We start from the raw sequence: 57,671 nt of genomic DNA on the forward strand, positions 1-57,671 counted from the left end.
ACGGAGTACCTGGGGGTTGCTCAGCGCCTCGGCGGCGAGCAACCCCCGCCCAGCTGCGTCGGCTTGGCCTGGCCGCGATGCGAGAGGCCCAACGCCCCACTGCCCGCGGCCGGTTGTGCACGGCGTGCAGGGGTCAGGGGGACGGCGGGAGTGGCCGTGGCGGAGTGGCGGCGGGGGTGACGGCTTACGCCTGTGCGGCCTTGGCCGCGCAGGCCCCGCACGTGCCGAAGATCTCGATCGTGTGCGCCACGTCCACGAAGCCGTTGTCCGCCGCGATCTGGTCGGCCCACTTCTCCACGGCGGGGCCTTCCACCTCGACCGCCTTGCCGCAGCTGCGGCACACCAGATGGTGGTGGTGGTCGTCGGTGCTGCAGCGGCGGTAGACGGACTCGCCGTCGCTGGTGCGCAGGACGTCGACCTCGCCCGCGTCCGCGAGCGACTGCAGTGTGCGGTAGACGGTGGTCAGACCGACCGAGTCGCCCCGGTGCTTGAGCATGTCGTGCAGCTCCTGGGCGCTGCGGAACTCGGTGACCTCGTCGAGGGCCGCCGCCACCGCGGCGCGCTGCCGGGTCGACCGGCCTCGCACCGGCGGGGGTGTGCTCGTTCCACTGCTCCCCGCGGTCGACACCGTTGCCTCCTCTGCTCGCCGTCCACTCGTACGACTGGCCATTGTGCCAGTTTGCGAGTGCGACAGCGCCTACACCTTCACGTCGTCCCCGGGCGGATTCGTACCCCCTGCCTCCAGGGTGCACTGTTCCTCGTACGCGGCGGCGGCCCGGCGGGCCCGGCGTTTCGCCAGGGGGGTCGCGAGCGCGGTGATCACCGCGAAGACGGCGATGGCCAGGACGACGATGCTCGCGCCGGGCGGCACGTCCACGTAAAAGGAGTACACGGTGCCGGACAGGCTGACGGCGACGCCGATGCCGATCGCGGCCACCAGCGTCATGGCGAAGCCGCGGGTCGCCTGCTGTGCGGCGGCGACCGGCACCACCATCAGCGCGCTCACCAGCAGCAGGCCGACGACCCGCATGGCGACGGTGACGGTGAGGGCGGCGGTGACGGCCAGCAGCAGGTTCAGCAGCCGTACGGGCAGCCCGGTGACGCGCGCGAACTCCTCGTCCTGGCAGACGGCGAAGAGCTGCCGCCGAAGGCCCAGCGCGACCGCCGCGACGAAGGCCGCCAGGACGCAGATCGCCGTCAGGTCCTCCGCCGAGACCGTGGTGATCGAACCCCACAGGAAGGTCGTGAGGTTCGCGTTGGAGCCGTTCGGCGCCAGGTTGATCAGCAGGACGCCGCCCGCCATCCCGCCGTAGAAGAGCATCGCCAGGGCGAGGTCGCCGCGGGCCTTGCCGTACCAGCGGATCAGCTCCATCACGACGGCGCCGAGCACGGTGACGGCGATGGCGGTCCAGATCGGGTTCGTGCCGGTCAGGAAGCCGAGTGCGACGCCGGTCAGCGCGACGTGGCCGATGCCGTCGCCCATGATCGCCTGGCGGCGCTGGACGAGGTAGATGCCGACCGCGGGCGCGGTGATGCCGACGAGGACGGCGGCCAGCAGCGCCCGCTGCATGAATGCGTAGCCGAGGAGGTCGATCACGTCAGCAGTCCCGTTCTGATCGGTTCGGCGGCCTCGCCCGCGTGCGGATGGACGTGGTCGTGGCCGGGCAGTGCGTGCTGGCCGACGGCCTCAGGCGGCGGCCCGTCGTGGACCACGCAGCCGTCGCGCAGCACCACAGCGCGGTCGATGAGCGGCTCCAGCGGGCCGAGTTCATGGAGGACGAGGAGCACCGTGGCGCCGCCGGCGACCTGCTCGCGCAGGGTGTCGGCCAGCACCTGCTGGCTCTCGTGGTCCACGCCCGCCATCGGCTCGTCCATGATCAGCAGATCGGGCTCGGTGGCGAGGGCGCGGGCGATGAGCACCCGCTGGTGCTGGCCGCCCGACAGGGCGTTCACGGAGTCCTTGGCGCGATGGGCCATGCCCACCAGCTCCAGGGCCCGCTGCACCGCCTCCCGGTCGGCCTTGCGGATCGCACCCAGCCGCGTACGGGACAGGCGGCCCGCAGAGACGACCTCGCGCACCGTCGCGGGCACACCGCTCGCGGCGGTGGTGCGCTGCGGTACGTAGCCGATGCGCGCCCAGTCGCGGAAGCGGCGAAGGGGTGTGCCGAACAGGGTCAGGTCGCCGCCGGTGAGCGGCACCTGCCCGACCACGGCCCGTACGGCGGTCGACTTGCCGGAGCCGTTGGCGCCCAGCAGCGCGACGACCTCGCCGTGCTCCACGGCGAGGTCGATCCCGCGCAGGACGGGCCGGGCGCCGAGCGAGGCGGTGGCCTTGCTGAGGGATATGACCGGCTTCTCCATGTGCCGTGCCTCCATCGCGTGCGTCACTGGGCCGCGAGGGCCTTCTGAAGATTCCTGAGGTTGGCCTGCATGACCTGGACGTAGTCACGGCCTTGGGATTCGTCGGTGATGCCCTCGACCGGATCGAGCACATCGGTGCGCAGTCCGGTGTCGCCCGCGAGGGTCCTGGCCGTCCGGTCGCTGGCGATCGTCTCGAAGAAGATGGTGCTGACCTTCTCCTTCCGGGCGGTGGCCTGCAGTTCCTTCATGCGGGCCGGGCTGGGCTCGGACTCGGGGTCGATGCCCGAGATGCCCTCCTGGTGCAGGCCGTACCGCTCGGCGAGGTAGCCGAAGGCGGAGTGGGTGGTGATGAAGGTGTCGGTGGTGCGGTCCTTCAGACCGTCCTTGAACGCGGTGTCCAGCCGGTCGAGCCGTGCGACCAGGGCGTCGGTGTTGCGGCTGTAGGTGGCGGCGTGCTCGGGGTCGGCCTTCTCCAGGGCCTTGCCCACGCCCCGGGCGATCTCCGCGTACTTCACCGGGTCGAGCCAGACGTGGGGATCGGCCGCCGCGTCCTCGCCGCCGTGGTCGTGGCCCTCCTCGCCGTGGCCTTCCTCGGCGTGGCCCTGCTCCTCGGCGTGGTCCTCCTCGCCGTGGCCGTGCTCCTCGCCGTGGTCGTGGCCGGACGACGTGCCGTGGCTCTCGAGGTGGGTGAGGTCGGCGGCGTCGACCTTGTTCTTCACCTCGGCGACCTCGATGGCCTCGTCCACCGCGGGCTGCGGGCCCCCGAGATACACGACCAGTCCGGCGTCGCTCAGCTCGGCGGTCTGGCGGGGGCTGACCTCCAGGTCGTGCGGTTCGACGCCTGGCTCGGTGAGGTCGGAGACGCTGACGTGGCGTCCGCCGATCGTCCTCACGAGAAATTCCATCGGGTAGAACGACGCCACCACGGCCAGCCTGCCGTCGTCGCTGCGGCCGTCCGCGGAGCCCGTGGGCGGGCAGCCGGTGAGGGTGGTGAGCCCGACGGTGACCGCCCCTGCGGCAGCGGCGGTGCGTATGAGGCGGCGGCGTACGTTCATGACAGTCATTTTCAACAAAGGTGGAAACGGTTGTCAACAAGGATCCGGTCGGACCCGGATCACCCGGTGATTTCCCGCATCTCACCCGGGTACGGTTCCGTGCCCCCCGATTTGGTGTGAGGGGTGCGCCCGCCGGTAATCTGAGGTATTCGCTGGGCAGGATCCCGGCGGAACCCACCATCACCGCTTCGTCGTATGAAGAGAGCACCGTGGCCGCCGACAAGATCGACACCATCGTCAGCCTGAGCAAGCGCCGTGGCTTCGTCTACCCGTGCAGTGAGATCTACGGTGGTCAGCGAGCCGCCTGGGATTACGGGCCGCTGGGCGTCGAGCTCAAGGAGAACATCAAGCGCCAGTGGTGGCGCGCCATGGTCACCTCGCGCGACGACGTCGTCGGTCTCGACTCGTCCGTGATCCTGGCCCGCGAGGTCTGGGAGGCGTCCGGCCACGTCGCCACCTTCACGGACCCGCTCACCGAGTGCACCTCCTGCCACAAGCGGTTCCGCGCGGACCACCTGGAGGAGGCGTACGAGGCCAAGCACGGCCACATGCCGGGGAACGGTCTCTCGGACGTCAACTGCCCCCACTGCGGCAACAAGGGCGCCTTCACCGAGCCCAAGCAGTTCTCCGGTCTGCTCGCCACGCACCTCGGTCCGACGCAGGACTCCGGCTCGGTCGCCTATCTCCGACCGGAGACGGCGCAGGGTATCTTCACCAACTTCGCGGCGGTGCAGCAGACTTCGCGCAAGAAGCCGCCGTTCGGCATCGCGCAGATGGGCAAGTCGTTCCGCAACGAGATCACGCCCGGCAACTTCATCTTCCGCACCCGCGAGTTCGAGCAGATGGAGATGGAGTTCTTCGTCAAGCCGGGCGAGGACGAGACGTGGCACGAGTACTGGATGCAGGAGCGCTGGAACTGGTACCGCGACCTGGGCCTCCAGGAGGCCAACATCCGGTGGTACGACCACCCGAAGGAGAAGCTCTCCCACTACTCCAAGCGCACGGCTGACATCGAGTACCGCTTCAACTTCGGCGGCACCGAGTTCTCCGAGCTGGAGGGTGTCGCGAACCGTACGGACTTCGACCTCACCGCGCACTCCAAGGCGTCCGGCCAGGACCTGTCGTACTTCGACCAGGAGGCCGGCGAGCGCTGGACCCCGTACGTCATCGAGCCGGCGGCCGGTGTCAACCGCGCCATGCTCGCCTTCATGCTCGACGCCTACTCCGAGGACGAGGCGCCGAACGCCAAGGGCGTGATGGAGAAGCGCACGGTCATGCGGCTCGACCCGCGCCTGGCGCCGGTGAAGGTCGCGGTGCTGCCGCTGTCCCGCAACCCGCAGCTCTCGCCGAAGGCGAAGGGGCTGGCGGCGGACCTGCGCAAGCACTGGAACATCGAGTTCGACGACGCAGGTGCGATCGGGCGCCGCTACCGCCGCCAGGACGAGATCGGCACGCCGTTCTGCGTCACGGTCGACTTCGACACGCTCGACGACAACGCCGTGACAGTGCGCGAGCGGGACACGATGAAGCAGGAGCGCGTGTCGCTGGACCAGGTCCAGTCGTACCTGGGCGGCCGCCTGCTCGGCTGCTGAAACCCGCCGCGGCAGCGGTCGTTCGACGACACGGTGCCGGGCCCGTTCCGACGGGCCCGGCACCGTCGTCGTGTACGGGGGCGGCCCTCTGCGATGTGCGGGGCGGTCCTCTGCGATGTGCGGGGCGGTCCTCTACGCCCTGCGGGTGGGACCTCCGGGCTCACCGGTCGCCGCCCGGCCGGGCAGACCGTGAGATCACCGAGGCCGGGGCTCAGGGTCCGCGCGTTGCGGCGAGAGACGGGCCCGGGGACGGCTGCTCCGGTCGGAGGCCACACGGGAAGGTGGGCAGGCCGCGGCTACGGCCGGGGTTCGCAGGCAGGGGGGATGCCGCCCTTCCGGCAGATGCGGACCGGTGTCACCGGCCGGGCGCCGGCTACGGTCTGAGGCCGCGGAGGACCAGGGCCGTGACCGCCTCGTAGGCACCTGTGATCTCCGGCGACGCCCACTCCGCGGCGTACGCCGGGTCGTGGAAGCGGTTCGTGGCGTCGAAGACCGCCCGCGCCTCGGTCGCGTAGTCGTCGTCCGGGGCCCGGAACGCGCCTTGTTCGTGCCCGTCCTGGAGGATGCGCGCGAGCTGGTCGACCAGGTCGGCGATGTGGCGCTCCACCACGGAGCTGCTCTCGCCGATCAACACCATGTAGGTGGCGAAGAGTTCGGGGTCGTCACCCGCCTTGTGCCGTTTGGCGGCGAAGAGTTCGGACAGCCAGTGCTCGAGCCGCGTCTCCGCCGGACCGGCTCCGGTCGCCGTCGAGGCCAGCGCCTCGGACGTGCGGTCCAGCCAGCGCTCGGTGACGGCCTCGCGCAGGGCGGCCTTGCTCGGGAAGTGGCGGTAGACGCTGCCGTGACTGACGCCCAGGGCCCGGGCGACATCGACCACCGTGGCCTTGGCCGGGCCGTAGCGGCGGAGCACGTCCTCGGTGACTTCGAGGATGCGGGCTGGGGTCAGCGTCTCCGGCGGCATCGGATCCCCGTGGCCTCTCTCCGTCGTCCGGCCCGGTGGACCGGGCGTCCTGCGTCCATCACCCCCGCGCCTGCTTCTCGCTGTCGAGGTGAGCCATCTGGGAGGCAGGGTAGCGGTCGCCCGCCGCGGCACCGGCGGGGACTGCCGCCTCGATGGCCTCCAGATCGCCGGCGTCGAGGGTCAGGTCCAGCGCGCCGAGGGCCTCGGTCAGCCGGTCGCGGCGGCGGGCACCCACCAGGGGGACGATGTCCGGGCCCTGCGCGAGCACCCAGGCGATCGCGGCCTGGGCGACCGTGGCGCCGCGGTCCTCGGCGATCTTGCGCAGGGCTTCGACCAGATCGAGGTTGCGGTCGAGATTGTCGCCGCTGAAGCGCGGGCTCATACCGCGGAAGTCGTTGGCGGCCAGGTGGCGGTCGCGGCTCCAGTGACCGCTGATCAGACCGCGCGAGAGCACGCCGTACGCCGTGACGCCGATGCCCAGTTCGCGGCAGGTCGGCAGGATGTCGTCCTCGATGCCGCGGGAGATGAGCGAGTACTCGATCTGGAGGTCGGAGACCGGGGCGACCGCGGCCGCGCGACGGAGGGTGCCCGAGCCGACCTCGGACAGCCCGATGTGGCGCACGTGCCCGGCCTCGACCGCCTCCGCGATGGCTCCGACGGTCTCCTCGACCGGCACATCCGGGTCGACGCGCGCGATGCGGTAGATGTCGATGTGGTCGGTGCCCAGGCGCCGGAGTGAGTAGGCGAGGAAGTTCTTGACGGCGGCCGGGCGGCCGTCGTACCCGGACCAGCCGCCCTCCGTGTCGCGCAGAGCGCCGAACTTGACGCTGACGACGGCCCGTTCGCGACCCTGCGCGCTCCGGGCGAGGGCCCGGCCGATCAGCATCTCGTTGTGCCCCATGCCGTAGAAGTCGCCGGTGTCGAGCAGGGTGACGCCCGCGTCGAGCGCGGCATGGATCGTGGCGATCGACTCCTTCTCGTCGGCGTCGCCGTAGAGGGCGGACATGCCCATGCAGCCGAGGCCGAGCGCGGAGACCTGCGGTCCGTTCGTTCCGAGGGTGCGGTTCTGCACGGTGGGCTCCTTCATCAACCTGTGGCGGGCGGTACTCCGACAGCGTGACACATGGAATGACAGATTTCAATATCTGTCATTCCATGGATGTCCGCACCTGCCGTGCGGCGGCTCACCTCACCGTGCGCGGCAACCGCAGGCTCATCACCACGGTCAGCCCCACCGCCGCCAACTGCACGCCCAGCGTGGCCGCCAAGGCGTCCCGCATCCCCATCGGCCCGCTCAGGGCCAGGAACAGCGTCCCCAGCGTCGCCACCCCCAGAGCCAGGCTGGACTGCTGCGTGGTGACCATGACGCCGGCGCCCACCCCGGCCTGCTCGCCCGGCACGTCCGCCAGCACGATCCGGAACAGCACCGGGATCTGCAGCCCCTGTCCGAAGCCCGCCAGTGCCATCCCTGGCAGCAACTGCCAGAAGCCCAGGCCGTCCCCGTCCCGCAGCGCCGCCGTGATCAGCAGCGCCAGCCCCGCCGCCTGGATCAGCCCGCCCACCGTCACGATCCGGCTTCCGTGGCGGCCGACCAGACGGGGGCCCATCAGCGACGCAGCGAAGAACGCCACCGCCATCGGGACCAGGGCGATCCCCGCGTCCACGGGGCTCAGCCGCAGCCCCTGCTGGAGGGCGACCGCCATGACGAACATGAAGCCGCCGAAGCCGATCGAGAACGGCAGCACCATCCCCAGACCCCGCCGCAGCCCCGTCAGCGCGAACAGGCTCGGCGGAACCAGCGGCGTACGCCCCTGCCGGTCGGCGCGGCGCTCCACCGCCCAGAACGCCCCCGCCAGGAACGGGAAGGCGGCCAGGGACACCCAGGTCCACAGGGGCCAGCCCGCGGCGCGGCCCTCCGTCAGCGGCATCAGCAGCGCCGCAAGGGAGAGGGCCAGCAGGACGGTGCCGGGGCCGTCGACCGGGGCGGGCCGTTCCGATCGGGTCTCCGGGACCGTACGCGCCGCGAGCGCCAGACCCGCGAGCGCCACCGGGACATTGACGAGGAAGACCGCACGCCAGCCGGTGCCCGCGATGTCCGCCGACACCAGCACACCGCCCAGGATCTGCCCGGCGACCATCGACAGGCCCGCCGTCGCTCCGTACAGGCTCAGTGCCCGCGCGCGCCGCCGCCCCGTCGTGGTGGCGTGGATGGTGGCCAGCACCTGCGGCAGCATCAGCGCCGCCGAGGCGCCCTGCGCCACCCGGGCCGCGACCAGAGTCCCGGCCTCCGGCGCGAGCCCGCACGCCAGGGAAGTGAGGCCGAAGGCCGCCATGCCGACGAGGAACAGCCTGCGCCGCCCTGCCATGTCGCCCAGCCGGCCGCCGAGCACGAGCAGGACGGCGTACGCCACGCCGTAGCCCGCGACGACCAGCTCCAGCATCGTGGGGCCCGCGCCGAGTTCACGGTCGATGGAGGGCAGGGCCACGTTGACGATGAAGAAGTCGATCAGGGGGAGAGCGGCGCCCAGGAGCACGGCGACGAGCCCGAGCGGACCGAGTGCGGGTGCACCGCCGGTGACGGTCCGCGCCCGCCCCTCCGGGTCTCCCGGGTGACGGACGCGCGGAAGGGTCTCGGCCCGCGAGGCCGTCCTGCTGAGCGGTGGCGGGGGAGTGGGGTCGGGGCGTGTCGTCGATTCGGTCACGCCCTCGACGATGCGTCCGCTCCCAGACGGGTACCAGAGTCCCTTTGTCCTGGTACCCGCACTACCTGGCAACCGGCTGAGCGACGGAGCAAGCTGGAGTCATGACCCTCACCGCGCAGCCGTCCTCAGCCGTCCCCGCCGCCGCGGGGAACCCTGCCGCCCCGGGTGCGCCCGGAGCCCCGGGCACCGCCGAGGCGGCACGCGGAGCCGACACCGTACGCCGCGGTGAGCTGGCCGCGTTCCTCCGCAGCCGCCGCGAGCGGATCACCCCCGAGCAGGTCGGGCTGCCCCGCGGCCGGCGCCGCCGGACGCCCGGGCTGCGGCGCGAGGAGGTCGCACACCTCTCCGCTGTCGGCGTCACCTGGTACACGTGGTTGGAACAGGCGCGGGACATCCACGTCTCCGTCCAGGTCCTCGACGCCCTCGCCCGCGCGCTCCAGCTCGACCCGAGCGAGCGCAGCCACCTCTTCGCCCTCGCCGGTGCCACCGACCCGGCCGTGGGCAGCGAGTGCACGGGCGTCCCGCCGTCCGTGCGGCTGATGCTGGAGCAGCTGGAGCCGTACCCGGCCTGCGTCCAGAACAGCCGGTACGACATCCTCGCGTACAACCGCACGTACGGCCGTCTGCTCTGCGACCTCGACAGCCTCCCGTTCCAGGACCGGAACTGCATGTGGCTGGCGTTCAACAGCCCCGAGTGGCAGGCCGCGATGGTGGACCGGGACGAGGGGATCCGCCTGATGGCGGCCAAGTTCCGCGCCTCTATGGCCGAGCACATCGCCGAGCCGGCCTGGAAGGCGATGCTCAAGCGGCTGCGGCAGAGCTCCGCGGAGTTCCGGGAGCTGTGGGAGCGGCACGAGGTGGTGCGTACGGTCGGCAGCCGGACGAAGCGGTTCCGGAACGCCGACGTCGGGCTGCTGCACCTCGAGCACACCGATCTGTGGCTCGGTCCGCGCCACGGCCCGCGGCTCGTGACCTACATCCCGGCGGACGCCGAGACCGGTGAGCGTCTCGCGCGGCTGTTGTCGCTCGCGCTGGAGGACGAGGTGGCACCGCGTGCCGCCGCGGACGGTGAGCGGGCTCCGCACGCCGAAGCCACCGCCCGAGCGGAAACCCCGGCCTGAGCGGCCCGGCCCGAGCGGAAACCCCGGCCCGAGCGGAAGCCCCGGCCTGAGCGGCCCGGCCTGAGCGGACCTTGCCCGGGCGAGCCCGCCGCTCAGGTGCGAGCCCGCTCCGATCCGCTTCACGTCCGCGCGGACTCCGGGCGCTGCTCCGCCGCCTCCGGATCCAGCCGGGCCGCGGTGCGTGACGCCGTACGGGCCGCCCACGAACCGGTCGTCGCCGCACCCACGATCAGGACGGACACCCCGCAGCCCGCGATGATCCACCACGCGCCGCGGCTGGCGGCGGCGAACCCGTCCACGTCGCCCGTGCCGTGCACACCCGCCGCCAGCACCGCACCGATCACCGCCACCCCGAGCGTCGCCCCCACCTGCCGGCTCGTCGACGCCACGGCGGCCGCCACGCCCGCCTGGGCGCGCGGCATGCCGGACACGGCGGTGTTGGTGATCGGGGCGTTGACCAGGCCGAAGCCGAGACCGAAGAGTACGTAGCCGGTGAACAGCAGAGGCACGGACGCCTCGGCGTCGAACCCGGCGAACAGCACCCCGCTGGCCGCCATCGTGACCCCGGCGATCAGCAGCGGCAGACGCGGCCCGCGGCTCGCGACGAGCCGCCCCGAGACCGGCGCCCAGACGAGGGTCATCGCCGCCATGGGCAGCATCCACACCCCCGCGCCCAGCGGGGACAGACCCCGGATCTCCTGCAGATAGAGGGTGTTGACGAACAGGAAGCCGCTCAGCGCGGCGAAGGCGCTCACCGCGATCACCGTGGCGCCGCTGAACGGCGCGCTGCCGAAGAACCGCAGATCGATCAGGGGCTCCTCGCGCCGCGGCTCGTACAGCACCAGCGCCACCAGAGCCACCGCGGCCGCCCCGGCGCAGGTGAGGATCAGCGGCGAGCCGGGCCCGGCCACCGGGGCCTCGATGATCGCGTACGTCACGCAGCCCAGCAGCACGATCACCAGGAGCTGCCCGACGGGGTCGAAGCGCCGGGGGCGGGGAGCCCGGGACTCCGGTACGTAGCGGGCCGTGAGCAGCAGGGCCGCGATCCCGACCGGAAGGTTTATCCAGAAGATCGAGCGCCACCCGACCGACTCCACCAGCACACCACCGATCAGCGGCCCGGCCGCCATGCTGATGCCGACGACCCCGCCCCACACACCGATGGCCCGCGCCCGGTCCCGCGGCTCCGTGAAGACGTTGGTGATGATCGACATCGCCACGGGGTTGAGCATCGCGCCGCCGACGGCCTGCAGCATCCGGAACGCGACCAGCCACTCCAGCGTCGGCGCGAGGCTGCACAGCAGCGACCCGACGGTGAAGATCACGAGCCCGGCCTGGAAGACCTTCCGCCGGCCGATCCGGTCGGCGGTGGAGCCCGCGAGCATCAGCAGGGACGCCAGGACCACGGTGTAGGCGTCGATGGTCCACTGCAGGCCCGAGAGGGAGGCGTGCAGGTCCTCGCGCATGGAGGGCAGCGCGACATTGAGCACGGTGTTGTCGAGGCTGACGATCAGCAGGCTCATGCAGCAGATACCCAGCACGAGCAGCCGCCGGCGGTGGCTGAGTTCCGACATGGTTGAACCGTACAAGCACCGACGTCCCGGCAGGGGTGACGACCCTCGCCGGGCATGCGGGACAATGGGGGGTCGTCCCCCGTTCGTACGCCTCCCGAAGGATGCCCTCCCGTGACCGAGCTGCAGATCGGCCCGCACACGGTGCAGCCGCCGGTGGTCCTGGCCCCGATGGCCGGGATCACCAATGCGCCGTTCCGCACCCTGTGCCGCGAATTCAGCGGCGGCAAGGGGCTGTTCGTCAGCGAGATGATCACGACCCGGGCCCTGGTCGAGCGGGACGCCAAGACCATGCGGCTGATCCACTTCGACGGGACCGAGAAGCCGCGCTCCATCCAGCTCTACGGCGTCGACCCGGACACCGTGGGCCGCGCCGTCCGCATGATCGCGGACGAGGACCTGGCCGACCACATCGACCTCAACTTCGGCTGCCCCGTGCCCAAGGTCACCCGCAAGGGCGGCGGCTCCGCCCTGCCGTACAAGCGGAACCTGCTGCGGGCGATCCTGCGCGCGGCCGTCTCCAGCGCCGGGTCGCTGCCCGTGACCATGAAGATGCGCAAGGGCATCGACGACGACCACCTGACCTACCTGGACGCCGGGCGGACCGCCGTCGAGGAGGGCGTCACCGCCATCGCCCTGCACGGACGCACGGCCGCACAGCACTACGGCGGTACGGCCGACTGGTCGGCCATCGCCCGGCTCAAGGAGGCCGTTCCCGAGATCCCGGTGCTGGGCAACGGCGACATCTGGTCCGCCGAGGACGCGCTGCGGATGATGCGCGAGACCGGCTGCGACGGGGTGGTCGTCGGGCGCGGCTGCCTCGGCCGGCCGTGGCTCTTCGGCGACCTCGTCTCCGCCTTCGACGGCACCGGCGACTCCGCGGCGCCGACGCTGAAGGAGGTCGCGGTGGTCATGCTGCGCCACGCCCAGCTCCTGGGGGAGTGGCTGGAGGACGAGGCGCGCGGTGTCATCGACTTCCGCAAGCACGTCGCCTGGTACACCAAGGGCTTCGCGATCGGCTCCGAGATGCGCAAGAAGCTCGCCGTGACCTCCTCCCTCGACGAACTGGACGCGCTGCTCGGCGAACTGGACCTCGACCAGCCCTGGCCGGCCGGCGCCGACGGCCCCCGCGGCCGTACGTCCGGCAGGAACCGCGTGGTCCTGCCGGACGGCTGGCTCGACGACCCGTACGCCTGCGACGCGGTGGGCACGGACGCGGAGCTCGACACCAGCGGCGGCTGAGCGTCCCCGCCAGGTGCTCCCCGCGGCCCGGCACCGTCAGGTCTGGCCCGGCGTCAGGGCGCTCATCAGGGCCAGCGGGGTCGCGGCCGCCCAAGCCTGCGGTGAGCACGAGTGGGGATACGGCACGGGCGTCGGGTGCTCGTCCCGCCCGTAGCCGGCCATGAGTTCCGGCAGCCGCCAGTCGTGCACGACCGCCGCCTCGACGAGCGCGCGGATCACCACGAGCGCCTGCTCGGTGAGCCCGTACCGGACGAGTCCGAGCACGGTGAGCGCGTTGTCGTGCGGCCAGATCGAGCCGCGGTGCCAGGACAGCGGGTGGAACGGGACCTGGCCGGCGGCGAGGGTGCGGATCCCCCAGCCCGAGAAGAAGTCCCCTTCCAGCAGCCTGCGCCCGACCCGTTCGCCGTGTTCGGCGTCCAGGATCCCGGACCACAGCAGATGCCCGGCCTCCGACGCCAGCACGTCGACCCGGCGGCCGTTGCCGTCGAGGGCGAGGGCAGGGAAGCCGTGCTCGGGCATCCAGAACTCGCGGTGGAAGCGGTGGCCCAGTTCGGCCGCGGCCTCCTCCAGCCGGTCGGCGAGCCCCGCGTCGTCCCAGGTCTTGCGGGCGAGCGCGGCCGTACGGACGAGGGCGTCGTACGCGTAGCCCTGGGCCCCGGCGATCGCGATGGGGCCCTGGGCGGGGGTGCCGTCGCTGAAGCAGATCGCGCCGGGCGAGTCCCGCCAGCTCTGGTCGCCGCCCGCGCCGCCCGTGGCGTCGGCGTAGACGAGCCAGCCGCGCTCGGTCAGCCCGCCGTCACGGAACATCCACTCCGCGGCCGCCCGCGCGTGCGGCTCCAGGCGGTGGGCGAGGGCGTCGTCGCCCGTCCGGTCCGTGTAGGCGTGGAGGAGGGTGAGGAAGAGCGGGGTGGAGTCGACTGCGCCGTAGTACCGCCCGTACGGGACCTGGCGGAAGTGCGCCAGTTCGCCGTGGCGGATCTCGTGCGGGATACGGCCGGGCTGCTCGTGCCGGGGGCGGCACTCCTCGTCGCGGTGGTGGCGCCCGGGGCCGGGGCCCGGGGGAGCGTCGTAGCCGGTGCCCTGCGCGGCGGCGAGCGCCGAGAGGGTGGCGGAGGCGAGGGCGGGCCGGTAGGGCAGCGTGAACAGCGAGGTGAAGAGGGAGTCGCGGCCGAACAGGGCGAGATACCACGGGATTCCGGCCGCGGGTACGCGCAGCGGCTCCCCGCCGGGGCCGTCCGCAGGGACGCGCAGTCCCGCGAGGTCGGCCAGGCCCTGCTCGCAGGCGCGGGCCAGTTCGGGCCAGCCGATGACATCGCGCGGGCGGGGGCCGGTGGCGGTGAACGCGGCGTTCTCGCGGGCGAGTCCGGCGACCGCGGTCGCGGGGGTCCGCAGACGCGGCGGCTCGGTGTCCGTACCGGAGGGCAGCGCGCACGCCTGGAGGACGATCTCGCCGCTGCCGTGCGGCGGGAGGACGACGCGCCACTCCAGGGTGCGGGCCGTACCGCTGGCGGGATGGGTCACCTCGTCCGGCGGCGGGACGGTCGTGATCACGGTCCGGGAGTGCCACTCGGGCTCGCCGCCGGGGGCGGGACGCTCGTAGCCGAGTGCGACGCCGTCCGGCAGGGCCTCCGCGGTGCGGACCGCGTCGGTCTTGTCGTACGCGCGGTGATCGGTGCGCAGCTCGAACTGGTCGGCGAAGTCGGCGTCGACGGTCAGGGAGATGCGGGCGACCGTGGGGAGCGGGCGGTTGCTGGTCAGCCGGATGCGGTCGGCCAGCGAGCGATCGGCGACCGCCTGCTCGCGGAAGACCGTGTAGGCGGGCGGCTCGTGCTCGCTGCCCGGCGGTGTGAGGACGGCGGCCAGTGGCCGGTCGGGTCCGGCCTGGCCGGCGGCGACGAGCAGTTCGGGCGTACGGCCTTCCAGGGTGAGCTGCCAGCGGCTGAGGTGGCGGGCGTCGCGGGAGAAGAGCCCCTGGGGTGAGGCGTCCCGGGTCCCGGTGATGTCACCGGTGTCCGTGACGACGGCGAATGTTCCGTCATGCACCAGAAGATGGTGTCCTGTCATCGGTCAAGCCTGCCCTTCGTCGGACTCCGAGCGGAGGAAGTCACTCCGTGTGTCCGTATCACGGCGAAGGGTGCGGGCCGGGAGTGCCACACTGGGCTGCTCATCTGAGCGATTTCGTATGCGGATGTGTCCACTGGCTGAGATTCGGGGTACATCAAAGGCGTGATTCTCGCCACCCCTGATAGAGGGCCTGCTCAGATGAGCGCCTTTCGATGGGGTGCACTTTCCAAAGGGTGGCACCCAGTGCCACCTTCCCCGAATTCGGACGATCAAGAGGAATGTCACTCTCCGCCGATCATGGCTGGCGTTCCTGTCGGCCGAGAGTAATCATGGCTACACCTCTTGAAAGAACCGGAGTTGATCGAGAACCGGTCGTGTACCTGGGATCTGCTGGCGGACGAGTGGTTACGGCCGTATGACGGCCAAGTGGACGTACTCACCAGCCTTCGATCTGGGTACGCTCCCGGCCGTCAGGGCAGCCCCACCAGACGCCGTCCGGCGGTACCCCAGCGAGGTGTAGAGATCCCGTGTCGGAAAACAAAGATCCCCACGTATCGCAGCCTGAGTCCCAGAAGTTCGTCTATGACTTCACCGAGGGCAACAAGGACCTCAAGGACCTGCTCGGCGGCAAGGGGGCCAACCTCGCCGAGATGACCAACCTCGGGCTTCCGGTGCCTCCGGGATTCACCATCACCACCGAGGCTTGCAAGGTCTACCTCGACAGCGGCACCGAGCCCGCGGCACTGCGTGACGAGGTGGCCGCCCACCTCCTCGCCCTCGAGGAGACGATGGGCAAGAAGCTCGGTCAGGCGGACGATCCGCTTCTGGTGTCCGTACGTTCCGGGGCGAAGTTCTCCATGCCGGGCATGATGGACACCGTCCTCAACATCGGCCTCTCCGACGAGTCGGTCACCGGTCTCGCCGCGCAGGCCGGGGACGACCGCTTCGCCTGGGACTCGTACCGCCGCCTGATCCAGATGTTCGGCAAGACCGTGCTGGGCGTCGACGGCGAGCTCTTCGAAGAGGCCTTCGAGGAGGCCAAGCAGACCAAGGGGGCGGCGACCGACGTCGACCTCAAGGCCGCCGACCTGCAGCAGCTCGTCGAGGACTTCAAGGGCATCGTGCTCAAGGAGACCGGGCGCGAGTTCCCGCAGGACCCGCGTGAGCAGATGGACCTGGCCATCAAGGCGGTCTTCGACTCGTGGAACGGCGAGCGCGCCAAGCTCTACCGCCGCCAGGAGCGGATCCCGCACGACCTCGGCACCGCGGTCAACGTCTGCTCCATGGTCTTCGGCAACCTCGGCCCCGACTCGGGCACCGGCGTCGCCTTCACCCGCGACCCCGCCAGCGGCCACCAGGGCGTCTACGGCGACTACCTGCAGAACGCTCAGGGCGAGGACGTCGTCGCCGGTATCCGCAACACCGTGCCGCTCGCCGATCTCGAGGGGATCGACAAGGCGTCGTACGACAAGCTGATGCAGATCATGGAAACGCTCGAGACGCACTACAAGGACCTGTGCGACATCGAGTTCACCATCGAGCGCGGTCAGCTCTGGATGCTCCAGACCCGGGTCGGCAAGCGCACCGCGGGCGCGGCCTTCCGGATCGCCACGCAGCTGGTGGACCAGGGCCTGATCGACGAGGCCGAGGCGCTGCAGCGCGTCAACGGCGCCCAGCTCGCGCAGCTCATGTTCCCGCGCTTCGACGAGTCCGCCGCCGCCGAGAAGATCGGCCGGGGCATCGCCGCCTCGCCGGGCGCGGCGGTCGGCAAGGCGGTCTTCGACTCGTACACGGCCGTCAAGTGGTCGCGCTCCGGCGAGAAGGTCATCCTCATCCGCCGTGAGACCAACCCCGACGACCTCAACGGCATGATCGCCGCCGAGGGCATCCTCACCTCCCGCGGCGGCAAGACCTCGCACGCCGCCGTCGTCGCCCGCGGCATGGGCAAGACCTGTGTCTGCGGCGCGGAGGAACTGGAGGTCGACACCAAGCGGCGCCGGATGACGACCCCCGACGGGACGGTCGTCGAGGAGGGCGACGTCGTCTCCATCGACGGCTCCTCCGGCAAGGTCTACATCGGCGAGGTGCCGGTCGTACCGAGTCCCGTCGTCGAGTACTTCGAGGGCCGGATGCACGCCGGGGCGGAGGACGCCGACGAACTCGTGGGCGCCGTGCACCGGATCATGGCGTACGCGGACCGCGTCCGCCGTCTGCGGGTGCGGGCCAACGCCGACAACGCCGAGGACGCGGGCCGCGCCCGCCGCTTCGGCGCCCAGGGCATCGGCCTGTGCCGCACCGAGCACATGTTCCTCGGTGAGCGGCGCGAGCTGGTCGAGAAGCTGATCCTCGCCGACACCGACGAGGAGCGCTCGGAGGCGCTGAAGACCCTGCTGCCGCTGCAGAAGCAGGACTTCGTCGAGCTGTTCGAGGCCATGGACGGTCTGCCGGTGACGATCCGTCTGCTCGACCCGCCGCTGCACGAGTTCCTGCCGGACATCACCGACCTCTCGGTCCGTGTCGCGCTGGCCGAGGCCCGTCACGAGCAGCACGAGAACGAACTGCGGCTGCTGCAGGCCGTGCACAAGCTGCACGAGCAGAACCCGATGCTGGGTCTGCGCGGTGTCCGCCTGGGCCTGGTCATCCCCGGTCTGTTCACCATGCAGGTCCGGGCGATCGCGGAGGCAGCGGCGCAGCGCAAGAGCGGCCAGGGCGACCCGCGTGCGGAGATCATGATCCCGCTGGTGGGCACGGTCCAGGAGCTGGAGCTGGTCCGCGACGAGGCCGAGCAGGTCATCGCCGAGGTCGAGAAGGCCACCGGCGTGGAGCTCAAGATCTCCCTCGGCACGATGATCGAGCTGCCGCGTGCCGCGCTGACGGCCGGTCAGATCGCGGAGGCCGCTGAGTTCTTCTCCTTCGGGACGAACGACCTCACGCAGACCGTGTGGGGCTTCTCCCGTGACGACGTGGAGGCGAGCTTCTTCACGGCGTACCTGGAGAAGGGCATCTTCGGCGTCTCCCCGTTCGAGACGATCGACAAGGACGGCGTCGGCTCGCTCGTACGGAACGCCGCCGAGGCCGGCCGGGCCACCCGTCCCGACCTCAAGCTCGGCATCTGCGGTGAGCACGGCGGTGACCCCGAGTCGGTCCACTTCTTCCACGAGGTGGGGCTGGACTACGTCTCCTGCTCGCCGTTCCGGATTCCGGTGGCGCGCCTGGAGGCGGGCCGCGCGGCCGCGGCGAGCAAGGGCAGCGACTCCCGCTGACGGATGGCCCGTCGGCCCCGGCGGACCGCCGGGGGCCGACGGGCCGCCGAGCGACCGGGGCTGCCGCGGGACTCCCTCAAGCCCGGCGGCGACCCGGCACCCTGGAAGGGGCGGTACCTTGTGCGGAGGTGCCGCCCCTTCCCGCGTCATCCGGGGAGACGGCCGAGCTCCGCTGCTGAGCAGGCACATGGAGTCTGCTGACGTCGGTTGCCGCTGAACCCCGCGTTGAGGCCCACGCGCCCTCGTCGCGACTTCTGGTGGGCGCCGGTTCCGGAGCTTCGGTCCAGGACCGCCGCGGACCTGAGTAGGCGCGGCTCTTCACCGCTACGGAACCGCCACGGCACAGTGTCGAGTCGTCCCGAGTTGCGTCGCGGCACCTCGGTGAAGTCCACCTGCGCCGGATGCCCTCGGCCCAGGGACTGGACCGGCTGACCCGTGGAAGGGAAAGACGTGCAGTCGCAGCCACACCGCCCCTTGGCCCTGGCCGGGTTGTTCCTGCTGGTGGCGTTCAGCGTTCTGTTCCTGGTGTTCGGGTGGACGCCGTTGAGTCTCTCCTTCTCCTTCGGGAGCGACACGGAGGACAGCAGCGCGCACCGGCGCATGCCACGGATCGAGAGCCCGGACTCCGCCCTGGAGTCGGCGCGCGAGTTCCGCGAGCACCTGAGGGCGAAGGGGACGGCCGAGCAGAAGAAGGCCGCCGGGCATGTCCTCACGGTCATCTCGATGATCGACACGCGGGACGGGAACGTCCACATCGGTACGGATCTCGACGACGATCCCACGCTGCTGAAGCAGGACGGAGCGCTGGACTCGTCACCGGGCATGACGCTCGCCTGGGCCTACGCCGACTGGAAAGAGACCAGGACCGACGCGACGGTGAACGTCTACAACGCCGCTGATCAGACCCTGGCGTCGGGAGTCTCCCTCGGCGAATCCTCTCCCGACGACGAGTCGTGACCCGCACGGCCCCGTATGTCGTCGGCCGGGTGCACAAGAGCCGCTGCGGCAACGGGGTTTCGTCTTCGCGAAGTGGCGGCCCGCCCCCCCGCATCCGAGCGGTGGTGAGGGTCCTCGGGTCCGTCGCCCGGATCCGTCACAGCCCGGGTAAACGCTTACAGCCGCTCGCGTGTGCGGAGCCTCATCGCCCGCTTATTCGACACGAGTTCAGAAGCGCATGTTCCGGATGAGGCTGCGTCGTATGACGCGGGTCACTTTTTCCGGGGTGATTGTTGATAAGGAGCCAGGCGCGGACGGCGGTGTTCCGCGTGGGCCGTGCGGAATGTACGCGCTTAACTCGCTGTCACATCAGGGGTGTTGGTGCGGCCCAAGTCTCCTCGCAGGGCCCTGAGGCGTGTCCGGATTTCTTCGGCGACGCTGGGTGCAACCTCAAGCCAAGAATCCGCCCGGGGCATTTCCCGGGCGGATTCTCGTCATGCGCCAGTGGTGCGAGGAGGCGGGGTGTCGGCCTGCGGTCCGGACGGGCTCGAGGTACCAGACCGCAGGCCGTAACCCCTGCCGGACACATGGCGGTACCCAAAGCCGCCCGGAAGCGGTCGCCGTACTGCCCCCACAACAGCTGCATCGGCGGCTTCCGTGTGCCCAACGACATACAGCATTTCGTTTCGGGCGTATGGCGGCGACCCGTTTCAACTGTGGCCAAAAGGGCGTGGTCACCGTCCGTGCCGGAGTGCATACTCGGTGACCGGGACAAAGGCGGGGGGCCACTTGTGGGGGTTTGGTGCTACGCATCCATTTCACCGGGCTCGACCTCGCCCGGATCCGGATAGCCGCACGTCCGGACGCGCTGTGGGAATCCATCCTCAGTTTCCATCGACTACGCGACAAACGGGGGGCGTCGGTCTTCCGGCAATGGCGAGGGGAAACCCGGACCCGGTTGAATGGTGAAACACGCCTGCTCGCCTCGCTCGTTCCGACCCGGGGCTATTTCCCCGACTTCCTCACGCCGCCCGAGGGCGCCATCGGTGTGGAGCCGGCCATCGAGGCGCTGCGCGAGACACCGGACCACCGTCTGCACCGGGACGTACGGCTGCTGGGCAAGCAGCGTTCACGCCAGGCGTGGGTGCACGCGCTCGGCGACGGCGACGCGGGGGCGCTGGGCCGGCTCATCGGCATCCTGCGGAGCTATCACAAGGCGGCCATCGCTCCGTACTGGCCGCACGTACGGGCGCAGATAGAGGCCGACCGGGCGGCTCGTGGCCGGGCCCTTCTCGACGGCGGCGCCGATCAGTTGCTGGCCTCGCTGCCGCCGATGATGCGCTGGCGCTCACCCGTGCTGGAGGCGGACTACCCGGTCGACCGGGACCTGTATCTCAGCGGCCGGGGGCTGCTGCTCCAGCCGTCGTTCTTCTGCCGCAGCACCCCGGTGACCTACTACGACCGGGAGCTCAGCCCGGTGCTGGTCTATCCGGTGCAGCACACCGAGGAGTCCGCCCCCTCGACCGCCCCCGTGCGGTCCTACGCGGAGGACCCGGCTTCCCTCGGCAAGCTCGTGGGGCACACCCGTTCCGCCGTGCTCCAGACCATAGGGCAGGGCTGCACCACCGGTGAACTCGCGCGCAGGGTAGGGGTGTCGGCGGCATCGGCCAGCCAGCACGCGAGCGTGCTGCGCGAGGCCGGCCTCGTCCTCACCCTGCGGCACGGCAACGCCGTGCTGCACACGCTGACACCGCTGGGCGCCGCCCTGCTGCGGGGCGGCGCCGCAGCGGTGCCGGGTGTTCAGGAGCTTCCGGCGGCTACGAGCGGAACGGCCCGGTGACCTCGTAGGTGATGCCACCGGACGAACTGCCGCTGGTGCCGCGCTGGCTGGAGAAGTACAGCCGCCGTCCGTCGGGGGAGAAGGCGGGTCCGGTGATCTCCGATGCGGACTGGCCGCCGACGCGAAGGAACGGTGCGACCACGTCGTCCGGCGTGATGACGCAGATGTCCATGCTGCCGCCGTCCTCGGCGACGAACAGGTCGCCGGAGGACGAGCCGGTCACGTTGTCCACGCCCGTCAGGGGCGCGGCCCCGCCCGGCACGAGGGAGTCGTCGTACGCGAGCTCGTACCGGGCGGCCGCCAGGTCGAGCTGCCAGACGCGGTTGTCGCCCTTGGTGGTGAACCAGACCGTGCCGTCGGCGTAGTGGCAGCCCTCGCCGCCGTTGAAGCGCTTCGCGCCCGCGACCTGGTCGCGGGTGGCGGTGGGCGAGCCGTCGGGGTCGGGGACGTCAGCCCAGGAGAAGGAGCCGGACGTGCCGCTGCCGGCGGTGAGGACCTGCAGGGTCCCGGAGGACAGGTCGCCCCAGGTGCCGGGCAGGAAGCGGTAGAAGCAGCCGTCGCTCTCGTCCTCGGTCAGGTAGACGGCTGTGCGGACGGGGTCGGCCGCGGCTGCCTCGTGCTTGAAGCGGCCCATCGCGTCGCGCCGGACGGCCGCCTTCACGCCCCACGGGTCGGTCTCGTAGACGGAGCCGAGGGAGACCTCCTCGCAGGAGAGCCAGGTGTTCCACGGGGTGGCGCCGCCGGCGCAGTTCTGCCGGGTGCCGCTGAGCACGCGGTGGGCGCCGGTCACGGTGCCTGAGGCGTCGAACCTCACCGCACCGGCCCCGCCGCCGGGGTTGATCTCGGAGTTGGAGACGTAGATCCAGCCGGTCCCGTCGGCGAAGCAGGCGCCGCCGTCGGGAGCGTCGTGCCAGGTGTACGAGGTGCCCGGCACGGTCTGCCGGGAGCGGGCGATCACCCGGCTGGTGAACCCGCTGGGGAGGCGGATGCCGTTGGCGTCGGCGGCGCCGAGGGCACCGTACGGGCCGGGGCCGGGCTGTGCCGGCGCCGCGTAGGCGGCGCCGCGGTCGAGGGTTGCGCCGAAGACGGCGGCCGATGTGCCGATGACTGCGGCACGCAGAAGGCTGCGGCGTTCCATGGTCACTCCGGAGAAGTTGTGACGTCGCCCGCGGCCGGACGGCGGCGGGGAGGCAGCGCGGAGGAACCCTAGGGCCGGAGCATGGACGGAGAGTGAACGGCGGACCGCCGACGGCCCCCGGCCGCCGGGACGACGGCGGACGCCTCAACTCCGGTGGAGGGGGCGGCGGTCGGGGCGGACAGGAGCCCGGTCACGTACGGCCGACGGGCGCGCCGAGGTGGGCCAGCAGGGCGGATGCGTGTACCGGCCCGCCGCGTTGGCCTGCCACAGATCGACGAGCTGCCCGCGCACCGGGCGGCCCCGGCCGTCGGGGAGCCGTCCGGAGACGGTGATGCGTTCGCCCAGCGGCTCGCCGTGGTGCTGCGCCGTCAGATCGCTGTCGTGCTCGGTGGCATCGGTGGCACCGAAGACCGGTGTGTGCAGTTCGACGGTCTCCGGGTCGGCGTGCACGGGGACGAGCGGCCGGTGCGGGTGCCGGAGCCTGCTGCTCCGGTACGGCGGGAAGTCGCGGGGCGGATGGTGGGCCGGGGGCGCGCCCGCGGCACGCGTCTCCGCGTATGCCGCGTGGATCGCCGCCACTTCGCGGTCGACGTCCGCCTGGGTGGGACCGGCGCCGCGGGCGGGACTATACGATCACCTCTCCTGCGCCGCGGCCTGGCGGAGCGGGTACGCGATCCGCTCGACGGCCGCCGCAACGTGCTGAAGGCGACGGGCGAGGGCGCACGGCTGCACCGCAGACCGGTCACCCGCACCGCGCGCATGAACCGGGTCTTCCTGGCCCCGCTGGACCAGGACGAGCGGGAGACCCTGCTGGGGCTGATCGCCCGCGTCACCGACGCGGCCGAGGACCTGCGCCGCTGACCCTCGCCGTATCCGCGGCAACGTCTTCGGGCGCTGCCCCGCGGTGACGTCGGGGGCGGGGCGGCAGTGGCGTCGCTGACTCCGGGGGCATCGGCCGGACGGTCAGCGCGCCGCCGCCCTGAGCCCCCGCGACCCCTCAGAGCTCAAGCGCCCCGTACGTCACACCCGTCAGCCGCTCCGACGCACCCCACAGCCGTACGCCCGCCGTGTCGTTGCGGGACCAGGGCGCCCGCAACGCCGGTCCGGGCTCCCGTCCGCCGCGCCGCGGGCCGGTGTAGGAGTCCGGGGCCACGGCGGGGGCCGTGGCGGCGTGGAGCGTCGGCAGGGCGCCGGTCTCCGCGGGGTGCGCGAAGCGCCGGCGTGCGAGGTCCACGATCTGCTCGGCCGTCCTGCGGCCCTCCATCCGTACGCCCGCCGTGTGCAGGCCGGTGTCCGCGTAGCCGGGGTGGGTCGCCGCGGCGACCACGTCCGAACCGGCCCGGGCGAGGCGCCGCGCCAGTTCGTGGACGAAGAGCAGATTGGCGGTCTTCGAGCGCGCGTACGCGATCCAGCGGCGGTAGCCGCGTTCGCTGTTGAGGTCGCGCAGATCGATGTTGGCCATCGTGTGCGCGAAGCTGGAGACGCTGATCACCCGGGCCCCGCGCGTGTCCAGCAGCCGCGGCAGCAGCAGGCCGGTCAGTGCGAAGTGTCCCAGGTGGTTGACGCCGAACTGCATCTCGAAGCCGTCGACGGTTCTGCGGTGCGGCAGTGCCATGACCCCCGCGTTGTTGACGAGCAGGTCGAGCCGTTCGTCGCCGAAGGCGCGGGCGAAGTCGCGGACCGAGGCCAGATCCGCCAGGTCCAGATGGACGAACTCCACGTCCGCCTGCGGGAGTTCGCTGCGGATGTGCGACTCGGCCTCCTTGCCGCGCGTCTCGTTCCGGCACGCCAGGACGACCCGGGCGCCGCGGCGGGCGAGCTCGCGGGCGGTGACGTAGCCGATGCCGCTGTTGGAGCCGGTCACCACGGCCGTGCGCCCGCTCTGGTCGGGGATGTCGCTCGCGGTCCAGCGCTTCATGGCTGCTGCTCTCCTCGCCTCGCCGCGGGACGTACCGCGGGGTCCGCCGTGCGTCGCCATCGGTTACCCGTCAGTCAGCCTAGGCGTGGCGGGACGCGGATGCGAGAGCGACCGACCTCGCCGTGCCCGCGGCCCCGGCGCGCCCCCCGTGGGCGCGCCGGGGCACGGCGCACGCCGGCGCCGCCCGGGTCAGCGGGACGGTCCGTGCCACCCGGCGGCGGACGCTCTCCGCGATGCGCACTGCTCTTCGCGATGCGCCCCCCTCTACGCGATGCGCACCTCGTACGCCGGTACCGCCACGGACCCGTCGTCCAGGCACTGCCCGGTCGTCAGGTCGAAGCGCTGCTTGAGCAGGGGCGAGGCCACGAAGGGCCGCCCTGCCTGGGTGCGCCCGAGCAGTCCGCGGGAGAGGACGTAGGCGCCGGTGAACGGGTCCTGGTTCCCGACGCAGTAGGTGGCGCCGGAGCGGTCGAGGAAGACCGCGACCTGCCGCCCGTCCGGGAGCAGCGCGGCCACCCCCCGCCCGGGACTGAGGTGCGCGAGGTCGCAGACCGCGAACCATTCCTGGTCGACGAGCAGTTCGACGCGGAGATCGGTCGTGGCGGGGGCGAGGGTCATCGTGCTGAGCTCCCTTCGAGGGTGCGGACGGGGAGGACGGGGCCGGCGGCCAGGACGGCGAGGTCCGGCTTCACCTGCTCCCGTTCGGGCACGAACCGCACCGAGGGGTCGGGCGTGCCCGGGGCATTGACGAAGGAGACGAAACGGCGCAGCCGGTCGGGGTCCTCGAGGGTGGCGGCCCACTCGTCGCGGTAGTGCGCCACGTGGTCGGCCATCAGCCGCTCCAGTTCGCGGGCGATCCCGAGCGAGTCGTGCACCACCACGTCCCGGACGTGGTCCAGGCCGCCCTCGATGCGCTCCAGCCAGGCGGAGGTGCGCTCCAGGCGGTCGGCGGTGCGGATGTAGAACATCAGGAACCGGTCGATCAGCGTGATCAGTTGCGCGTCGTCGAGGTCCTGGGCCAGCAGGTCGGCGTGGCGCGGATCGGCGCCGCCGTTGCCGCCGACGTACAGGTTCCACCCGTTGGACGTGGCGATGACGCCGAAGTCCTTGCCGCGCGCCTCCGCGCACTCCCGTGCGCACCCGGAGACCGCCGACTTCAGCTTGTGCGGGCTGCGCAGGCCGCGGTAGCGCAGTTCGAGACCGATCGCCATCCGCACCGAGTCCTGCACGCCGTAGCGGCACCAGGTCTGCCCCACACAGGACTTCACGGTGCGCAGCGCCTTGCCGTACGCGTGGCCGGACTCGAATCCGGCGTCGACCAGGCGGGTCCAGATGCTGGGGAGCTGGTCGACGCTCGCCCCGAACAGGTCGATCCGCTGACCGCCGGTGATCTTCGTGTAGAGCCCGAAGTCCCGCGCGACCTCGCCGATGACGATCAGCTTCTCCGGGGTGATCTCCCCGCCGGGGATGCGCGGAACGACCGAGTACGAGCCGTTGCGCTGGAGGTTGGCGAGGAAGTGGTCGTTGGTGTCCTGCAGCGACGCCTGCTCTCCGTCGAGCACGTAGCCGCTGGCGCCGAGCGTCGGCGCGAGCGAGGCGATGATCGAGCCGACCGCCGGCTTGCAGACCTCGCAGCCGTCGCCGCCCCGCGCCTCCTCCCGCCCGTGCTCGTCGAGCACCCGGGCGTACGTGGTCAGGCCGCGGACGCGCACGATCTCGTACAGCTCGGCGCGGGTGTGCGCGAAGCAGCCGCACAGGCCCGTCTCGACGCTGACGCCGCTCGCCTCCAGCTCGTCGTTGACGAGGGAGGTGAGGACCTTGACGCAACTGCCGCAGCCCGTGCCCGCCTTGGTGCACTTCTTGACCTCGGGCAGGCTGGTGCAGGCGTGGTCGGTGACGGCGGCGCGCACCGTGCCTTTGGTGACGTTGTGGCAGTTGCAGATCACCGCGTCGTCGGGGAGGGCGGACGGGCCGAGGGCGGCGGGGGCTCCCGCTCCGGCCGGGAGCACCAACTGCTCGGGCGCCACGGGCGGTACGGAGCCGGTCAGCGGACGCAGCATCCCGTACGCCTCGGCGTCGCCGACCAGGACCCCGCCCAGCAGGGTGCCGTCCGCGGCGACGACCAGCTTCTTGTAGACGCCGGAGCGGGAGTCGGCGTAGACGACGTCGAGGCAGCCGGGCGCGGCGCCCTGCGCGTCGCCGAAGGACGCGACGTCCACGCCGAGCAGCTTGAGTTTGGTGGAGGTGTCGGCGCCGGTGAAGCCGGCGAGCTCCGGCGCGGCGGTGGTGTGGGCGTTGGCGGCGGCGACGGCGCCCGCCGCGGTCTCGGCCATCTCGTAGCCGGGCGCCACCAGGCCGTAGACCCGCCCGTCGGCGGCGAGTGCGCACTCACCGATCGCGTAGACGGCCGGGTCCGAGGTCCGGCAGGTCTCGTCGACGGTGATCCCGCCGCGCTCGCCGACCTCCAGGCCGCAGTCGCGGGCGAGTCCGTCCCGCGGGCGCACGCCCGCGGAGAAGACGACCAGGTCCGTCGCGAGCGTCGAGCCGTCGGACAGGGCCATGCCCGCGACGGCCCCGCTCTCGTCGGTGGTGACCTCTTGCGTGCCGACCCCCGTGTGGACCGACAGGCCCATGCCCTCGATGGTGCGCAGCAGTGCGGCGCCGCCGCCGTCGTCCACCTGGACGGGCATCAGCCGCGGCGCGAACTCCACGATGTGCGTGTCGAGTCCGAGTCCCTTGAGCGCGCCCGCGGCCTCCAGGCCGAGCAGCCCGCCGCCCACGACCGCCCCGGTCCTCGCGCCCGCGGCGTACGCCTCGATCGCCAGCAGGTCCTCGATGGTCCGGTAGACGAAGCAGCCGGTGGCGTCCTTGCCGGGGACGGGCGGCACGAAGGGGTACGAGCCCGTGGCCAGCACCAGCGTGTCGTACGGCACGACCCGACCGGCGCGCGAGGTGACGGTGCGCGCCGCGCGGTCCACGGACTCCGCCGGGTCACCGAGGTGCAGCTCGATGCCGTGTCGCTCCATGAAGTCCGCCTCGCCGAGGGCGAGTTCGGCGGGCGTGGTGCCCGAGAAGTACGAGGTGAGCCGCACCCGGTCGTAGGCGGGCCGCGGCTCCTCGCACAGCACGACGACCCGCGCCCGCTCGGTGACCCCGCGGGCGGCGAGCGCCTCGAGGAATCGCTGGCCGACCATTCCGTGGCCGACGAGGACGATGGTGGGGGACGACCCGTCCGGCGTCTCGGCCGGCAGTGCGGTCGGCGGGGCGGTCGGCATGTCAGTGGCCTCCATCGTGGGTGAGCAGGTGGAGCAACGGAGCGGAGGGCAGCGGCTCGTCGCCCTCCCAGGTGCGGGCGAGCGCGCCGACGGTGCCGAGATCGCCGAGCAGGATGCCCCCGACGAGGCGGTCACCGCGGACGACGACCTTGCGGTAGGCACCGCGGGTCGCATCCGACAGGTGCACCACGTCGTCGCCGGGGGCGGGGGTGGTCTCGCCGAAGGCGGCGAGGTCGAGGGGGCGGGGGGTGGCGGGGACGGCGCCCGAGGCGTCGCCGGCGAGGGTGCCTGCGTCCGCCGTTTCCGCGTTCTCCGCGGACCGCTTCTGCGCGCTCGGGGCCGGTCCTGGTGCCGGTGCAGGTGCCGGTGCAGGTGCCGGTGCAGGTGCCGGTGTCGCGGGCCGGGCGGCCAGCGTCAGACGGGTCAGGGCGCGGGTGCCGGTGTAGCGCGGGGGAGCGGCGGCAGCGGAACGGGCGTCGGCGTCTCCCCCGGCGAGCAGGACGCGGGCCAGGACGTCGGCCTGCTCCTGTGCCGGACCCGCCAGGCCGTACACCGTTCCGTCGTGCTCGGCGCAGTCGCCGATCGCGTGGATGCGCGGGTCGGAGGTGCGCAGCGCGTCGTCCACGACGATGCCGCGCCTGACGTCGAGCCCGGCGGCCTGTGCGAGACCGACACGGGGCCGGACCCCGCAGGCGAGCACGACCAGATCGGCGTCGAGCCGGAATCCGTCGGCCAGTTCGACGGCCGAGACCGCCCGCTGTGGGCCACCGTGTGACGCCGACGGCCCCGTCAGCAGACCCCGGACCCGGCACTCGGTGTGCACCTCCACGTCCAGCTCCGTCAGGTGCCGCCGCAGGAGACGGGCGGCACCGTCGTCGAGCTGCCGCTCCATGAGGTGCTCGCCCTGGTGCGCGAGGACGACCTGCGCGCCGCGGCGGGCCAGTGCACGTGCCGCGGACACGCCCAGCAGCCCGCCGCCGATCACCACCGCACGGACGTCGGGCCGTACGGCGGCGGCGAGCGCGAGGCAGTCGTCCATGGTCCGGAAGGCGTGCACGCCCAGCGGGAGTTCGCGGCCGTCCGGCTCGAACAGGCCGCGCAGCGGCGGCAGTACGGGGTTGGATCCGGTCGCGAGGACCAGCGCGTCGTACGGCACGCGCCGCCCGTCGTCGCAGACCACCTCCGGCGCGGCGCGGTCCAGCCGTACGGCCCGGACGCCGCGCAGCCAGTGGGCCGTGGCCGGGGGTGCGGGCAGCTCGACGACGGCGGGGGCGTACTGGCCTGCGAGGACCTCCGCGAGGAGCACCCGGTTGTAGGGCGGGTGCTGCTCCTCGCCGATGACGGTGACGTCGGGCGCGAGGTCCGCGATGTCCGCGGGGGCGGCCGGGCCGGTGGCCGCCGCATCGTGGTGGCCCGTGGCGAGGCCGCCGCTCCGGCCCGCCGCCAGTTGCTGCACCAGCCGGGCGGCAGCCATGCCGCCGCCGACCACCACGATGCGGCGGCCGGAGCGGCGGGTGCGGGCGTTCGTCGGAGGAGCCATGTCCCGAAGCGTGCGCGCCGCACATTTCCCCTCCGCATCGCGCCTGTTTCCCGCGCGCAACGCTGCCCTCAGCGGCGGCGCCGGGCGGCTGTGAGCCCCCGGAAGCCCCGCGATCCTCCCGCCGGACGGGGAGTACCGGCCGCTTCGCCCTTCTGGGGAAACCTCAGATGTCCCTCAAATCCGGCGGGAGTTCGGCGGAGCCATGCCTAGGGTCGGGTTCATGCCCGACATTCCCCCCACATGCCCCATCCGCGTCTCCGACGCCGTACGCGACGCCGCCGCGGCCGCCCTGGGTGCCGTGACGGAAACGGAACTCGGTCAAGCCGTTCCCGACACCTGTGTGCGCCCCTACCTGGAACACGGCGCGAAACACTTACGGAACCACCTCCCCTGCGAGGTCCTCGAAGCCCTGGCCGACTGGCGCCACGCCTCCACACCCTGGCTGAACTTCACCAACCTGCCGGAACCCGACCGCCCCGTCCCCACCCCGCAGGACGGATTCAGCGACGAGGCCGTCCTCCAGGTGCCCAATCTCGTGCAGTTCGGGCTGCTGCACCTGCTCGGCATGACCCCGGTCGCCTACGTGTGGGAGAACGCCGGCCGCCTCATCCGGAACGTCGCCCCGCACCCGGAGGCCGCCCGCACAGCCACCTCCTGGGGCCACGCCCGCCACCTCGGCTGGCACACCGACGACTCCGTGCTCGACCACCGCGCGGGCGCCGCCGCCTCGATGGCGATACCGCACTTCCTGTCCTTCTACGGCATGCGCAACAGCGAGGGGATCCCCACCGAGCTGCTGCCGCTCGACACCGTGGTCGCCGCCCTCCCCGCCCAGGTCGCGGTCGAGCTGCGGCGGCCCCAATTCGCCGTCAGCGCCCCCGAGTCGTACACGGGTGCCGGGGGCGGGCGCCCGCAGCGTACGGACGTCCCCGTGCTGTGGACGCTCCCCGACGGACACGACGCCCTGCGCTACGGGCCCGGCCGCGTCACCGGGCAGACCGCGTGGGCGCGCGCCGCCCTGCGGTCGTTCGAGGAGTGCCTCGCCGGGCTCACGGGCGTACCGGTGACCGTGGAGGCGGGCGGATTCCACATCTTCGACAACCGTAGGGTGATGCACCGGCGCGTCTCCTTCGACCCGGCCCCGCCCGGCCGGGCCCGCTGGCTGCGCCGCTGCTACGCGATGCGGCGCGCCGCCGCCCGCTGAGCCGCCCCGTCACCCCACCCGTGAAAGCGACCGCACCACCGCGATGCCCGACATACCCCTGACGACCCTGCTCCTCCTCTGCCTGGCCGCGGGCGCGGCCGGCTGGATCGACGCCGTGGTGGGCGGCGGCGGCCTGCTGCAGCTCCCGGCGCTGCTGGTCGGCCTGCCGCACCTGGCGCCCGCGTACGTCCTCGGGACGAACAAGGCGGTCTCGGTGGTCGGTACCTCGGCCGCGGCCGTCACCTACACGCGCAAGGCGCCCGTGGACGTGCGCATGGCCGTACGGATCGGGCTCGCCGCGGTCGGCGGTTCGCTCGGCGGGGCCTTCTTCGCGGCGGGTATCGACAGCGCCGTGCTCCGGCCGCTGATCATGGTCGTCCTGCTGGGGGTCCTGGCGTTCGTCCTCCTCCGCCCGTCCTTCGGCACCGCGCCGGCGCCCGGCCCGGCCACCCGCCGGCGGGTGCTCGCCGCGATCCTCGTCGCGGGCGCGGGCATCGGCTTCTACGACGGATTGATCGGCCCCGGCACCGGCACGTTCCTCGTCATCACCCTCGCCGCGATCCTGCACATGGACCTCGTGACGGCCTCGGCGACCACCAAGGTCGTCAACGTCTGCACGAATCTGGGCGCGTTGGTGGTGTTCACCGCGCAGGGCACCGTCCTGTGGCGGCTGGCCGCGCTCATGGCGGTCTTCAACCTGGCGGGCGGCATGACCGGCGCGCGGATGGCCCTGAAGAAGGGGACCGGCTTCGTACGGGTCGTGCTGCTGGTGGTCGTCGTCGGCCTGGTCTGCAAGCTCGCCTACGACCAGTGGGTGGCCTGACCGCCGGGCCGGCGGCCCTGCTCGGCCTGCTCTCGGGGCTCCTCGGCGCGGGCGCGGCCGTCGCGCTCATCGCCTCCCGCTGACCGTGCCGCCACGGCCCGCTGCGCCGCGGGCTCGCGACGCGTCCGCGGCACGCGCCCTCGCGCGGGGCGCCCGGGGTGCGTACGCCCGTATGCTCGCGGCGCGCCGATCGGCCGGGACGATCGGCCGGGACGAACGACCGGGCGCTCTCGAGGAGAGGCCGGTCGAGGAAGCGAGGGACGAGTGGACGTGGCGGAATTCCTGACCGTGATGACCACGACCGACGACGCCGAGAAGGCCGAGGCACTCGCCCGCGGGGCCATTCGGGCGCGGGTCGCGGCCTGCGCGCAGATCTCGGCCCCCGTCACCTCCGTCTACCGGTGGGAGGGCGCGATCGAGACCGCACAGGAGTGGCAGGTGCTGTTCAAGACGACGGCGGCCCGCTACCGCGAGCTCGAGGCGTACATCGAGGGCACGCACGCGTACGAGACCCCGGAGATCATCGCGACACCCGTCGTGAAGGGCGGCGCCGACTACCTCGCCTGGGTCACCGCCGAGACCATGGAGAACTGAGCCGGCGGCTCCGGTCTCCTTCCTCCGCCGTGAGGGCCGCCCCTGCACCGTCTCGGCCCGCCTTCCGCACGGCCGGGACCGTGCGCCGACACCATGCGCAGGGACATCCGGCGCAAATCAGCTCCCCGCGCCCTGTTGACCTCCACCCCGGTCAAGGTTCGACTGGGACTGCAGGTACCGGAACGTCCGGTCCGTTCCGGACGGGGAGTGATCGGTATGCGTGTGGTGAGAGCGGTGCAGTTCGGGAAACCGGACGTGCTGGTGGTGGAGGAGGCGCCGGACCCCGAGGCGGGCCCTGGCCAAGCGGTGGTCGGTGTGCGTGTCGTACCGCTGCTCTTCCTCGACACGCAGACCCGGCGCGGTTGGGGCGGCGCGTGGTTCACGATTGAACCGCCTTACGTGCCGGGGTCCGGTGTCGCGGGTGAGGTGATCTCCGTCGGGGAGGGGGTGAACCCCGCGTGGACCGGCCGGCGGGTCGTCACCGACACGGGCGACCAGGGCGCCTATCTCCAGCGGGTGGCCGTCCCCGTCGAGAATCTGGTGGCGGTGCCGGAGGGCCTGGGACTGCAGGAGGCCGCGGCGCTCATGTACGACGGCCGTACCGCGATGCGGCTCGCGGAACTCTTCCCCGTCCGGCCGGGCGAATGGGTGCTGGTCCTCGCGGCCGCCGGCGGCCTGGGCAGCCTGCTCGTCCAGCTCGCCCACGCGGCGGGCGGGCGGGTCATCGGCGCCGCGGGCGGCAAGCAGAAGGTCGACCTGGTGCGGGAGCTGGGAGCCGAAGCAGTGGTCGACTACACCGAGCCGGGCTGGCCGGGCCAGCTGCGCTCGCTGACCGGGGGCGAGGGACCCGAGGTGGTCTTCGACGGGGCGGGCGGGCGGATCGGCCGTGAGGCGTTCGACGTGATCGCGGAGGGCGGGATGTTCTCGGCGCACGGCGCACCCGGTGACGCGTTCGCGCCGATCGACCCCGAGGAGGCCCGGAGCAAGGGCGTCATGCTGTCCGGGATCGAGCAGGTGCAGCTCAAGGGCGCGGACGCCCGGCGGCTGACCGCGCTGGCGCTGTCCGAGGCCGCGGCGGGCCTGATCCGGCCCGTCATCGGCCGCGCCTTCCCGCTGGAGAGGGCCGGTGACGCGCACGCCGAACTGGAGGCCCGCGAGATCCTCGGCAGGGCCCTGCTGCTGGTCTGACCCGCCGGTCCTGGCCACCCCTCTCCGCGTCGCAGGTCCCCCGGCGACCCCCGCGGTTCTACGTCATCGGCGCCCGCGGTGGTGCGGACCGGTCCGGCGTGCCCCGGCTCTGCGGCGTTCCCGGGCTGGCGGGGCTCTCCGGCTGCCCCGGGGACTCGGGTGCCGGCGACTCGTCCGGCTGCTCGGGCGTGCCGGGCTGCTCCGGCGACCGGTCTCCAGGGGACTGAGGTGACGCGTCCGGCGCGGGCGACGAGGGCGAGGTGTCGCCGCTGGGCGACGACGTCTCGTACGGATCGTCGCTCGGAGGCGTCGTCGGCCGGTCCGCGCCGCCCGTGTTGCCGGAGCGCCGCTCGAACCAGCCGCCCGTGTACGGGTCGAAGAGGACGAACCAGTCGACGTCCCGCGGCGAGGGCGCGACCGCCACGACGTTCGAGCGGTCGTAGCCCGGCCAGGCGTTGCCGCGCTGCTCCGGGGTGCCCGTGATGGCCGCCGGCGGGGTCAGCGGGTTGCCGCAGGCGCAGCGCACGCGCGGCACGCCGCGCCGGTCGACCAGGACGGCCGTACCGGACTGCAGCACCGCCTGGTAGCTGGTGGCCTCGCCGTTCTTGTAGCCGTGGTTGGTGACGCGGGTGTCCGCGCGGAGCTGGACGGGCGTGAGGGCGCGCAACCACGACGGGATCGCGTCCTCGTCGATCTTCTCCACGCTCGCGAACGCCTTCGCCTTGGAGCGGTCGGAGGAGAGGTAGTCGATCTGCTTCTCCACGTCGCAGCTCGAGGAGTCGCGGGTTCCGCCGTACAGGCCCGGTGCCGAACCCTCGATGCTGCGCGTGCCGCCGGCTCCGCTGGGCGGTGCGCTCGGCGTCGCGGTCGGCGGAATCGCGGAGGAGTGCTCCGCCGTCGAGCCGCTGTACGGATCGGGGCCCTGCGAGGAGGCGGCCTGGAGGAAGAGTTCCTGGGACTCCTGCTCGCCGGTCGACCGGGTCAGGACGACGGCGATCACGACGGCGATCACCACGATGCCCGTGATGATCGCGATGCGCGGAGCGGACCGCCACCAGGCCCGGGGCCGCTCGCCCCCGGGTCCCTCGCCTCCCGGACCCTCGCCCTCCGGTCCTTCGCCGCCGGGGCCGCCGCCCTCGCCTCCTCGACCGGGACCGCCCGGCTCCCCGGGTCCGCCCGGAGGCCCGCCCGGTCCCGACGGCTGTGAGGGTCCGGATGGCTCGGACGGTTTTGGGGGCGGCGTCGGCTGGGCGGGGCCCGAGGGGCGCCCCTCCGGCCCGGAAGGACCGCTCGGCGGCCGTCCGGAGAGAGGTCCCGACGGCGGGCCGGTCGGCGGCTCGGCGCCCGGCCCTGTCGGGGGCTCGTTGCTGTCCGAGGGCGGCTGGGACGTCACGGGCGGTTCCTCCGAAGGCGTCGGGCGTAGGACGGGGTGAACTACGAACTTCTTCCGATCGATTTCAGCTTGGTACCGCTCGGACCCGTTTGATTCCGCTTGATCCCTCCCTGCTCATTGTGTGCTCCTGTTCCACGCCCCCCGCAAGCGGTGTGGCGCCCCCGTGCTTACCGTGGACGAAAGGTGTGAATCGCCGGAAATCGCGCGGGAGAGGGGCAGGAGGCGGACGGGTGAGTCGTACGCGAGAAGCCGCTCCCGCGGGCGCCGCGGGACCCGCACTGCACCCGGTGCGGGCCTGGGGCGACGCGCTCGCGGCCGTGGCCGCGGGCGTGGTCACCATGTGGGTCGTCGCCACGCTCGGCCTGTGGGCGGCGGGCGCCACCGACCTGCCCGGCGGTGCGTTCCCCCGGGTCGTCGCGGCCGCCGTCGTGATCGCCGTCGGCGGTGACGTCGAACTGCACGGTGACGCCGGATTCATCGCGCAGACCGACGCCGGGCTCAACGCCGTACCGCTGTCCGTGACCCTCGCAGGCGCCCTGGCCACCGCCTTCGTCTTCCTTATCCCGCTGCGCCGCCGCGCCGTGGCCGACAGCCGCGAGGTGCTCGGACGGGTCGTGCGCGTGGCGGTGCTCTGGCTGGTGGCCCTGCTGGTGCTGGCGCTCGTCGCCCGCCACACCTTCCGCCTCTCCCTCGGCGACGGCATCGCCGAGGACATCGGCGAGGCCCTGGGAGCGGCCCCGACCGTCGGCTTCCGCGCCGAGATCGGTTCGACGCTGGGGTACGGCCTCCTCTGGCTGCTCGCCGTGCTGGCGCTGACGTTCCTCGTCTCCCGCCGCGCGCCCCTGCCGTCGCGGCTGCTGCGCTTCCAGGAGTCCGTACGGCCGCCCGCGCACGCGATGGTCCTGCTGCTGCTCGCCTACGTCGTGATCGGGCTCGTCATCGGCCTGATCACGCTCATCACGCACGGGCACCAGGCCGAGACGATGGCGGTGATCCTCCTCGGCCTGCCGAATCTGGCGTGGATGGCGCTGGGCATCGGTACCGGCGGCTCGTACGACGGCCATGTCGCCGAAGGCATCGGCCTGCCCATGCCGCACGTCCTCGACGAGGTGCTGCGTACCTCCGGCGGCCGGAACGCGACCCTGGACCTCGGCACGCTCGCCGAGAACGACGGCCGCGCCTGGCTCCTCGTGGTCGTGGCCGCCGTGTTGCTGCTCGCGGCCGGATTCCTGGTCGCGGTCCGCTCCCCGGCCGGTACGAAGCCCTGGCAGCTCGCCGTCCGCACGGCGCTCGCGCTGGGCGTGACCATGCTGGTGATCGGGCTGCTCACGCGGATCTCCGCGCACTACGGCCTGACGGTCATCGGCCTCGGGGACCTGGGAGGGGGCCTGGGCGGAGAAGTGTCCCTGCAGCCGAACTTCCTGCCGCTGATCGGCTTCGGGCTGCTCTGGGGGCTGGTCGCGGGCTTCCTCGGCGCCCTGCTCGCCCGCCGCGTACGTCACCGCGGCGCGGTGGAGTGACGGCGGCCGCGACGCTCTGCCGCCGCCACGCAGTGCTCGCGGCAACCCACGGACGCGGCAACTCACGGACGCGTCCATCCACGGGCTGGGCAGCACGGGACGGGACTACGGGCCGGGGGCGCCGAACACCGGGGACGCCCAGGCCGGAGGCGGTGGCGGCGGCGGTGACGGTTCCGGCCACCCGGGGGCGGCCGTGTCGACCCGGGTCGGTGTGCGCCGCGCGGCGGGCTCGCTCTCCTCCGGCCGCACGGTCCGGCCCGCCGCCCGCAGCTCGGAGATGAACTCCCGGCAGGTGTCGAAGCGTTCACCGGGCGCCTTGGCCAGCGCCCTCGCCATCACCTCGTCCGCGGCGGGCGGGAGTTCGGGCCGCTCCTCGGACAGCACGGGCGGCGCGTCGTACCGGTGCGCCCACAGCAGGGCCATGTCGTCGTCCCGGCGGAACGGGGGAACGCCGGTGAGCGACTCGAAGACCACGCAGGCCAGGCTGTAGATGTCGCACCGGCCGTCGACCGGGCGGCCGGAGATCTGCTCCGGTGCCACGTAGTCGAGCGTCCCCACGAACTGGCCGACCGAGGTGAAGCCGGTCAGCGACAGCGACTTCTTCGTCAGCCCGAAGTCGGTCAGATAGACGTACTCGGGGCGGTCGGAGTCGGTGCCCTCCGCCACCAGGATGTTCCCCGGCTTCACGTCGCGGTGCACCAACTCGTGGGCGTGGGCGGCATCCAGGGCCGAGGCGACCTGGATGGCGATCCGGCAGGCGGCCTCGATGGACAACGGCCCGTCCCGGTCGAGCAGCGCCCGCAGGTCCTTCCCCTCGACGTACCGCATCGCGATCCAGAGCACTCCCTCGGTCTCGCCCGCCTCGAAGACCGGCACGATGTGCGGATGGTCGAGGGAGGCGGCCACCCGCGACTCATGGGCGAAGCGCTGCCGGAAGGTGTCGTTGCGGGCGAGTTCGGGGGCGAGGAGCTTGACCGCGACCGTACGCCCGAGCCGCAGGTCCTTCGCGCGGTAGACGACGGCCATGCCGCCGCGGCCGATCTCGTGCTCCAGCAGGTACTCGGCGATCCGGCGGCCGGTCAGCCCGGAGGTGTCGGGCGCGGTGTCGTGGCCCGGGGGACGGGCGTCCGGACCGGTCACGGCCCATCACCGGACCGGGTCGGCGGGTGCGTGCCGTCCCCAGGCGGCCCCACTCGGTCGTCGCCGTCGCCGTCGCCGTCGCCGTCGCCGTCGCCGTCGCCGTCGCCGTCGCCGCCGTCGCCGTCGTGGCTGTGGTGGCTGTGGTGGCTGTCGTGGTCGTCACTGGCGTCCGGCCGCTCCACCACCTCTGTGGGCGGGGGCGGTCGGGGCTCCGCCCCTCCGTCGGCGGGCGGCGCGGCCGGACCGGGCGGGATGCTCTCCGACGCGGCGGAAGGGGCCGCGGACGGCGAAGGATCGTCCGCGCCCGGCGGTGTCGGGGTGCTCGACGGCGTATGGCTCGCGGCGTACGTCGACAGGGCGCCGCCGTCCGAGTAGCACCACCGCTCGTGCTGCGCGTCGTACAGCCAGACCGCGTCGCCGTCCACGACGACGCCCACCCGCAGCCCCTGCGTCCGCTGCCGGAAGGTCTCCCCGTCGGCGCCGGCGGCCAGGTCCTCCGCGGCCTGCCGGTACTGCCGCACCTCGCGCTCCAGGCGGTCCAGGAGCGGCCGCGGGTCGGCCGTGCGGGCGAGGGGCCGACCGGCGGCGGGCGGGCTCTGCGGGATGGACACGAGCAGCCGTCCGTCCACCCACGCCGCCCAGCCGTTGGAGCACAGCACATGGGCCCAGTCCCCGCGGCGGTCGACGAGCTGGACGGGCAGGAGCGGGTCCAGCGGCACCGAGGGGCGTGCCATGTCCGGCGCCGACCAGGTGGCCATGCCGTCCCGGGGCACGACGTGACTGGGGCGGAAACCGGGCTCGGCACCGGGCCCGGCCACCGGCGGATCATTGGGATCGGTCATCCGGTTCACCTCCCGCCGGCCGTGCCGCCGTCGTAGCTGCCGTACCCGTACCCGTACCGGCTACTTCCGCATGATGACGGGCTCATGTCTGCGCAGCAGCCGGGAGACGAGGTATCCGAACACCAGGGACAGCACGACCAGCATCCCCATGTCGAGCAGCCAGGCCGAGGCCGTGTGGTCCATGAGGGGGTCGGCGGTCACCTTCTGGCCCCGCATGATCCGCTCCAGGTCGACCGTGCCCGCCATGGCGGCCAGCCCCCACCGGGCCGGAACGAGCCAGGAGAGCTGCTCCAGTCCCGTGACGCCGTCGAGTTTGATCAGCGCGCCGCAGAAGACCACCTGCACGATCGCGAGGAGGACCAGCAGCGGCATGGTGACCTCCTCCTTCCGTACCAGCGCGGAGACCACCAGACCGAGCATCATGGCCGTGAACCCCAGGAGCGCGACGGCAAGGGTGATCTCGATCAGCGGCGGCATGAACACCCCTTCGCCGCCAGGTGCGTTGAGGTCCACACCGGTCAGCGCGACCATCGTCAGCACGACGGCCTGGACGATCGTGATGAGCCCCAGAACCACCACCTTGGACATCAGATACGCGGAGCGGGACAGGCCGACGGCCCGTTCCCGGCGGTAGATCGTTCTCTCTTTGACCAGCTCGCGCACGGCGTTGGCGGCGCCCGTCAGCACCGCGCCCAGACACAGGATGAGCAGCGCGTTCATCGCTTCCTGGCTGGTCAGTTCCGATCCGGCGAGGGCGTGCGCCATCGCGCCCATGATGAACGGCAGAACGATCATGACGGCCAGGAAGGTCCGGTCGGCGGCGAGCGCGGCCGCGTACCGGCGGATCAGCGTACGGAGCTGCGAGCCCCAGCTCTGCGCCTTCGGCGGCGGAACGGCCGCGGGCTCGGCGTGCGGAACCGGATCGGGCTGGCGCGTCGCCCCCGCGATGTACTTCCGGTGCAGGTGCGAGGCGCCGTACTCGCCCGCCCAGTCCCGGTCCCTGTCCGTCTCGAACGCCTCGAAGGCCTCGGGCCATTGCTCGAAGCCGAAGAACGCGAGGGCGTCCTCGGGCGGCCCGTAGTACGCGATCCTGCCGCCCGGCGCGAGGACCAGCAGCCGGTCGCACACGTCCAGGCTCAGCACGCTGTGCGTGACCACGATGACCGTACGGCCGTCGTCGGCGAGACCGCGCAGCATGTGCATCACCGAGCGGTCCATGCCCGGGTCGAGGCCGGACGTCGGCTCGTCCAGGAACAGCAGTGACGGCTTCGTCAGCAACTCCAGCGCCACGCTCACGCGCTTGCGCTGCCCGCCGGACAGGCTGTGGATGGGCTGCTTCACCCGCTGGTCCAGGCCGAGTTCATGGATCACCTCGTCGACCCGCGCCTGCCGCTCGGCCTTCGCGGTGTCGTCGGGGAAGCGGAGCTGGGCGGCGTAGCCGAGGGCCCGGCGCACGGTGAGCTGGGCGTGCAGGATGTCGTCCTGCGGCACCAGCCCGATGCGCTGCCGCAGCTCCGCGTAGTCCCGGTACAGGTCGCGGCCGTCGTAGAGCACCGAGCCGGTGTCGGCGGGGCGCAGTCCGGTCAGTGCGTTGAGCAGCGTCGACTTGCCCGCCCCGCTGGGGCCGACGACGGCGAGCAGGCACTTCTCGCTCACCGGGAACGACACGTGGTCCAGCAGCGTCTTGCGCCCCCGGTCGACCGACACGGCCAGATCCTGGACGTCGAGCGAGATCTCACCGGTGTCGACGTACTCCTGCAGTTCGTCCCCGACGAGGGAGAACGCGGAGTGGCCGATGCCGACGATGGCGCCCTGCTCGACGCGGGCACGCCGCACCGGCTGGCCGTCGAGGTACGTGCCGTTGTGGCTGCCGAGATCGACGATCTCGTACGCCCCGGGCGCGCCCGGGGCGAGGGGCGGCGCGCCGCCGTCGGGCACCGGCAGGGCTCGCAGCTCCGCGTGGTGGCGCGAGACGACCAGGTCGTCGATGACCAGGTCGTTGTCGGCGGCCCTGCCGATGCGGATCGTCCGGGACGGCAGCGGGCGGACGGCCGAGGGGCGGCGGAAGGTGCTGGTGGCGCCGGGGTGGGCGACGGCCGAGGGGCGCTGGACCTCGGTCGGTGCGGCCGGCGGGGTGCGGGGCTTGAGGACCGCGCAAGGGCCGTCGGCGGGGTTGCCGAAGCGGATGACGCTGCCGGGACCGACGCCGGACCGGTCGACGCGGCGTCCGTCGGCGTACGTACCGTTGGTACTGCCCTCGTCCTCGAGGGTCCAGTGGTCCTCGAGGGGCCGCAACACCGCGTGATGCCAGGAGACCCTGGTGTCGCTGAACACGATGTCGCTCGCCGGATCACGCCCCACGTGGTAGGACCGGCTGGGACTCATGACATGGGAGTCACCGTCGGCTTCGAGGACCAGTTCGGGCGCTGAGGGTGCGACCGGTCGCTGTCCCATGCCATGAATTTTACGGCGGGGGCCGGTGCCCCGCCTGGTCGCGAGCGGGGCGCGCGCGCCGTGCCCGGCCGGGCCGCGGGTGAGGAACGCGAGAGGGGAGTTGGCGGTGACGGTGGAGCGGTTGCGGCTGCCTGTCTTCGTCTACGGGACACTGCGCCCGGGCCGGGAGAACCACGACCTGTACCTGCGCGGACGCACGGTGGAGGAGCGGCCCGCACGGCTGCGCGGGGCAGTGATGTACGAGGGGCCGGGGTGGCCGTACGCGGTGGCCGGCCCCGGTGGCGAGATCCTCGGCGAGCTGATCACCCCCGCCGCCGAGCACTACGACGCGTTGCTCGCCGCCCTGGACGTGCTGGAGGACTACGCGCCCGGGGACCCCGCCAACCTCTACGAGCGCGTCGCGCGCGAGGTGATCCTCCTGGACGACGGGGAAGGCGGGGGCCGTGGCGTGGACGCGTGGGTGTATCTGGCCGCGGAACCGGTGGCCCGGCAGCTGCGCGCCTCGGGCACGGTGGTGCCGGGCGGCGACTGGGTGACCTGCTGAGGGTGCCGCTGGGACACCGCTGAGCGCCGGGTGCGCTGCTGAGCGGCTGGGTTTCTGCTGAGCGGCGGGTTTCTGCCGATGGGCTGAGGGACTTGCCGAGCGGCTCGGTGTGGCCGCTGATCGGCTGGATGCGCTGCGGACGCGGAGTTGTCTGCCGAGGTGCCCGCGGCGTCTCCGCGGGGCCGAGGCGCCGAGGCGCGGCCGCTATCGCGCCGCGACGGGCCGCGGCGCGGGGGCGGGCTGCTGCGGTGGCCGGCCCGGCCACCCGGCCGTGGGGTGCGCTGCGGCCGACGACCGGGCGTCCGGCTGCGCTTCCGTCGGCTCGGCGGCGGCCGGGACCGGCTCGACGCGGACCGCGCAGACCTTGAACTCCGGCATGCGCGAAGTCGGGTCCAGCGCGGGGTTGGTGAGGGTGTTGGCGCGCCCGGGACCGGGCCAGTGGAAGGGCATGAAGACGGTGTCGGGGCGGATGGCGCGGGTGATCCGCGCCGGGGCGACGGCCCGTCCGCGCCGGGAGATCACCGCCACTGCGTCGCCCTCGTCCACGCCGACGCGGGCGGCGAGTTCGGGGTGCAGTTCCACGAACGGGCCGGGCGCGGCCGCGTTGAGTTCGTCGACCCGCCGGGTCTGCGCGCCCGACTGGTACTGCGAGACGACCCGGCCGGTGGTCAGCAGCACCGGATAGTCCTCGTCGGCCTCCTCGGCGGACGCACGGTGGGTGACGGGGACGAACCGCGCCCTGCCGTCCTCGGTCGCGAACCGGTCGAGGAAGAGACGCGGCGTGCCCGGGTGACGCTTTGTCCGGGGGACGCCGGAAGGTTCGGGGCGGAGGCCGGGGACGGAGCGCCCGGCGGGGGGCTCGGCGCCGTAGTCGTCGGCCGGGTCGTCCGGGAGCGGAGCGCCGTCCGGGAGCGCGGCGTCGTGCGTCCGTACGGCGTCGGCGGACGGTACGGCTGCGTCGCGCCCCTCGGAGGCGTCGGGGGCGTCGGGGGCGTCGGAGGTGTCCGCGGGCGCGGGTGCGGTGGCGTCCTGGCCGTCGCTCTCGGGGCCGGGGTCGTTCGCCGGGCAGGGCCAGAACACCCCGTCCTCGTCGGCGATCCGACGGTACGTGATGCCGGAGTAGTCGGCCGGGCCGCCCGCGGAGGCACGGCGCAGTTCGGTGAAGACCTCCTCCGGGTCCGTGGGGAACCCCTTCTCCCAACCCAGGCGGGCGGCAAGGCCGTTCAGCACCTGGAGGTCCGTCCGTATGCCCGGTGGAGGCGTGACGGCCTGACGGCGCAGCAGCACCCTGCCTTCGAGGTTCGTCGTGGTCCCCGTCTCCTCGGCCCACTGCGTCACCGGCAGGACGACATCGGCGAGCCGGGCCGTCTCGGACAGCACGACGTCGGCGACGGCGAGGAAGTCCAGCGAGCGGATACGTTCCTCGACGTGGGCGGCGCGCGGGGCGGACACCACCGGGTTGGACCCCATGAGCAGCAGCGCCTTCACGTCCCCGCCGAGCGCGTCCAGCAGCTCGTAGGCGCTGCGGCCGGGGCCGGGGAGTGCCGCGGGATCAACTCCCCACACCTCGGCCACATGGGCCCGCGCGGCCGGATCCGTCAGCTTGCGGTACCCGGGCAACTGGTCGGCCTTCTGGCCGTGTTCACGGCCGCCCTGCCCGTTGCCCTGTCCGGTGAGGCAGCCGTAACCGGACAGCGGGCGCCCGGCGCGGCCGGTCGCCAGGCACAGATTGATCCAAGCGCCGACGGTGTCCGTGCCCTTCGACTGCTGCTCGGGTCCCCGTGCGGTGAGCACCATCGAGGAGGGCGCGTCGCAGAACAGGGCCACCGCCGCGCGCAGGTCCGGCAGCGGCACCCCCGTGATGCGCTCCACCAACTCGGGCCAGTGGGCCATGGCCGCGGCGCGCGCTTCGGGCCAGCCGGTCGTCCGGGCCGCGACGAACTCCTCGTCCACCCTGCCTTCGGCGACCACCAGATGCAGCAGGCCCAGGGCGAGGGCGAGGTCCGTTCCGGGGCGGGGCGCGAGATGCAGATCGGCCTGCTCGGCCGTCCGCGTGCGCCGCGGATCGATGACGACGAGCTTGCCGCCGTTCTCCTTCAGTTCGGTGAGGTAGCGGAGGGCGGGCGGCATCGTCTCGGCGAGGTTGGAGCCGACGAGGACGACGCAGCCGCTGCGGGGGATGTCGGCCATCGGGAAGGGCAGCCCGCGGTCCAGGCCGAACGCCCTCTGGTGGGCGGCCGCGGCCGAGGACATGCAGAAGCGGCCGTTGTAGTCGATCTGCGAGGTGCTGAGCACGACCCGTGCGAACTTCCCCAGTGCGTACGCCTTTTCGTTGGTCAGCCCTCCGCCGCCGAAGACGCCCACCGCGTCGGGCCCGTACGCAGCTCGCGTACGGATCAGACCTTCGGCGATCCGGTCCAGTGCCTCCTCCCAGCCCGCGGGCTCCAGTTCTCCCGTGGCGCCGCGGCGCACCAGCGGTTCGGTCAGACGCACCCGCGAGGAGAGAACGGCGGGGGCGGTGCGTCCCTTTCCGCACAGCGCGCCGCGGTTGACGGGGAACGCGGTGCGCTCCACCACCTCCACGCCGCCCGGCGCGCCGTCCGCCTCCGGCCGCAGGCCCATGCCGCACTGCAGCGCGCAGTACGGACAGTGCGTGTCGACGGGGGCGGCGGTGCGGGCCCCGGGGGCTGCGGGTGTGGTGGCGCTCGGCATACACCCCAGCGTGCGTCGCAGGTGTTACGGGACGCGCCCCTCCGCGTTACGCCCACCGCACCACGACCTCAGCGCCCGCCCCGTGGCACGGTGAGGTGCCGGCCGGCGTCGCTGATCCGACCCTTGCTGATCCGGCCGTCGCTGATCCGGGATTTCGCTCGGGTTCCGGGCGGATCAGCTCCCCAGCGCCTGCGTGACGCCCCTCTCCTGCGGGCCGAGGAAGTGCGGATCGGGCCGAACGGTCGCGTCGAGCGCCGCCTTCCCCGCGGCCGCGAGTTCGCGCACTCCGCCGTACCACCAGGTCACGTCGCGCCGCTCGGTCACGCTGACGCCGTAGGCGTCGAGGCCCGCCGCCTCGCACAGCGCCAGCGCCCGGCGTATGTGGAAGCCCTGGCTGATCAGCAGCGCCCGGTCGACGCCGAAGATCCGCTTCGCCCGCGCGCATGAGTCCCAGGTGTCGAACCCGGCGTAGTCGCTGACGATCCTTCCGCCCGGAACGCCGCGCGCGGTGAGGTAGCCGCGCATGGCGTCCGGCTCGTCGTAGTCGGTGGTGCTGTTGTCGCCGGTCACCAGGACGACGCGGATCCGCCCCGCCCGGTACAGCTCGGCGGCGGCGTCCAGCCGGTGCGCGAGGTACGGGGACGGCCGCCCCTCCCGCAGCCCAGCCCCGAAGACGATGCCCACCGGTGCCGCGGGCGCGTCCGCCACCACCCGCACGCGCTCCGACGCCGTCGCGTGCATCCACGTCGCCGGCAGAAGGGCCAGGACGCAGCCCAGCATCACCGCCTGCACCGCGCGCCGTCTGCCCCGCTGTGTCCGCGGCAGACGCAGCCACCGACGCAGAGGCAACGGCACACGCGGCCGCAAGCGCGGGCGCAGTCGCCGCTCGGCCGCATTCCGCAGGCGCCGCGTCAGCCGCGGCAGCCGGATCCCCTCCATGACGTCCCCCTGATCGTCCGTTCCCCCTTCTTGGACGATCGGGCACGCCCGCAAGTTCTCCGAACGGACGGCCGGTTCACGAGAACACCCGGACGAGTGACGCCGACGAGTGCCCTGACGAACGACGGCGACGTGCGACAGCGGCGAGCCCCCTGACGAACGACGTGACGAACGACGTCGCTCAACGACGTCGCCGAACGACAGCGATGTGGACGGCGATGAACGGCGAGGCGACATCTCCGCCGTGTTTCCCGCCCCGTGAGGCCGCCGACATCAGGTGTCACGCCGCCGCAACCGCCAGGCAATACCCGCTCGCCAGACTCTCCCCATGACGGCGTCGACACCTCCCCCCGGCCCGGTCCCGCCTGACACCACAGCCCACCTCGACAGCACGGCGCAGCTCATGAACCAGATCACCGCCCAGCTCAGCAGCCGCCTCCGGACGGTCGGCATGCGCAGTCTCCGCCGCCCGCACGGGGACCGCAGGAACACCCGGCCGCCGACGCTCGTCGCCGTCGCGCACGGCAGTCGTGACCCGAGGGCGCGCGACACCGTCCTCACGCTCCTCGACCTCGTCCGCGCCCTGCGTCCCGGTCTGCCCGTCCGGCTCGGCCACATCGAGATCGACGAACCGCTCCTGTCCGCGACGCTCGCCGGTCTGCGCGGAGACGCGGTGCTCGTCCCCCTGCTGTTCGGCCGCGGCCATCACGTGAAGCACGACCTGCCGCAGGCCGCCGCCGAGGCGCCGCACCTGCGCCTGAGCACCGCCCTGCCGCTGGGCCCGCACCCGCTGCTGGCCGAAGCCCTGCACTCCCGGCTCGCCGAAGCGGGATGGCGGCTCCCCGGCCGCCCCGGCGGACCCGCCCGCAGCGGCGTGGTCCTGGCCGCAGCGGGATCCCGCGACCCCGACTCCGCCGCGGACACCGCACGGACGGCCGGACTGCTCGGCGCCCGGCTCGGCGGGGTGCCCGTCCTCCCGGCCTATGCGTCGGCCGCGGGGCCCAGCGTGCCGGAAGCGGTGGCGGCCCTGCGCGCCTCCGGTCGCGACCGCATCGCCGTCGCCTCGTACTTCACCGCGCCCGGACGGTTCTCCGCACAGTGCGCGGGCCTGGCCCCCGGGGTCGCCGCGGAGCCGCTCGGCGCGCACCCGGCCCTCGCCCGGCTCGTGCTGCACCGCTACGACGAGGCGGTCGCCGCGTCGGCAGACCTCTCCGGCCTCACCGGAGAGCCCCACCTGGCCTCCGCATGATCCGACCTGACGCGTGCGGAACAGGCCGGATCGGCCGGCGCAAGCCGGAACAGAGCCGAGCAGCCCCCGGCCTCCCGCCCCGCCGGGGCCGCCCGTCCCGCCCGGCGGCCCGTCCGGTTACGGTCCCTGTATGGCAGGCAGAAGCGGGACCGATCCCTCCACCCCGTACGGCGATCCCTCCACCCCGTACGGTGACCCCTCCGAGGACACCGCGCGGGACTCATGGGCGTACGGCGAGGGCGACACCGAGCGCTGGGCGCCCGAGCCGGACAAGCGCCCCGGCCGTACCGCCTTCCAGCGCGACCGGGCCCGCGTCCTGCACTCCGCCGCGCTGCGCCGGCTCGCGGGGAAGACGCAGGTGGTCGCCCCGGGCCAGCAGTCCATCGGCTGGGACGCCAGCCCCCGCACCCGGCTGACCCACTCCCTCGAGTGCGCCCAGGTCGGCCGCGAACTCGGTGCGGCGCTCGGCTGTGATCCCGACCTCGTGGAGACCGCCTGTCTGGCGCACGACCTCGGCCACCCGCCGTTCGGACACAACGGGGAGCAGGTCCTCAACGAATTCGCCAAGGACTGCGGCGGATTCGAGGGGAACGCCCAGTCCCTGCGCCTCCTCGGGCGCCTGGAACCCAAGCGCTTCGTCCAGCGGGACGGCAGCGGCGAACCGGTCAGCGTCGGCCTCAACCTGACCCGTGCCGCCCTCGACGCCGCGACCAAGTACCCCTGGCCGCGCGGAGGGCACCCGACCGACCCGGCCTCCCCGAAGTTCGGGGTCTACGAGGACGACCTGCCCCTGTTCACCTGGCTGAGGGAGGGCGCTCCGGACCACCGTCAGTGCTTCGAGGCGCAGGTGATGGACTGGTCCGACGACGTGGCCTACTCCGTCCACGACATCGAGGACGGCCTGCACGCCGGCCATCTCGACCCCGACCTGCTGCTCGCCGAGCCCGAGCGCCGCGAGATCGTCGCCTGCGCCACCGCGCGTTACGCCCCGCCCGGCACCGAGCCGGACGAGCTGGCCGAGGCCCTGGACCGGTTGACCGACCAGGAGTGGTGGCCGCACGGCTACGACGGTTCGGCCGTCGCCCAGGCCCGCCTCAAGGACGCCACGAGTCAGCTCATCGGCCGGTTCTGTCTCGCGGCGGAGGGCGCGACGCGTCATGCGTACGGCAGCGGCCGGCTCACCCGGTACGCCGCGGAACTCGTCGTCCCCCGGGACACCCGGCTGGAGTGCGCCGTGCTCAAGGCGGTCGCCGATCTGTACGTGATGCAGCGCGCCGAACAGGAGCGGATGCGCGCCGAGCAGCGGATCATTCTGGCCGAGTTGGCCGAGGCGCTCAGTGCCCGCGCGCCCGACGGCCTCGACCCGCAGTACCGCGCGCTGCACACGGCCGCGCCGGACGACCGGGAGCGGCAGCGGGTGATCGTGGACCAGATCGCCGCGCTCACCGACGCCTCGGCCCGCGGCCTCCACGCGCGCATGACGAGCGGGGGATGAGGCCGGATCCCCGGACCCGGACCGCTCGGACCCCCAGCCCGTACGGACCGCGCGACGCCGTACTGCCGACGGCCGCCGTACGCACCCGCTCGTCACCGTCCTTACGCCGGGCTCACTCCCCACAGCGCAATCTGGTGCCTTCGGGGCACGACGGGAAAACGCGACGGGAGAGGTGAAAGGGAAACGCGAGCAGCGGAACGGGGCGCGACACGACGGCCGGGAGGACCGCGACACGCGGCCGAAACAGCACCCTGGAGATCGTCCGGCTCAGCGCCCGAGGCAACGTCCGCAGGGGCGGAGTCCCTCTTCCCGCGGCACGCCCCGTGCGGGAGGCTCGCTTGAGGCGAGCGGAGCGGGGGACCATGGACACAGGCTCAAGGCCCGGTAGCGAGGAGGCATCAAGTGGTCGACGCCAATCAGACGTTCGTCATCGTCGGAGGGGGGCTGGCGGGAGCGAAAGCCGCCGAGACCCTGCGCGCGGAGGGGTTCACGGGACGCGTCATCCTCATCTGCGACGAGCGCGACCACCCCTATGAGCGGCCGCCGCTGTCCAAGGGCTACCTCACCGGCTCCGACGAGCGCGACAGCGTCTTCGTCCACGAGCCCGCCTGGTACGCCCAGGCCGAGATCGAGCTCCACCTCGGCCAGCCCGCCGTCCACCTCGACCGCGGCACCAAGGCCGTGACCCTCGGCGACGGCACCCGCATCCACTACGACAAGCTGCTGCTCGCCACCGGCGCCGAGCCCCGCCGCCTGGACATCCCCGGCACCGACCTGGCCGGTGTCCACCATCTGCGCCGCCTCGCCCACGCCGACCGGCTGCGCGGCGTCCTCGCCTCCCTCGGCAGGGACAACGGTCATCTGGTCATCGCGGGCGGAGGATGGATCGGCCTCGAAGTGGCCGCGGCCGCCCGGGGTTACGGCGCCGAGGTCACCATCGTCGAACCCGAACCGACGCCCCTGCACAGGGTGCTGGGCCCGGAGCTGGGCTCGCTCTTCACGGATCTGCACCGCGAGCACGGTGTCCGTTTCCACTTCGGTGCCCGGCTCACCGAGATCACCGGGCAGGACGGCATGGTGCTCGCGGCCCGTACCGACGACGGGGAGGAGCACCCGGCCCACAGCGTGCTCGCCGCGATCGGCGCAGCCCCCCGCACCGGCCTCGCCGACTCCGCGGGCCTCGCCCTCGCCGACCGGGCGCACGGCGGCGGTGTCCTCGTCGACACCTCGCTGCGCACCTCCGACCCCGACATCTACGCCGCCGGTGACGTCGCCGCCGCCGAGCACCCGCTCTTCGGCACCCGGATCCGCGTCGAGCACTGGGCCAACGCCCTCAACGGCGGCCCGGCGGCGGCCCGCGCGATGCTCGGGCGCGAGATGACGTACGACAGGGTCCCGTACTTCTTCTCCGACCAGTACGACGTCGGACTGGAGTACTCGGGGTGGGCTCCGCCCGGCTCCTACGACCAGGTGCTGCTGCGCGGCGACGCCACCAAGCGCGAGTTCATCGCCTTCTGGCTGAGCGAGGGGCGCGTCCTGGCCGGCATGAACGTCAACGTCTGGGACGTCACCGAGCCCATCCAGCTCCTCATCCGTTCGGGGCAGCGCGTCGACCCGGAGGGCCTCGCCGACCCCACCGTCCCCCTGGGCGCGCTCGTCCGGGAGCAGGGCGCGTGACGGGACAGCCGATGACACCTGGCATCACCGGCGCCGCACCCGTCGTCACGCCCGACGACGTACGGGACGCCGCCGAGCGGATCAAGGGGGTGGCGCACCGCACGCCGGTGCTCCGCTCCCGGACCCTGGACGGGCTGATCGGCGCCGAGACGTATCTCAAGTGCGAGAACTTCCAGCGCATCGGCGCGTTCAAGTTCCGCGGGGCCTACAACGCCGTCTCCCGGTTGTCGCCCGAGCAGTTGAGCCGGGGCGTCGCCGCGTACTCCTCGGGCAACCACGCCCAGGCCGTGGCGCTGGCCGCCCGGGAGGCCGGGAGCAGCGCCGTCATCGTCATGCCCGAGGACACGCCCGAGTCCAAGTTGGCGGCGACCGCCGGCTACGGGGCCGAGATCGTCCGCTACGACCGCTACACCGGCGACCGTCACGCCATCGCTCAGGAGCTGGCGGCGGAGCGCGGTCTCGCGCTCATCCCGCCGTACGAGCATCCGCACGTGATGGCCGGGCAGGGCACGGCGGGGCTGGAGTTGCTGGAGGAGGCCGGGGAACTCGACGCCCTCCTGGTGCCGGTCGGCGGTGGCGGGCTGATGGCCGGGTGCGCCACGGTAGCGACCGCGCTCCGTCCCGGCATCCGCATGATCGGGGTGGAGCCGGAGGCGGGGGACGACACCAAGCGGTCCTTGGAGTCCGGCCACCGTGTGAGCGTGCCCGTGCCGCGCACCATCGCCGACGGGCAGGCGATCGACACGCCGGGGGAGTTGACGTTCTCGGTCAACCGCCGCCTGGTGGACGACGTGGTGCTCGTGAGCGACGAGGAGATCAAGGCGGCGATGAGGCTGGCCTTCGAGCGGCTGAAGATCGTCGTCGAGCCGAGCGGCGCGACGGGCCTGGCCGCGCTGCTGGCGGGCAAGGTGTCGCCGCTGCCGTCCCGGGTGGGTGTGGTGATCTCCGGCGGCAACATCGGGCTGCCGCGGTTCCTGGAGCTGATGAACGGCTGACGGGGCGCGCGGTGCGGCGGACGCGCCGCGCGCCGTCTGCCGCACTCAGGGCCCTGTGCGCAGTGTCCGGCCCTTGATCACGGAGCGCCGCCGCCCGCGTCACGGACCACTGCGGCCGGGGTTGTCCGACCCCGGCCGTAGAATTCCCCGTGTGGCAGGCAGGATCATCGATGACGACGTGAAGGCGGTCAGGGACGCGGTCCCGATCGACGCCGTCGTGTCCGAGTACCTCCAGCTGCGGAACGCGGGAGGCGGCAACCTCAAGGGGATCTGCCCCTTTCACGATGAGAAGTCCCCCTCGTTCCATGTCAGTCCGAGCAAGGGGCTCTACCACTGCTTCGGCTGCCAGGAGGGCGGCGACACCCTCGACTTCGTGATGAAGGTCGATCATCTCTCCTTCTCCGAAGCCGTCGAACGGCTCGCCGCCCAGGCCGGGATCACCTTGCGCTACGAGGAGGGCGGGTACACCCCCGGCCGCCAGCAGGGCGAGCGGATCCGCCTCATCGAGGCCCACAAGATCGCGGCCCAGTTCTACATCGACCAACTCGGCAGCCCCGAGGCCGAGATCGGGCGGAAGTTCCTCGCCGGGCGCGGCTTCGACCAGGCCGCCGCCCAGCACTTCTCCGTCGGCTACTCCCCGGCCGGCTGGGACCACCTCGTGCGCTTCCTGCGCGGGCGGGGTTTCACGGACAAGGAGATGATCCTCTCCGGTCTGGCCCAGGACGGCCGCCGCGGTCCCATCGACCGCTTCCGCGGCCGCCTGATGTGGCCCATCCGTGACATCACCGGAGAGGTCGTCGGCTTCGGTGCGCGCAAGCTGCGCGAGGACGACAACGGCCCCAAGTACCTGAACACCCCCGAGACCCCGCTCTACCGCAAGTCCCATGTGCTGTACGGGATCGACCTCGCCAAGAAGGACATCGCGAAGACCAGCCGGGCGGTCGTCGTCGAGGGCTACACCGACGTCATGGCCTGCCATCTCGCGGGAGTCACGGGCGCCATCGCCACCTGCGGCACCTCCTTCGGCGGCGACCACGTCAAGATCCTCCGTCGGCTGCTGATGGACAACGCGAGCGCTGAGGTCGTGTTCACCTTCGACGGCGACGCGGCCGGGCAGAAGGCCGCGCTCCGCGCCTTCGAGGACGACCAGAAGTTCGCCGCCGAGACCTCCATCGCCATCACGCCCGGCGGCATGGACCCCTGCGAACTCCGCCTCGCCGAGGGCGACGACGCGGTGAAGGCCCTGGTCGAGTCCCGTACCCCGCTGTTCGCCTTCGCGCTGCGGTCGATCGTCCAGCGCTACAACCTGGACACCGAGGAAGGCCGGATCGCGGCGGTCGACGCGGCGGTCCCCGTCGTCGCCGCGATCAAGAACACCGGACTCCGCGACCGGTACGCGATCCGCCTCGTCGGCATGGTCGGCATCACCAGCCAGGCCGAGGAGCAGTCCATCATCCGGCGCGTCCGCGCCCTCTCCCGCAGCAGGGACAGCCACGGAGGCGACGGCCCGGCCCAGGGGCGTACGGGCCGTGGCGCCCCGGGCCCGCGGCAGTCCGGCGCCCCGGCGGCGGGATCCGGCCCCCAGCCCCCGCGCGGTCCCGCCCTCAACCTCCGCAGCCCGGCCCACCGGGTGGAGCGCGAGCTGCTCAAACTCGCCCTCCAGCGGCCGGACTTGGTCTCACCGGCCTTCGACGCGTACGGCGCCGACGAGTTCACGGCCCCGCCCTACGCGGTCGTCCGCACGGCGATCGAGACCGCCGGGGGAGCGGCTGCGGCCGACGGGGAGTACCTCGCCCGGGTCCGGGACGCCGCTCCCGACGACACGCTGCGCTCCCTGGTCACCGAGCTGGCCGTCGAGCCCCTGCACACCCGGCGCGACCCCGACGACCTGTACGCGGGCATGCAGCTGGTGGCGGTCCGGCTCGCCGCCGTCAACCGCAGGGTGACGGACATCCATGCCCAGCTCCGCCGCCTGGAGAGCGGCCCGGAGACCTCCGCCATGGTCGCCGTGCAGAACGAGCTGAAGGTCCTCCAGGACTACGGCCGGTCGCTGAAGGACCGGGGCGCGGCGGCGCTCTAGTGATCTGAGTCAGAGACTCGCCGCGCACCGAAGGTCACCGAAGGAGCTGGCGGCTGCGCGGCCGGCCTGGCTGGAGTCATAAGATGATCGAGCAGCTCAGAGGCCGCTGACTCGCGGTGCCGGCTCTCCATCTGGTCGCCTTGATCCGCGTCGGAGCCCACTTCGACCGCGGCAAACTGATCGAACGCCCGAGCGGGAGGCAGCGTGACCACCCGAGGACAGGACGGTCCAGACCGGGGATCGACTCGTGCCGTGACCGAAAACGTCGCGGAGCGTTACGTTCGGTTGGGCTTGCGGCTTGGCCGCCACGACGACGGCGTGGTCGACGCGTACTTCGGTCCTCCGGAGCTCAAAGCCGCCATCGATGCCGAGCCGCTGTCCGCGCCGCGGGAGCTCGTGTCCTCCGCGCAGGCGCTCCTTGAGGTCCTCGATGAGTGCTGGCTGCGCGACCAGGTCATGGCGCTGCGTACGTATGCCGGCGTGCTCGCCGGCGAGGCCCGAGGCTACGCGGACGAGGTGGAGGGTTGCTACGGCGTGCGTCCACGGCACACCGATGAAACGCACTTCATCGACGCGCACGTACAGCTGGCAGAACTGCTGCCTGGCACGGGGACCCTTGCAGAGCGCTACGAACGATGGCAGCAGTCGATCATGGTACCGCCCGAACGGATCGAGACCCTGTTCGCCGATGTCATCGCCGAAGCGCGCGCGTGGACGAGCGATCTGATCGAGCTGCCCGACGGCGAGGGCATCGACCTGGAGGTTGTGCACGACAAGCCGTGGCTGGGCTTCCTCGAATACGCCGGCGACCTGCGCGGCACCGTCTACATCAACGTCGACATGCCGAAGTCGGTGATGGAACTGCTGCACCTGGCATTGCACGAGACATACCCGGGGCACCAGGCCGAGCGGGTCGCCAAGGAGCACCTGCTGGTCGACCGTGGCGCGCTGCTGGAGGAGTCGATCGTGATGGTGGCGTCCCCGCAGTCGCTCATCACCGAGGGTATCGCCGAGGTCGCGCCGCACCTCGTACTCAACAGCGAAGCCGGTCCAGCGTTTGCGCGAGTCGTCCACGACGCGGGGATTCCGTTCGACCTTGAACACGCGATCGCCGTCGAGGCGGCGTTTCAGCCATGCCGCTGGGCCGAGGTCAACGGGGCGCTCATGCTGCACGAGATGGGTGCACATGAGGCAGAGGTGCACGCGTACCTGCAACGGTGGGGCCTGATGACGCCAAAGCTCGCCGACCACCTGATCCGCTTCTACAAGGATCCGGCATCGCGAACCTACATCGTGGCGTATCCGACAGGGCTGGCGCTGTGTAGCGCGTACGTAGCGGGAGACCGCGAGCGGTTCCGGCAGCTGCTGACGTCGCAGATCCGCATCCAAGATCTGAGACCGTCAACTGGGGCTCCGGAGAACTAGGGTCCGTCTTCAAACGATCACCGGATGGTGGATCATGGTGGGGTGATACGCCGTCATGAACTCACCGACCAGGAGTGGTAGATACTCGCTCCGCTGATCTACCGCCGGCGCAACATCCTCGAGCGCTGCTTCAACCGCCTCGAGGGCTTCCGCGGCATCGCCACCAGATACGAGAAGACCGCCACCTCATACGAAGCAGCGGTCACACTCGCGTCGTTGCTGCTCTGGGCAAGATCCGTTTGAAGACGGACCCTAGTGCCGCGTCAGCCAAGGTTCGCCCGGTAGCGAGGCGTCCTGGTGCGTGCGATCGCGAGGCGGCCGGAAGCCCTCGTAGTGGGCCTGCTCGGTTTTCGGCCAAAACGGCGTGGGGGCACCTCCCAGCAGTAGCTGGGTGAGCGTGCCAGGGCGGCGAGCGGAGCGAACGTTGACTGACGCGCACTAGCTGTGCGGCTGACGGCGTTGGTCACCGGCGTCCGCCCACGACGTCGGTCACCGGCACCTTCACGTCATCACCCCGCAAACCAGGGCGAGTTGCTGTAATCGACCGGACGCGCGGGGTCACAATCCGCTGAGAAAGTGGGCGCAGCCCTCTCGTGGCAGGCGCGTGTCGTACCCCACACTGGGGGCGGTGCCTGAGTCATCGGAGCGCGGCGGGCCCGGACGGTCGGAACCGGAGCCCCCTGCCGATCCGCTTCAGACGGACGGGACGGACCGCGGCCCGGCCGCAACCGTTCCTCAGCCGCATGGCCCTGATCCGGCAGCGCTCACCCTGGAGGTCGCGCCCGTGCAGACCCGGACCCTGAACGGCGAGGCCACCCTGATGCCGCCGCAGGAGATCGCCCCGCACCATCCGGAAGCGGAGGGCGGCCCCCTGCCGGGCAGTGACCTCGTACAGGGTGGTGACCCCGTACCCGGTGACCTCGTACCGCGCGACCCGGCGCCCGAGGCGGGCGAGGTCGCCGAGATGGCGGCGGGGATCCTCGCCGAGGAGACCGGCCCGCCGGCGCCGCTGCGCGTGGTCGAGTCCGGCGGACCCTCGTCCGACCTGTTCCGCCAGTATCTGCGTGAGATCGGCCGGATCCCGCTGCTCTCGGCGGCCGAGGAGGTCGAGCTGGCCCGCCGGGTGGAGGCGGGCCTCTTCGCCGAGGAGAAGCTGAGCACCACCCCCGACCTCGACTCCCAGCTCGCGGTCGACCTCGACAAGCTCGTCGTCCTCGGCCGGATGGCCAAGCGCCGCCTCATCGAGGCCAATCTCCGCCTCGTCGTCTCCGTCGCCAAGCGCTACGTCGGCCGCGGTCTGACCATGCTCGACCTCGTCCAGGAGGGCAATCTCGGCCTGATCAGGGCCGTTGAGAAGTTCGACTACGCCCGCGGCTTCAAGTTCTCGACGTATGCCACCTGGTGGATCCGCCAGGCCATGTCCCGCGCGCTCGCCGACCAGGCCCGTACGATCCGTGTGCCCGTCCATGTCGTCGAGCTGATCAACCGGGTCGTCCGCGTCCAGCGCCGCATGCTGCAGGAGCGCGGCTACGAACCGACGCCGGACGAGGTCGCCGCCCATCTCGACCTCACCGAGGAGCGGGTCAGCGAGGTGCTGCGGCTCGCCCAGGAGCCGGTCTCGCTGCACGCCCCCGTGGGTGAGGAGGACGATGTCGCGCTCGGCGATCTCATCGAGGACGGCGACGCCACCTCACCTGTGGAGTCGGCCGCGTTCCTGCTGCTGCGCGAGCACTTGGAGGCGGTGCTCTCCACGCTCGGCGAGCGGGAGCGCAAGGTCGTCCAGCTGCGGTACGGGCTGGCCGACGGCCGGCCGCGGACGCTCGAGGAGATCGGCCGGATCTTCGGTGTGACCCGGGAACGGATACGGCAGATCGAGTCGAAGACCCTCAACAAGCTCCGTGAGCACGCCTTCGCGGAACAACTCCGCGGCTATTTGGACTGACCGGGCCTTTTCGGGTCGACCGGGCCTTGTCCGCGTTCGATAAGCGGACGGATCATTGAGTCGGCCGGTGAGCTGACATAAACTCAACTCACCGCATTCACCGGTCATTTGTTCCTTGCACATGACCTTTCCTGGGCATGGTCGGAGATCCCGGCCCTGCCCATTTCAGGGAGACAAGTCTGTCATGCCCTTGACAAAACCCCCCACCTTATCCCTGTCCACCCCACCCACCGTGCTGATGGACGACCGCGCGCTCGATCTCTTCCTCGGAGCCGCCGTCACGCAGTACGACCGCCTCACCCCCGACGCCCCGCTCCCGTGTTTCGCACTCCTCCTCGGCCGCACCGGGCCCGGCACGGTGCACATCGAGGACATCGCGTTCGGGCGCAACGCGCGGACGCGCGACCCGGCCGCCCGGCGCGAGTTCACCGAAGCGATCCTCCCCCGCTTCGGCCCCGCCTACGAGAACGAGACGCGGGGCTGGTGGTTCGACTCCCGCGATCTGCTGGCGATCTCGCGTCAGGCCGACGACGACGGGCTGGAACTCCTGGGCTCGATCCATATGCACCCCGACTGGCACCGGATCGGTCCGCCGCAGGAACGGGGCGCCGTTCTCAGTGAGCGCCCGACGCCCATGGACGAATACCTCTTCAGCGGCACGGCCTGGCCGGTGAACCTCATCTGTTATCTGGAGCGCCGGAACGGAGTGCTCTACCACGCACTCGGCGCCTGGGCTCCTCTTCCCGAGCACGATCGGAACAGCCGGAACAGCCGGAACAGCCGGAACAGCCGGAACAGCCGGAACAGCCGGAACAGCCGGAACACCCCGAACGGCCCGGAGCCCTCCTGCCCCCAACTGCCGTTGCTGGTGGGCGCGGGCGGCCCCCGGATTCCCTGCGGCACGGAAGCGACGGTGTGACCATGACGACGACCATCACGGCGGACGACGAGAAGCGCATCCACGGTCTGTGGGAGGAGATGGCCCGGTCCTGGGGCGCCGGTGACGCCGCGTCCTTCGCGGCGAACTTCTCGGAGACCTGCGACTTCACCACCGTACGGGGCGAGAAGTCGCCGGGCCGCGACGCCATCGCGGCCGGACACGACCGGCTGTTCCGTACGGCGTACCGGGGCACGACGCTCGACGCGCGGGTCACCGGCATCCGCCCCCTGCGCCCCGGTCTCGCCGCGGTGAACGCCACGTCGTCGATCGTGGGCACGGACGGGGCCCCGCTCGTCTCCACCCATGCCCTCGCCGTCGTCGAACGGGCCGAGGACACCGGCGCTTGGCAGATCACCGCGTTCCACAACATGGTCCCCGTCGCCCCGTCCGGCGACCGGTGAGCCCCGACCACCCCCCACCCCAGGAGCCCTCCAGCATGACTGCCACCTCCAGGCCCAAGCTGCGCCATCTGGCCATCGTCGTCCGCGATCCGGAGCGCCTGGCCGCCTTCTACGGCGAGGTCTTCGCGATGGAGCTCTTCCACCGCGACCCGGACGGAAGCTGTTTCCTCAGCGACGGATATCTCTCCCTGGCCCTCATCAAGCACCAGTTGGACGGCGAGACGCCCGTGGGGATGAACCACTTCGGCTTCCACGTCGACGACACCGAGGCCATTTCCGCCGCACTCGTCGAGCGGGGTGCGGACAAGCCCGCGGAACGCTTCACCGACCGGCCGTTCGCGGAGTACCGCGCGATGGACCCGGAGGGGAACTGGTTCGACCTCTCCGAGCACGGCTTCGGCGGCCCCAAGCCGCCGGAAGGCGACGCGTAGCACCGTGACACCGCCGGAGGCCGGGTCGTTCGAGGGCCCGGCCTCCGTTCGTTCGGGACGCGACCCAGCGGCCTTCGTGCGGGAGGAGCGTGCGCGCACATCGCTACGTTACGTGTGCGCACACGCAACCCGTAGAATCTTCTTCCATGACGAGAGGGAAGCTCACCCAAGCGGAGATGCCCCCGGCCGACCACGCCTTCTACGGCCTGGTGTGGGCCGGGACCGTCCTGACCGAGCGCGTCGACCGGGCGCTCAACAAGGCCCACGGTCTCCCGGTCTCCTGGTTCGAGGTGATGCTGTGGCTGGCCTCCCAGAAGGACCCGGTCCCGGCGTCCGTCCTGGGCAACAGCACCATGCTCAGCCGCAGCCAGGTCTCGCGCGTCCTGGACGCGCTCCAGGAGCGCGGGCTGGTCGTCCGCACCCCCTCCGACCGGGACGCGCGCTCCATCGAGGTCGCCCTCACCACCGAGGGACGTGAACTCTTCGAGCAGGCCGACGCCACCCGCCGCTCCTGCCTCGCCCCCGTCTTCACCGAAGTCCTCGACGAAGGTGACCTGGAGGCCCTTCGCACCGTCTGGCGCAAGCTGAAGGAGCACAAGGCCGAGCTGACGCCCCCTCCCGGGGCGGGCCGCGGCGCCCGTACCCGCGCGGAATGACGGAGCGCGGGCGCCCGGCAGGCGCCCGCTCCTCCAACTTCCCTACCGCGTACGGCTGTTCTGCCTCAGGTGCGGCTATTCGACCTCCGCGACCGCCTGGGCGAACTGGGCCGCGTACAGCCGCGCGTACGCGCCGCCCGACGTCAGCAGCACTTCGTGCGTGCCCTGCTCCACGATCGAGCCGTTCTCCATCACCAGGATCACGTCGGCGTCGCGGATCGTGGACAGCCGGTGCGCGATGACGAAGCTCGTCCTGCCCCGGCTCAGCCCGGCCATCGCCCGCTGGATCAGCACCTCGGTCCGGGTGTCCACCGAACTGGTCGCCTCGTCCAGCACCAGGATCACCGGATCGGACAGGAACGCCCGCGCGATGGTGATGAGTTGCTTCTCGCCCGCGCTGACGCCCGAGCCCTCGTCCTCGATGACCGTGTCGTAGCCGTCGGGCAGG

46 protein-coding genes and 2 pseudogenes (2 of these 48 only partly in view) are annotated in these 57,671 nt (G+C 72.3%); 26 read left to right on the forward strand and 22 right to left on the reverse strand.

Features of this window, described 5'->3' with window-relative positions; genetic code table 11:
- Nucleotide 1, forward strand: a 1-nt sliver of a protein-coding gene (locus ABZ822_RS10435) for an isoprenyl transferase (RefSeq protein WP_360849989.1). 839 nt of this gene lie to the left of the window's left edge; a 1-nt sliver of its 840-nt coding sequence is all that appears in the window; its start codon lies off the left edge, out of view; the stop codon is cut by the window's left edge — 1 of its three bases falls inside, at nucleotide 1.
- A 183-nt stretch (nucleotides 2-184) separates the two neighbouring features.
- Here the strand turns inward: ABZ822_RS10435 and ABZ822_RS10440 are convergent, their stop codons facing one another.
- From ABZ822_RS10440 to ABZ822_RS10455, 4 genes are all read right to left on the reverse strand, one after another.
- A complete protein-coding gene (locus ABZ822_RS10440) occupies nucleotides 185-628 on the reverse strand; it encodes a transcriptional repressor (protein WP_360849992.1) in 444 nt (147 codons plus the stop codon).
- A 69-nt stretch (nucleotides 629-697) separates the two neighbouring features.
- Nucleotides 698-1,597 (reverse strand): metal ABC transporter permease, encoded by a 900-nt coding sequence (locus ABZ822_RS10445; protein ID WP_360849995.1) that lies wholly within the window; start codon nucleotides 1,595-1,597, stop codon nucleotides 698-700.
- Nucleotides 1,594-2,361 (reverse strand): metal ABC transporter ATP-binding protein, encoded by a 768-nt coding sequence (locus tag ABZ822_RS10450; RefSeq protein ID WP_360849998.1) that lies wholly within the window; start codon nucleotides 2,359-2,361, stop codon nucleotides 1,594-1,596. The genes ABZ822_RS10445 and ABZ822_RS10450 overlap by 4 nt, the downstream gene beginning before the upstream one ends.
- A gap of 23 nt (nucleotides 2,362-2,384) precedes the next feature.
- Nucleotides 2,385-3,416 carry a metal ABC transporter substrate-binding protein gene (locus ABZ822_RS10455; protein WP_360850001.1) on the reverse strand — a complete coding sequence of 344 codons (1,032 nt, stop codon included), beginning with the start codon at nucleotides 3,414-3,416 and terminating at the stop codon, nucleotides 2,385-2,387.
- Nucleotides 3,417-3,625: 209 nt separating this feature from the next.
- Between ABZ822_RS10455 and ABZ822_RS10460 the strand changes: the two genes are divergently transcribed.
- Nucleotides 3,626-5,008: a glycine--tRNA ligase gene (locus tag ABZ822_RS10460; RefSeq protein ID WP_360850004.1), complete on the forward strand. Its 1,383-nt coding sequence runs from the start codon at nucleotides 3,626-3,628 to the stop codon at nucleotides 5,006-5,008.
- A 373-nt stretch (nucleotides 5,009-5,381) separates the two neighbouring features.
- On the opposite strand, the gene ABZ822_RS10465 is transcribed toward ABZ822_RS10460, so the two are convergent.
- From ABZ822_RS10465 to ABZ822_RS10475, 3 genes are all read right to left on the reverse strand, one after another.
- Nucleotides 5,382-5,969, reverse strand: a complete 588-nt coding sequence (locus tag ABZ822_RS10465; RefSeq protein WP_360850007.1) for a TetR family transcriptional regulator — start codon at nucleotides 5,967-5,969, stop codon at nucleotides 5,382-5,384.
- A gap of 58 nt (nucleotides 5,970-6,027) precedes the next feature.
- Complete coding sequence (locus ABZ822_RS10470; protein WP_360850010.1) at nucleotides 6,028-7,041, reverse strand: aldo/keto reductase; 1,014 nt, start codon at nucleotides 7,039-7,041, stop codon at nucleotides 6,028-6,030.
- Nucleotides 7,042-7,153: 112 nt separating this feature from the next.
- Nucleotides 7,154-8,503 carry an MFS transporter gene (locus ABZ822_RS10475; RefSeq protein ID WP_360850484.1) on the reverse strand — a complete coding sequence of 450 codons (1,350 nt, stop codon included), beginning with the start codon at nucleotides 8,501-8,503 and terminating at the stop codon, nucleotides 7,154-7,156.
- A 269-nt stretch (nucleotides 8,504-8,772) separates the two neighbouring features.
- Here ABZ822_RS10475 and ABZ822_RS10480 point away from each other — a divergent pair, with 269 nt between their 5' ends.
- Nucleotides 8,773-9,792, forward strand: a complete 1,020-nt coding sequence (locus ABZ822_RS10480; protein ID WP_360850013.1) for a helix-turn-helix transcriptional regulator — start codon at nucleotides 8,773-8,775, stop codon at nucleotides 9,790-9,792.
- A gap of 119 nt (nucleotides 9,793-9,911) precedes the next feature.
- Here ABZ822_RS10480 and ABZ822_RS10485 read toward each other — a convergent pair whose 3' ends face one another.
- Nucleotides 9,912-11,366: an MFS transporter gene (locus ABZ822_RS10485; RefSeq protein WP_360850016.1), complete on the reverse strand. Its 1,455-nt coding sequence runs from the start codon at nucleotides 11,364-11,366 to the stop codon at nucleotides 9,912-9,914.
- Between the two features lie 54 nt (nucleotides 11,367-11,420).
- Between ABZ822_RS10485 and dusB the strand changes: the two genes are divergently transcribed.
- On the forward strand, nucleotides 11,421-12,605 hold the full coding sequence (gene dusB, locus ABZ822_RS10490) for a tRNA dihydrouridine synthase DusB (RefSeq protein ID WP_360850019.1): 1,185 nt from the start codon (nucleotides 11,421-11,423) through the stop codon (nucleotides 12,603-12,605).
- Nucleotides 12,606-12,641: 36 nt separating this feature from the next.
- Here dusB and ABZ822_RS10495 read toward each other — a convergent pair whose 3' ends face one another.
- Complete coding sequence (locus tag ABZ822_RS10495) at nucleotides 12,642-14,669, reverse strand: glycogen debranching N-terminal domain-containing protein (RefSeq protein WP_360850022.1); 2,028 nt, start codon at nucleotides 14,667-14,669, stop codon at nucleotides 12,642-12,644.
- Nucleotides 14,670-15,196: 527 nt separating this feature from the next.
- Here ABZ822_RS10495 and ppdK point away from each other — a divergent pair.
- The 3 genes from ppdK (at nucleotide 15,197) to ABZ822_RS10510 (ending at nucleotide 20,708) form a co-directional block, all read left to right on the forward strand.
- Nucleotides 15,197-17,932 (forward strand): pyruvate, phosphate dikinase, encoded by a 2,736-nt coding sequence (ppdK, locus tag ABZ822_RS10500; RefSeq protein ID WP_360850025.1) that lies wholly within the window; start codon nucleotides 15,197-15,199, stop codon nucleotides 17,930-17,932.
- A gap of 450 nt (nucleotides 17,933-18,382) precedes the next feature.
- Nucleotides 18,383-18,889, forward strand: a complete 507-nt coding sequence (locus ABZ822_RS10505) for a hypothetical protein (protein WP_360850028.1) — start codon at nucleotides 18,383-18,385, stop codon at nucleotides 18,887-18,889.
- Nucleotides 18,890-19,670: 781 nt separating this feature from the next.
- Nucleotides 19,671-20,708, forward strand: a complete 1,038-nt coding sequence (locus ABZ822_RS10510; protein WP_360850031.1) for a helix-turn-helix domain-containing protein — start codon at nucleotides 19,671-19,673, stop codon at nucleotides 20,706-20,708.
- Here the strand turns inward: ABZ822_RS10510 and ABZ822_RS10515 are convergent.
- On the reverse strand, nucleotides 20,686-21,846 hold the full coding sequence (locus tag ABZ822_RS10515; RefSeq protein ID WP_360850034.1) for an alkaline phosphatase PhoX: 1,161 nt from the start codon (nucleotides 21,844-21,846) through the stop codon (nucleotides 20,686-20,688). The genes ABZ822_RS10510 and ABZ822_RS10515 overlap by 23 nt on opposite strands.
- Nucleotides 21,847-22,080: 234 nt before the next feature.
- Nucleotides 22,081-22,425 (reverse strand): annotated as a pseudogene (locus ABZ822_RS10520) (protocatechuate 3,4-dioxygenase subunit beta); the annotation flags it as partial.
- Between ABZ822_RS10520 and ABZ822_RS10525 the strand changes: the two are divergent.
- Entirely contained in the window at nucleotides 22,411-22,707 is a 297-nt protein-coding gene (locus ABZ822_RS10525) for a MarR family winged helix-turn-helix transcriptional regulator (RefSeq protein WP_360850038.1), read from the forward strand. The pseudogene ABZ822_RS10520 and the gene ABZ822_RS10525 sit on opposite strands and share 15 nt — an antisense overlap.
- 136 nt (nucleotides 22,708-22,843) lie before the next feature.
- Here ABZ822_RS10525 and ABZ822_RS10530 read toward each other — a convergent pair whose 3' ends face one another.
- From ABZ822_RS10530 to ABZ822_RS10545, 4 genes are all read right to left on the reverse strand, one after another.
- Complete coding sequence (locus ABZ822_RS10530) at nucleotides 22,844-23,764, reverse strand: oxidoreductase (RefSeq protein WP_360850041.1); 921 nt, start codon at nucleotides 23,762-23,764, stop codon at nucleotides 22,844-22,846.
- Between the two features lie 264 nt (nucleotides 23,765-24,028).
- A complete protein-coding gene (gene nirD, locus ABZ822_RS10535) occupies nucleotides 24,029-24,382 on the reverse strand; it encodes a nitrite reductase small subunit NirD (protein WP_360850044.1) in 354 nt (117 codons plus the stop codon).
- On the reverse strand, nucleotides 24,379-27,039 hold the full coding sequence (nirB, locus tag ABZ822_RS10540) for a nitrite reductase large subunit NirB (protein ID WP_360850047.1): 2,661 nt from the start codon (nucleotides 27,037-27,039) through the stop codon (nucleotides 24,379-24,381). The genes nirD and nirB overlap by 4 nt, the downstream gene beginning before the upstream one ends.
- 1 nt (nucleotide 27,040) lies before the next feature.
- Entirely contained in the window at nucleotides 27,041-28,579 is a 1,539-nt protein-coding gene (locus ABZ822_RS10545; RefSeq protein WP_360850050.1) for an FAD-dependent oxidoreductase, read from the reverse strand.
- A 220-nt stretch (nucleotides 28,580-28,799) separates the two neighbouring features.
- Here ABZ822_RS10545 and ABZ822_RS10550 point away from each other — a divergent pair, with 220 nt between their 5' ends.
- The 4 genes from ABZ822_RS10550 to ABZ822_RS10565 all read left to right on the forward strand — a co-directional run bounded on the left by ABZ822_RS10550 (nucleotide 28,800) and on the right by ABZ822_RS10565 (nucleotide 32,388).
- Entirely contained in the window at nucleotides 28,800-29,783 is a 984-nt protein-coding gene (locus ABZ822_RS10550) for a TauD/TfdA family dioxygenase (protein ID WP_360850053.1), read from the forward strand.
- 43 nt (nucleotides 29,784-29,826) lie between these two features.
- Nucleotides 29,827-30,606: a TSUP family transporter gene (locus ABZ822_RS10555; RefSeq protein ID WP_360850056.1), complete on the forward strand. Its 780-nt coding sequence runs from the start codon at nucleotides 29,827-29,829 to the stop codon at nucleotides 30,604-30,606.
- Between the two features lie 270 nt (nucleotides 30,607-30,876).
- Nucleotides 30,877-31,200, forward strand: coding sequence for a divalent-cation tolerance protein CutA (cutA, locus tag ABZ822_RS10560; protein ID WP_360850059.1), 324 nt, complete (start codon nucleotides 30,877-30,879; stop codon nucleotides 31,198-31,200).
- Between the two features lie 216 nt (nucleotides 31,201-31,416).
- A complete protein-coding gene (locus tag ABZ822_RS10565; RefSeq protein ID WP_360850062.1) occupies nucleotides 31,417-32,388 on the forward strand; it encodes a zinc-binding dehydrogenase in 972 nt (323 codons plus the stop codon).
- Nucleotides 32,389-32,446: 58 nt separating this feature from the next.
- Here ABZ822_RS10565 and ABZ822_RS10570 read toward each other — a convergent pair whose 3' ends face one another.
- Nucleotides 32,447-33,403: a DUF6777 domain-containing protein gene (locus tag ABZ822_RS10570; protein ID WP_360850065.1), complete on the reverse strand. Its 957-nt coding sequence runs from the start codon at nucleotides 33,401-33,403 to the stop codon at nucleotides 32,447-32,449.
- Between the two features lie 656 nt (nucleotides 33,404-34,059).
- Here ABZ822_RS10570 and ABZ822_RS10575 point away from each other — a divergent pair.
- Nucleotides 34,060-35,301, forward strand: coding sequence for a streptophobe family protein (locus tag ABZ822_RS10575; protein ID WP_360850487.1), 1,242 nt, complete (start codon nucleotides 34,060-34,062; stop codon nucleotides 35,299-35,301).
- 105 nt (nucleotides 35,302-35,406) lie between these two features.
- Here ABZ822_RS10575 and ABZ822_RS10580 read toward each other — a convergent pair whose 3' ends face one another.
- Genes ABZ822_RS10580 through ABZ822_RS10590 form a run of 3 tightly spaced genes read right to left on the reverse strand, consistent with a single transcriptional unit; the run spans nucleotide 35,407 to nucleotide 39,737 of the window.
- Entirely contained in the window at nucleotides 35,407-36,384 is a 978-nt protein-coding gene (locus ABZ822_RS10580; protein ID WP_360850490.1) for a serine/threonine-protein kinase, read from the reverse strand.
- Between the two features lie 53 nt (nucleotides 36,385-36,437).
- On the reverse strand, nucleotides 36,438-37,283 hold the full coding sequence (locus ABZ822_RS10585) for a hypothetical protein (RefSeq protein ID WP_360850068.1): 846 nt from the start codon (nucleotides 37,281-37,283) through the stop codon (nucleotides 36,438-36,440).
- A gap of 60 nt (nucleotides 37,284-37,343) precedes the next feature.
- Nucleotides 37,344-39,737 carry an ATP-binding cassette domain-containing protein gene (locus ABZ822_RS10590; protein WP_360850071.1) on the reverse strand — a complete coding sequence of 798 codons (2,394 nt, stop codon included), beginning with the start codon at nucleotides 39,735-39,737 and terminating at the stop codon, nucleotides 37,344-37,346.
- A 112-nt stretch (nucleotides 39,738-39,849) separates the two neighbouring features.
- Between ABZ822_RS10590 and ABZ822_RS10595 the strand changes: the two genes are divergently transcribed.
- Nucleotides 39,850-40,281 (forward strand): gamma-glutamylcyclotransferase family protein, encoded by a 432-nt coding sequence (locus tag ABZ822_RS10595; protein ID WP_360850493.1) that lies wholly within the window; start codon nucleotides 39,850-39,852, stop codon nucleotides 40,279-40,281.
- 204 nt (nucleotides 40,282-40,485) lie between these two features.
- On the opposite strand, the gene ABZ822_RS10600 is transcribed toward ABZ822_RS10595, so the two are convergent.
- Both ABZ822_RS10600 and ABZ822_RS10605 read right to left on the reverse strand, forming a co-directional pair.
- Nucleotides 40,486-42,993 (reverse strand): molybdopterin-dependent oxidoreductase, encoded by a 2,508-nt coding sequence (locus ABZ822_RS10600; protein WP_360850075.1) that lies wholly within the window; start codon nucleotides 42,991-42,993, stop codon nucleotides 40,486-40,488.
- A gap of 174 nt (nucleotides 42,994-43,167) precedes the next feature.
- Nucleotides 43,168-43,773 carry an ElyC/SanA/YdcF family protein gene (locus ABZ822_RS10605; protein ID WP_360850496.1) on the reverse strand — a complete coding sequence of 202 codons (606 nt, stop codon included), beginning with the start codon at nucleotides 43,771-43,773 and terminating at the stop codon, nucleotides 43,168-43,170.
- A 487-nt stretch (nucleotides 43,774-44,260) separates the two neighbouring features.
- Here ABZ822_RS10605 and ABZ822_RS10610 point away from each other — a divergent pair, with 487 nt between their 5' ends.
- The 12 genes and pseudogenes from ABZ822_RS10610 (at nucleotide 44,261) to ABZ822_RS10665 (ending at nucleotide 57,223) form a co-directional block, all read left to right on the forward strand.
- On the forward strand, nucleotides 44,261-45,181 hold the full coding sequence (locus tag ABZ822_RS10610) for a sirohydrochlorin chelatase (protein WP_360850078.1): 921 nt from the start codon (nucleotides 44,261-44,263) through the stop codon (nucleotides 45,179-45,181).
- Between the two features lie 130 nt (nucleotides 45,182-45,311).
- Nucleotides 45,312-46,676 (forward strand): deoxyguanosinetriphosphate triphosphohydrolase, encoded by a 1,365-nt coding sequence (locus tag ABZ822_RS10615; protein WP_360850081.1) that lies wholly within the window; start codon nucleotides 45,312-45,314, stop codon nucleotides 46,674-46,676.
- A 402-nt stretch (nucleotides 46,677-47,078) separates the two neighbouring features.
- Entirely contained in the window at nucleotides 47,079-48,353 is a 1,275-nt protein-coding gene (locus ABZ822_RS10620; RefSeq protein WP_360850084.1) for an FAD-dependent oxidoreductase, read from the forward strand.
- 11 nt (nucleotides 48,354-48,364) lie between these two features.
- Nucleotides 48,365-49,348: a pyridoxal-phosphate dependent enzyme gene (locus ABZ822_RS10625; protein WP_360850087.1), complete on the forward strand. Its 984-nt coding sequence runs from the start codon at nucleotides 48,365-48,367 to the stop codon at nucleotides 49,346-49,348.
- Between the two features lie 151 nt (nucleotides 49,349-49,499).
- Nucleotides 49,500-51,428: a DNA primase gene (gene dnaG / locus ABZ822_RS10630; RefSeq protein ID WP_360850090.1), complete on the forward strand. Its 1,929-nt coding sequence runs from the start codon at nucleotides 49,500-49,502 to the stop codon at nucleotides 51,426-51,428.
- A 252-nt stretch (nucleotides 51,429-51,680) separates the two neighbouring features.
- A complete protein-coding gene (locus tag ABZ822_RS10635) occupies nucleotides 51,681-52,853 on the forward strand; it encodes a hypothetical protein (RefSeq protein ID WP_360850093.1) in 1,173 nt (390 codons plus the stop codon).
- Between the two features lie 99 nt (nucleotides 52,854-52,952).
- Nucleotides 52,953-53,096: pseudogene (locus ABZ822_RS10640) on the forward strand (IS5/IS1182 family transposase); the annotation flags it as partial.
- A 385-nt stretch (nucleotides 53,097-53,481) separates the two neighbouring features.
- Nucleotides 53,482-54,795, forward strand: a complete 1,314-nt coding sequence (locus tag ABZ822_RS10645) for a sigma-70 family RNA polymerase sigma factor (RefSeq protein WP_360850096.1) — start codon at nucleotides 53,482-53,484, stop codon at nucleotides 54,793-54,795.
- A 238-nt stretch (nucleotides 54,796-55,033) separates the two neighbouring features.
- Complete coding sequence (locus ABZ822_RS10650; RefSeq protein ID WP_360850499.1) at nucleotides 55,034-55,714, forward strand: hypothetical protein; 681 nt, start codon at nucleotides 55,034-55,036, stop codon at nucleotides 55,712-55,714.
- Between the two features lie 2 nt (nucleotides 55,715-55,716).
- The gene (locus tag ABZ822_RS10655; protein WP_360850099.1) at nucleotides 55,717-56,136 is read left to right on the forward strand and encodes an SgcJ/EcaC family oxidoreductase; all 420 of its coding nucleotides are present in this window, start codon (nucleotides 55,717-55,719) and stop codon (nucleotides 56,134-56,136) included.
- 35 nt (nucleotides 56,137-56,171) lie between these two features.
- The gene (locus ABZ822_RS10660; protein ID WP_360850102.1) at nucleotides 56,172-56,567 is read left to right on the forward strand and encodes a VOC family protein; all 396 of its coding nucleotides are present in this window, start codon (nucleotides 56,172-56,174) and stop codon (nucleotides 56,565-56,567) included.
- Nucleotides 56,568-56,713: 146 nt separating this feature from the next.
- Nucleotides 56,714-57,223, forward strand: coding sequence for a MarR family transcriptional regulator (locus tag ABZ822_RS10665; protein ID WP_360850105.1), 510 nt, complete (start codon nucleotides 56,714-56,716; stop codon nucleotides 57,221-57,223).
- Nucleotides 57,224-57,298: 75 nt separating this feature from the next.
- Here ABZ822_RS10665 and ABZ822_RS10670 read toward each other — a convergent pair whose 3' ends face one another.
- Nucleotides 57,299-57,671 carry the end of an ABC transporter ATP-binding protein gene (locus ABZ822_RS10670; protein ID WP_360850108.1) on the reverse strand. It continues 1,559 nt past the right edge of the window, so only the last 373 of its 1,932 coding nucleotides appear in the window; the start codon falls outside the window, past its right edge — the gene reads right to left on this strand; it ends in the stop codon at nucleotides 57,299-57,301.

This window comes from Streptomyces sp. NPDC047108 (genome assembly GCF_040643575.1).
Classification (GTDB): Bacteria; Actinomycetota; Actinomycetes; order Streptomycetales; family Streptomycetaceae; genus Streptomyces.

Bases quoted from the DNA above. Each gene is read 5' to 3' on its own strand.
- ABZ822_RS10450 (WP_360849998.1), bottom strand. From the start codon at position 2,361: ATGGAGAAGCCGGTCATATCCCTCAGCAAGGCCACCGCCTCGCTCGGC.
- ABZ822_RS10455 (WP_360850001.1), bottom strand. From the start codon at position 3,416: ATGAACGTACGCCGCCGCCTCATACGCACCGCCGCTGCCGCAGGGGCG.
- ABZ822_RS10465 (WP_360850007.1), bottom strand. From the start codon at position 5,969: ATGCCGCCGGAGACGCTGACCCCAGCCCGCATCCTCGAAGTCACCGAG.
- ABZ822_RS10480 (WP_360850013.1), top strand. From the start codon at position 8,773: ATGACCCTCACCGCGCAGCCGTCCTCAGCCGTCCCCGCCGCCGCGGGG.
- ABZ822_RS10485 (WP_360850016.1), bottom strand. From the start codon at position 11,366: ATGTCGGAACTCAGCCACCGCCGGCGGCTGCTCGTGCTGGGTATCTGC.
- dusB (WP_360850019.1), top strand. From the start codon at position 11,421: ATGCGGGACAATGGGGGGTCGTCCCCCGTTCGTACGCCTCCCGAAGGA.
- ABZ822_RS10495 (WP_360850022.1), bottom strand. From the start codon at position 14,669: ATGACAGGACACCATCTTCTGGTGCATGACGGAACATTCGCCGTCGTC.
- ABZ822_RS10515 (WP_360850034.1), bottom strand. From the start codon at position 21,846: ATGGAACGCCGCAGCCTTCTGCGTGCCGCAGTCATCGGCACATCGGCC.
- ABZ822_RS10530 (WP_360850041.1), bottom strand. From the start codon at position 23,764: ATGAAGCGCTGGACCGCGAGCGACATCCCCGACCAGAGCGGGCGCACG.
- nirD (WP_360850044.1), bottom strand. From the start codon at position 24,382: ATGACCCTCGCCCCCGCCACGACCGATCTCCGCGTCGAACTGCTCGTC.
- nirB (WP_360850047.1), bottom strand. From the start codon at position 27,039: ATGCCGACCGCCCCGCCGACCGCACTGCCGGCCGAGACGCCGGACGGG.
- ABZ822_RS10545 (WP_360850050.1), bottom strand. From the start codon at position 28,579: ATGGCTCCTCCGACGAACGCCCGCACCCGCCGCTCCGGCCGCCGCATC.
- ABZ822_RS10550 (WP_360850053.1), top strand. From the start codon at position 28,800: ATGCCCGACATTCCCCCCACATGCCCCATCCGCGTCTCCGACGCCGTA.
- ABZ822_RS10555 (WP_360850056.1), top strand. From the start codon at position 29,827: ATGCCCGACATACCCCTGACGACCCTGCTCCTCCTCTGCCTGGCCGCG.
- ABZ822_RS10565 (WP_360850062.1), top strand. From the start codon at position 31,417: ATGCGTGTGGTGAGAGCGGTGCAGTTCGGGAAACCGGACGTGCTGGTG.
- ABZ822_RS10585 (WP_360850068.1), bottom strand. From the start codon at position 37,283: ATGACCGATCCCAATGATCCGCCGGTGGCCGGGCCCGGTGCCGAGCCC.
- ABZ822_RS10590 (WP_360850071.1), bottom strand. From the start codon at position 39,737: ATGGGACAGCGACCGGTCGCACCCTCAGCGCCCGAACTGGTCCTCGAA.
- ABZ822_RS10600 (WP_360850075.1), bottom strand. From the start codon at position 42,993: ATGCCGAGCGCCACCACACCCGCAGCCCCCGGGGCCCGCACCGCCGCC.
- ABZ822_RS10605 (WP_360850496.1), bottom strand. From the start codon at position 43,773: ATGCTGGGCTGCGTCCTGGCCCTTCTGCCGGCGACGTGGATGCACGCG.
- ABZ822_RS10610 (WP_360850078.1), top strand. From the start codon at position 44,261: ATGACGGCGTCGACACCTCCCCCCGGCCCGGTCCCGCCTGACACCACA.
- ABZ822_RS10615 (WP_360850081.1), top strand. From the start codon at position 45,312: ATGGCAGGCAGAAGCGGGACCGATCCCTCCACCCCGTACGGCGATCCC.
- ABZ822_RS10625 (WP_360850087.1), top strand. From the start codon at position 48,365: ATGACACCTGGCATCACCGGCGCCGCACCCGTCGTCACGCCCGACGAC.
- ABZ822_RS10650 (WP_360850499.1), top strand. From the start codon at position 55,034: ATGGACGACCGCGCGCTCGATCTCTTCCTCGGAGCCGCCGTCACGCAG.
- ABZ822_RS10655 (WP_360850099.1), top strand. From the start codon at position 55,717: ATGACGACGACCATCACGGCGGACGACGAGAAGCGCATCCACGGTCTG.
- ABZ822_RS10660 (WP_360850102.1), top strand. From the start codon at position 56,172: ATGACTGCCACCTCCAGGCCCAAGCTGCGCCATCTGGCCATCGTCGTC.
- ABZ822_RS10665 (WP_360850105.1), top strand. From the start codon at position 56,714: ATGACGAGAGGGAAGCTCACCCAAGCGGAGATGCCCCCGGCCGACCAC.